At 46.0% G+C, this 57,012-nt stretch carries 65 protein-coding genes, 1 tRNA gene, 2 pseudogenes and 1 other annotated feature (1 of these 69 only partly in view); of the genes and pseudogenes, 15 read left to right on the top strand and 53 right to left on the bottom strand.

Going from position 1 to position 57,012, the window contains the following annotated elements:
• Positions 1-131 precede the first annotated feature (131 nt).
• Complete coding sequence (locus I8U27_RS14240) at positions 132-365, top strand: hypothetical protein (RefSeq protein WP_181753216.1); 234 nt, start codon at positions 132-134, stop codon at positions 363-365.
• A 71-nt stretch (positions 366-436) separates the two neighbouring features.
• Positions 437-811, top strand: a complete 375-nt coding sequence (locus tag I8U27_RS14245; protein ID WP_181753218.1) for a phosphatase PAP2 family protein — start codon at positions 437-439, stop codon at positions 809-811.
• Between the two features lie 136 nt (positions 812-947).
• Here the strand turns inward: I8U27_RS14245 and ndk are convergent, their stop codons facing one another.
• The 17 genes from ndk to I8U27_RS14330 form a co-directional block, all read right to left on the bottom strand.
• On the bottom strand, positions 948-1,391 hold the full coding sequence (gene ndk, locus I8U27_RS14250) for a nucleoside-diphosphate kinase (RefSeq protein WP_181753220.1): 444 nt from the start codon (positions 1,389-1,391) through the stop codon (positions 948-950).
• 248 nt (positions 1,392-1,639) lie between these two features.
• The gene (locus I8U27_RS14255; protein WP_181753222.1) at positions 1,640-2,611 is read right to left on the bottom strand and encodes a polyprenyl synthetase family protein; all 972 of its coding nucleotides are present in this window, start codon (positions 2,609-2,611) and stop codon (positions 1,640-1,642) included.
• A gap of 14 nt (positions 2,612-2,625) precedes the next feature.
• Positions 2,626-3,471: a menaquinone biosynthetic enzyme MqnA/MqnD family protein gene (locus I8U27_RS14260; RefSeq protein WP_181753224.1), complete on the bottom strand. Its 846-nt coding sequence runs from the start codon at positions 3,469-3,471 to the stop codon at positions 2,626-2,628.
• Entirely contained in the window at positions 3,468-4,067 is a 600-nt protein-coding gene (locus I8U27_RS14265; RefSeq protein ID WP_181753225.1) for a UbiX family flavin prenyltransferase, read from the bottom strand. The genes I8U27_RS14260 and I8U27_RS14265 overlap by 4 nt, the downstream gene beginning before the upstream one ends.
• Positions 4,064-4,933, bottom strand: a complete 870-nt coding sequence (locus I8U27_RS14270; RefSeq protein ID WP_181753227.1) for a UbiA-like polyprenyltransferase — start codon at positions 4,931-4,933, stop codon at positions 4,064-4,066. Before I8U27_RS14270 ends, I8U27_RS14265 begins: the two co-directional genes overlap by 4 nt.
• Before the next feature lie 18 nt (positions 4,934-4,951).
• Positions 4,952-5,677: a demethylmenaquinone methyltransferase gene (locus tag I8U27_RS14275; protein WP_181753229.1), complete on the bottom strand. Its 726-nt coding sequence runs from the start codon at positions 5,675-5,677 to the stop codon at positions 4,952-4,954.
• A gap of 5 nt (positions 5,678-5,682) precedes the next feature.
• Complete coding sequence (locus tag I8U27_RS14280; protein WP_181753231.1) at positions 5,683-6,435, bottom strand: heptaprenyl diphosphate synthase component 1; 753 nt, start codon at positions 6,433-6,435, stop codon at positions 5,683-5,685.
• 260 nt (positions 6,436-6,695) lie between these two features.
• Positions 6,696-7,187: a hypothetical protein gene (locus I8U27_RS14285; RefSeq protein ID WP_181753233.1), complete on the bottom strand. Its 492-nt coding sequence runs from the start codon at positions 7,185-7,187 to the stop codon at positions 6,696-6,698.
• A gap of 85 nt (positions 7,188-7,272) precedes the next feature.
• Positions 7,273-7,515 (bottom strand): trp RNA-binding attenuation protein MtrB, encoded by a 243-nt coding sequence (gene mtrB / locus I8U27_RS14290; RefSeq protein ID WP_181753236.1) that lies wholly within the window; start codon positions 7,513-7,515, stop codon positions 7,273-7,275.
• A 178-nt stretch (positions 7,516-7,693) separates the two neighbouring features.
• Positions 7,694-7,770 (bottom strand) — tRNA-Pro (locus tag I8U27_RS14295).
• Positions 7,771-7,850: 80 nt separating this feature from the next.
• Positions 7,851-8,417: a GTP cyclohydrolase I FolE gene (gene folE, locus I8U27_RS14300; protein WP_181753238.1), complete on the bottom strand. Its 567-nt coding sequence runs from the start codon at positions 8,415-8,417 to the stop codon at positions 7,851-7,853.
• Positions 8,418-8,613: 196 nt separating this feature from the next.
• Positions 8,614-8,889 (bottom strand): HU family DNA-binding protein, encoded by a 276-nt coding sequence (locus I8U27_RS14305; RefSeq protein ID WP_181753240.1) that lies wholly within the window; start codon positions 8,887-8,889, stop codon positions 8,614-8,616.
• A 170-nt stretch (positions 8,890-9,059) separates the two neighbouring features.
• On the bottom strand, positions 9,060-10,538 hold the full coding sequence (gene spoIVA, locus I8U27_RS14310; RefSeq protein WP_181753242.1) for a stage IV sporulation protein A: 1,479 nt from the start codon (positions 10,536-10,538) through the stop codon (positions 9,060-9,062).
• Between the two features lie 168 nt (positions 10,539-10,706).
• Positions 10,707-10,850, bottom strand: coding sequence for a hypothetical protein (locus tag I8U27_RS14315; RefSeq protein ID WP_181753244.1), 144 nt, complete (start codon positions 10,848-10,850; stop codon positions 10,707-10,709).
• 68 nt (positions 10,851-10,918) lie between these two features.
• Positions 10,919-11,635 carry a DUF3939 domain-containing protein gene (locus I8U27_RS14320; RefSeq protein WP_181753246.1) on the bottom strand — a complete coding sequence of 239 codons (717 nt, stop codon included), beginning with the start codon at positions 11,633-11,635 and terminating at the stop codon, positions 10,919-10,921.
• A gap of 27 nt (positions 11,636-11,662) precedes the next feature.
• Positions 11,663-11,821, bottom strand: coding sequence for a hypothetical protein (locus tag I8U27_RS14325; RefSeq protein WP_181753248.1), 159 nt, complete (start codon positions 11,819-11,821; stop codon positions 11,663-11,665).
• An 83-nt stretch (positions 11,822-11,904) separates the two neighbouring features.
• Complete coding sequence (locus tag I8U27_RS14330; protein ID WP_181753250.1) at positions 11,905-12,108, bottom strand: hypothetical protein; 204 nt, start codon at positions 12,106-12,108, stop codon at positions 11,905-11,907.
• Between I8U27_RS14330 and I8U27_RS14335 the strand changes: the two genes are divergently transcribed.
• On the top strand, positions 12,107-12,499 hold the full coding sequence (locus tag I8U27_RS14335; RefSeq protein WP_181753252.1) for a hypothetical protein: 393 nt from the start codon (positions 12,107-12,109) through the stop codon (positions 12,497-12,499). The genes I8U27_RS14330 and I8U27_RS14335 overlap by 2 nt on opposite strands.
• 155 nt (positions 12,500-12,654) lie before the next feature.
• Here I8U27_RS14335 and I8U27_RS14340 read toward each other — a convergent pair whose 3' ends face one another.
• The 12 genes and pseudogenes from I8U27_RS14340 to I8U27_RS14395 form a co-directional block, all read right to left on the bottom strand.
• Positions 12,655-13,680, bottom strand: coding sequence for an NAD(P)H-dependent glycerol-3-phosphate dehydrogenase (locus I8U27_RS14340; RefSeq protein WP_181753254.1), 1,026 nt, complete (start codon positions 13,678-13,680; stop codon positions 12,655-12,657).
• Between the two features lie 19 nt (positions 13,681-13,699).
• Positions 13,700-14,287 carry a glycerol-3-phosphate 1-O-acyltransferase PlsY gene (gene plsY / locus I8U27_RS14345; protein WP_181753257.1) on the bottom strand — a complete coding sequence of 196 codons (588 nt, stop codon included), beginning with the start codon at positions 14,285-14,287 and terminating at the stop codon, positions 13,700-13,702.
• Positions 14,288-14,388: 101 nt separating this feature from the next.
• Positions 14,389-15,705, bottom strand: a complete 1,317-nt coding sequence (gene der, locus I8U27_RS14350; RefSeq protein ID WP_181753259.1) for a ribosome biogenesis GTPase Der — start codon at positions 15,703-15,705, stop codon at positions 14,389-14,391.
• Between the two features lie 94 nt (positions 15,706-15,799).
• On the bottom strand, positions 15,800-15,994 hold the full coding sequence (locus I8U27_RS14355; RefSeq protein ID WP_181753261.1) for a capping complex subunit for YIEGIA: 195 nt from the start codon (positions 15,992-15,994) through the stop codon (positions 15,800-15,802).
• Between the two features lie 6 nt (positions 15,995-16,000).
• Positions 16,001-16,900, bottom strand: a complete 900-nt coding sequence (locus tag I8U27_RS14360) for a YIEGIA family protein (RefSeq protein WP_181753445.1) — start codon at positions 16,898-16,900, stop codon at positions 16,001-16,003.
• A 61-nt stretch (positions 16,901-16,961) separates the two neighbouring features.
• Positions 16,962-17,579, bottom strand: a complete 618-nt coding sequence (locus tag I8U27_RS14365) for a hypothetical protein (RefSeq protein ID WP_181753263.1) — start codon at positions 17,577-17,579, stop codon at positions 16,962-16,964.
• Positions 17,580-17,693: 114 nt separating this feature from the next.
• Positions 17,694-18,842, bottom strand: coding sequence for a 30S ribosomal protein S1 (rpsA, locus tag I8U27_RS14370; protein ID WP_181753265.1), 1,149 nt, complete (start codon positions 18,840-18,842; stop codon positions 17,694-17,696).
• Between the two features lie 103 nt (positions 18,843-18,945).
• Positions 18,946-19,533 carry a lysophospholipid acyltransferase family protein gene (locus I8U27_RS14375; protein WP_181753267.1) on the bottom strand — a complete coding sequence of 196 codons (588 nt, stop codon included), beginning with the start codon at positions 19,531-19,533 and terminating at the stop codon, positions 18,946-18,948.
• Between the two features lie 3 nt (positions 19,534-19,536).
• Complete coding sequence (cmk, locus tag I8U27_RS14380; RefSeq protein WP_181753269.1) at positions 19,537-20,205, bottom strand: (d)CMP kinase; 669 nt, start codon at positions 20,203-20,205, stop codon at positions 19,537-19,539.
• A gap of 329 nt (positions 20,206-20,534) precedes the next feature.
• Positions 20,535-21,881 carry a germination protein YpeB gene (gene ypeB / locus I8U27_RS14385; protein WP_181753271.1) on the bottom strand — a complete coding sequence of 449 codons (1,347 nt, stop codon included), beginning with the start codon at positions 21,879-21,881 and terminating at the stop codon, positions 20,535-20,537.
• A 14-nt stretch (positions 21,882-21,895) separates the two neighbouring features.
• Positions 21,896-22,255 (bottom strand): annotated as a pseudogene (locus I8U27_RS14390) (cell wall hydrolase); the annotation flags it as partial.
• A 191-nt stretch (positions 22,256-22,446) separates the two neighbouring features.
• Positions 22,447-22,611, bottom strand: a complete 165-nt coding sequence (locus I8U27_RS14395) for a hypothetical protein (protein WP_181753272.1) — start codon at positions 22,609-22,611, stop codon at positions 22,447-22,449.
• Positions 22,612-22,757: 146 nt separating this feature from the next.
• Between I8U27_RS14395 and I8U27_RS14400 the strand changes: the two genes are divergently transcribed.
• Complete coding sequence (locus I8U27_RS14400) at positions 22,758-23,729, top strand: asparaginase (protein WP_181753275.1); 972 nt, start codon at positions 22,758-22,760, stop codon at positions 23,727-23,729.
• 81 nt (positions 23,730-23,810) lie between these two features.
• On the opposite strand, the gene I8U27_RS14405 is transcribed toward I8U27_RS14400, so the two are convergent.
• From I8U27_RS14405 to I8U27_RS14415, 3 genes are all read right to left on the bottom strand, one after another.
• Positions 23,811-24,263 carry a PTS sugar transporter subunit IIA gene (locus tag I8U27_RS14405; protein ID WP_181753277.1) on the bottom strand — a complete coding sequence of 151 codons (453 nt, stop codon included), beginning with the start codon at positions 24,261-24,263 and terminating at the stop codon, positions 23,811-23,813.
• Positions 24,264-24,502: 239 nt separating this feature from the next.
• Positions 24,503-25,480, bottom strand: a complete 978-nt coding sequence (locus tag I8U27_RS14410; protein ID WP_181753279.1) for a YpdA family putative bacillithiol disulfide reductase — start codon at positions 25,478-25,480, stop codon at positions 24,503-24,505.
• Positions 25,481-25,557: 77 nt separating this feature from the next.
• Positions 25,558-26,841 carry a Glu/Leu/Phe/Val family dehydrogenase gene (locus I8U27_RS14415; RefSeq protein ID WP_181753281.1) on the bottom strand — a complete coding sequence of 428 codons (1,284 nt, stop codon included), beginning with the start codon at positions 26,839-26,841 and terminating at the stop codon, positions 25,558-25,560.
• A 175-nt stretch (positions 26,842-27,016) separates the two neighbouring features.
• Between I8U27_RS14415 and I8U27_RS14420 the strand changes: the two genes are divergently transcribed.
• Entirely contained in the window at positions 27,017-27,694 is a 678-nt protein-coding gene (locus I8U27_RS14420; protein ID WP_181753283.1) for a PIG-L deacetylase family protein, read from the top strand.
• Between the two features lie 43 nt (positions 27,695-27,737).
• On the opposite strand, the gene I8U27_RS14425 is transcribed toward I8U27_RS14420, so the two are convergent.
• The 3 genes from I8U27_RS14425 to I8U27_RS14435 all read right to left on the bottom strand — a co-directional run bounded on the left by I8U27_RS14425 (position 27,738) and on the right by I8U27_RS14435 (position 29,509).
• Entirely contained in the window at positions 27,738-28,331 is a 594-nt protein-coding gene (locus tag I8U27_RS14425) for a genetic competence negative regulator (protein ID WP_181753286.1), read from the bottom strand.
• Positions 28,332-28,511: 180 nt separating this feature from the next.
• Positions 28,512-28,919 carry a hypothetical protein gene (locus I8U27_RS14430; RefSeq protein ID WP_181753288.1) on the bottom strand — a complete coding sequence of 136 codons (408 nt, stop codon included), beginning with the start codon at positions 28,917-28,919 and terminating at the stop codon, positions 28,512-28,514.
• 14 nt (positions 28,920-28,933) lie between these two features.
• Positions 28,934-29,509: a CPBP family intramembrane glutamic endopeptidase gene (locus tag I8U27_RS14435; protein ID WP_181753290.1), complete on the bottom strand. Its 576-nt coding sequence runs from the start codon at positions 29,507-29,509 to the stop codon at positions 28,934-28,936.
• A gap of 128 nt (positions 29,510-29,637) precedes the next feature.
• On the opposite strand from I8U27_RS14435, the gene I8U27_RS14440 reads away from it, so the two are divergent.
• Positions 29,638-29,847 (top strand): ferredoxin, encoded by a 210-nt coding sequence (locus tag I8U27_RS14440; protein ID WP_033101450.1) that lies wholly within the window; start codon positions 29,638-29,640, stop codon positions 29,845-29,847.
• A 100-nt stretch (positions 29,848-29,947) separates the two neighbouring features.
• Here I8U27_RS14440 and I8U27_RS14445 read toward each other — a convergent pair whose 3' ends face one another.
• The gene (locus I8U27_RS14445; RefSeq protein ID WP_198065885.1) at positions 29,948-30,292 is read right to left on the bottom strand and encodes a rhodanese-like domain-containing protein; all 345 of its coding nucleotides are present in this window, start codon (positions 30,290-30,292) and stop codon (positions 29,948-29,950) included.
• 154 nt (positions 30,293-30,446) lie between these two features.
• Here I8U27_RS14445 and I8U27_RS14450 point away from each other — a divergent pair, with 154 nt between their 5' ends.
• Positions 30,447-30,941, top strand: a complete 495-nt coding sequence (locus tag I8U27_RS14450; RefSeq protein WP_181753292.1) for an inorganic diphosphatase — start codon at positions 30,447-30,449, stop codon at positions 30,939-30,941.
• Positions 30,942-31,018: 77 nt separating this feature from the next.
• On the opposite strand, the gene I8U27_RS14455 is transcribed toward I8U27_RS14450, so the two are convergent.
• On the bottom strand, positions 31,019-33,196 hold the full coding sequence (locus I8U27_RS14455) for an ATP-dependent helicase (RefSeq protein ID WP_181753295.1): 2,178 nt from the start codon (positions 33,194-33,196) through the stop codon (positions 31,019-31,021).
• 116 nt (positions 33,197-33,312) lie between these two features.
• Positions 33,313-33,550 (top strand) — a binding site (T-box leader).
• A 61-nt stretch (positions 33,551-33,611) separates the two neighbouring features.
• On the opposite strand from I8U27_RS14455, the gene I8U27_RS14460 reads away from it, so the two are divergent.
• The 3 genes from I8U27_RS14460 to I8U27_RS14470 all read left to right on the top strand — a co-directional run bounded on the left by I8U27_RS14460 (position 33,612) and on the right by I8U27_RS14470 (position 37,246).
• Entirely contained in the window at positions 33,612-34,769 is a 1,158-nt protein-coding gene (locus I8U27_RS14460; protein WP_181753297.1) for a pyridoxal-phosphate-dependent aminotransferase family protein, read from the top strand.
• On the top strand, positions 34,762-36,342 hold the full coding sequence (serA, locus tag I8U27_RS14465) for a phosphoglycerate dehydrogenase (protein ID WP_181753299.1): 1,581 nt from the start codon (positions 34,762-34,764) through the stop codon (positions 36,340-36,342). The genes I8U27_RS14460 and serA overlap by 8 nt, the downstream gene beginning before the upstream one ends.
• A 202-nt stretch (positions 36,343-36,544) precedes the next feature.
• Positions 36,545-37,246: an SDR family oxidoreductase gene (locus I8U27_RS14470; RefSeq protein WP_181753301.1), complete on the top strand. Its 702-nt coding sequence runs from the start codon at positions 36,545-36,547 to the stop codon at positions 37,244-37,246.
• Between the two features lie 121 nt (positions 37,247-37,367).
• Here the strand turns inward: I8U27_RS14470 and I8U27_RS14475 are convergent, their stop codons facing one another.
• From I8U27_RS14475 to I8U27_RS14530, 12 genes are all read right to left on the bottom strand, one after another.
• The gene (locus I8U27_RS14475; protein WP_181753304.1) at positions 37,368-38,279 is read right to left on the bottom strand and encodes a permease prefix domain 1-containing protein; all 912 of its coding nucleotides are present in this window, start codon (positions 38,277-38,279) and stop codon (positions 37,368-37,370) included.
• Positions 38,276-38,620, bottom strand: a complete 345-nt coding sequence (locus I8U27_RS14480) for a PadR family transcriptional regulator (RefSeq protein ID WP_181753306.1) — start codon at positions 38,618-38,620, stop codon at positions 38,276-38,278. Before I8U27_RS14480 ends, I8U27_RS14475 begins: the two co-directional genes overlap by 4 nt.
• 125 nt (positions 38,621-38,745) lie before the next feature.
• Entirely contained in the window at positions 38,746-40,560 is a 1,815-nt protein-coding gene (locus I8U27_RS14485; RefSeq protein WP_181753308.1) for an ATP-binding protein, read from the bottom strand.
• Positions 40,557-41,273 (bottom strand): response regulator transcription factor, encoded by a 717-nt coding sequence (locus tag I8U27_RS14490; protein ID WP_181753310.1) that lies wholly within the window; start codon positions 41,271-41,273, stop codon positions 40,557-40,559. Before I8U27_RS14490 ends, I8U27_RS14485 begins: the two co-directional genes overlap by 4 nt.
• Positions 41,274-41,317: 44 nt before the next feature.
• On the bottom strand, positions 41,318-42,520 hold the full coding sequence (gene ccsB / locus I8U27_RS14495; protein WP_181753312.1) for a c-type cytochrome biogenesis protein CcsB: 1,203 nt from the start codon (positions 42,518-42,520) through the stop codon (positions 41,318-41,320).
• 13 nt (positions 42,521-42,533) lie between these two features.
• Positions 42,534-44,120, bottom strand: a complete 1,587-nt coding sequence (locus tag I8U27_RS14500) for a cytochrome c biogenesis protein ResB (RefSeq protein ID WP_181753314.1) — start codon at positions 44,118-44,120, stop codon at positions 42,534-42,536.
• Positions 44,121-44,230: 110 nt separating this feature from the next.
• On the bottom strand, positions 44,231-44,947 hold the full coding sequence (locus tag I8U27_RS14505; RefSeq protein WP_181753316.1) for a pseudouridine synthase: 717 nt from the start codon (positions 44,945-44,947) through the stop codon (positions 44,231-44,233).
• A gap of 84 nt (positions 44,948-45,031) precedes the next feature.
• The gene (locus I8U27_RS14510) at positions 45,032-45,568 is read right to left on the bottom strand and encodes a spore maturation protein (protein ID WP_181753318.1); all 537 of its coding nucleotides are present in this window, start codon (positions 45,566-45,568) and stop codon (positions 45,032-45,034) included.
• A 38-nt stretch (positions 45,569-45,606) separates the two neighbouring features.
• Positions 45,607-46,194, bottom strand: a complete 588-nt coding sequence (locus I8U27_RS14515) for a nucleoside recognition domain-containing protein (protein ID WP_181753320.1) — start codon at positions 46,192-46,194, stop codon at positions 45,607-45,609.
• Positions 46,191-47,345, bottom strand: coding sequence for a D-alanyl-D-alanine carboxypeptidase family protein (locus tag I8U27_RS14520; protein ID WP_181753322.1), 1,155 nt, complete (start codon positions 47,343-47,345; stop codon positions 46,191-46,193). Before I8U27_RS14520 ends, I8U27_RS14515 begins: the two co-directional genes overlap by 4 nt.
• 157 nt (positions 47,346-47,502) lie before the next feature.
• A complete protein-coding gene (ytfJ, locus tag I8U27_RS14525) occupies positions 47,503-47,985 on the bottom strand; it encodes a GerW family sporulation protein (RefSeq protein WP_181753324.1) in 483 nt (160 codons plus the stop codon).
• The gene (locus I8U27_RS14530) at positions 47,958-48,620 is read right to left on the bottom strand and encodes a DUF2953 domain-containing protein (RefSeq protein WP_181753326.1); all 663 of its coding nucleotides are present in this window, start codon (positions 48,618-48,620) and stop codon (positions 47,958-47,960) included. Before I8U27_RS14530 ends, ytfJ begins: the two co-directional genes overlap by 28 nt.
• Positions 48,621-48,820: 200 nt before the next feature.
• Here I8U27_RS14530 and I8U27_RS14535 point away from each other — a divergent pair, with 200 nt between their 5' ends.
• The 3 genes from I8U27_RS14535 to I8U27_RS14545 all read left to right on the top strand — a co-directional run bounded on the left by I8U27_RS14535 (position 48,821) and on the right by I8U27_RS14545 (position 51,781).
• Positions 48,821-50,059 (top strand): MFS transporter, encoded by a 1,239-nt coding sequence (locus I8U27_RS14535; RefSeq protein WP_181753328.1) that lies wholly within the window; start codon positions 48,821-48,823, stop codon positions 50,057-50,059.
• A 152-nt stretch (positions 50,060-50,211) separates the two neighbouring features.
• Complete coding sequence (cdaS, locus tag I8U27_RS14540; RefSeq protein ID WP_181753330.1) at positions 50,212-50,838, top strand: sporulation-specific diadenylate cyclase CdaS; 627 nt, start codon at positions 50,212-50,214, stop codon at positions 50,836-50,838.
• Positions 50,839-51,142: 304 nt separating this feature from the next.
• Positions 51,143-51,781 (top strand): SDR family oxidoreductase, encoded by a 639-nt coding sequence (locus I8U27_RS14545; RefSeq protein WP_181753332.1) that lies wholly within the window; start codon positions 51,143-51,145, stop codon positions 51,779-51,781.
• A 97-nt stretch (positions 51,782-51,878) separates the two neighbouring features.
• Here the strand turns inward: I8U27_RS14545 and I8U27_RS14550 are convergent, their stop codons facing one another.
• Both I8U27_RS14550 and I8U27_RS14555 read right to left on the bottom strand, forming a co-directional pair.
• Complete coding sequence (locus tag I8U27_RS14550; protein ID WP_181753334.1) at positions 51,879-52,373, bottom strand: VOC family protein; 495 nt, start codon at positions 52,371-52,373, stop codon at positions 51,879-51,881.
• Between the two features lie 19 nt (positions 52,374-52,392).
• On the bottom strand, positions 52,393-53,466 hold the full coding sequence (locus I8U27_RS14555; RefSeq protein ID WP_181753336.1) for a DUF6687 family protein: 1,074 nt from the start codon (positions 53,464-53,466) through the stop codon (positions 52,393-52,395).
• Positions 53,467-53,743: 277 nt separating this feature from the next.
• Between I8U27_RS14555 and I8U27_RS21175 the strand changes: the two genes are divergently transcribed.
• Positions 53,744-54,271, top strand: a complete 528-nt coding sequence (locus I8U27_RS21175; protein ID WP_181753338.1) for a matrixin family metalloprotease — start codon at positions 53,744-53,746, stop codon at positions 54,269-54,271.
• Positions 54,272-54,289: 18 nt separating this feature from the next.
• Complete coding sequence (locus tag I8U27_RS14565) at positions 54,290-54,970, top strand: hypothetical protein (RefSeq protein WP_181753340.1); 681 nt, start codon at positions 54,290-54,292, stop codon at positions 54,968-54,970.
• A gap of 271 nt (positions 54,971-55,241) precedes the next feature.
• Here the strand turns inward: I8U27_RS14565 and I8U27_RS14570 are convergent.
• Positions 55,242-55,466: pseudogene (locus I8U27_RS14570) on the bottom strand (alpha/beta fold hydrolase); the annotation flags it as partial.
• A 128-nt stretch (positions 55,467-55,594) separates the two neighbouring features.
• Positions 55,595-57,012 carry the 3' portion of a 3'-5' exonuclease gene (locus I8U27_RS14575; RefSeq protein WP_181753342.1) on the bottom strand. Its footprint extends 676 nt past the window's final position, so 1,418 of the gene's 2,094 nt are visible here — the last part of the coding sequence; its start codon lies off the right edge, out of view — the gene reads right to left on this strand; the stop codon is at positions 55,595-55,597.

Consider the following 57,012-nt stretch of genomic DNA (forward strand, 5'->3'; position numbering starts at 1 on the left):
TCCACCCCCTATGAATGATGGATATTCACTTTTCAAAGAACGAGTTTTAACTGGAAATGGATTGTTTTTGAGGATTTAAACTTACTATACGAGGAGGGATTATTATATGATGAATCCAGGGAGCATTGAAAGTGAGTAAAAAAGACCATTGGACACTTACACGGGCAGGGAAAATGGGAACAAATGTGAGTGGCGGAATGATAGACGGTTTTCTGCTTCTGGTATGGTTCGCGGGGCGATCTGAAGATCTTCTTACCTATAAATTGGGAACTTTCGATACCGTAGTGGGGCTTTTTTTAAGAAGCTTTTTAAATGAATGGCTCACTTACTTAGCATTGGGATTACCCATATGGGTTCCGCCCTAACGGAAATTATACTGATGCTATTAATTGGCTCCTGCCTTTTATTTCGTCTAAAGCATATTTGGGAAGCAGTCATGTTAGCCGGGAATCTGGCAGGCGCATGGTTGCTCAATATCACTTTAAAATCTTTGATTCAACGACCCCGCCCCAATCTACAACACCTGATAGAAGTAGATGGATACAGTTATCCCAGCGGTCATGCTATGGTAGCAGCCGCTTTTTATGGAATGATCGGTTATTTGGTATGGTTTAACCTGCGAACGAAGGGGAAACCCTCTTGGTATGAGATTGTCTTCACTGTTCTTCTTATTTTAGCTATTGGAACCAGCCGTGTTTATCTGGGTGTCCACTATCCAAGTGATGTCATTGCCGGCTTTGCAGCCGGGGGAGTTTGGTTGGTCGCCTGCATCAAAGGTTTGAATATACTTCAATATTACAAACGCAATTGATAATCTTCCTGGAATGGTCAAAGTCAGTATGTTACCGTCAGTCCGATTTAAATATAGTTTGTATTGCAAACTAGTTTTAATTAAAATTAGTCAAAATATAAAAAGAGTACGGAAACTGATCCGTACTCTCGCCTCATTAGATCCATTGATTAATGGTTTTTTCGTAATCAACGGTCCCTTTATCGTTAAACCATAGAGCTAGTTCACGCTCTGCGCTTTCCGGTGAATCGGAACCGTGGATAATATTCATTCCAACGCTGACTCCAAAGTCCCCGCGGATGGTACCCGGAAGCGCATCGACCGGGTTAGTTTTCCCCATCATTTGGCGGGCCGTTGCAATCACGTTAGGTCCTTGCCAAACCATTGCAAAAACCGGCCCGGAGGTGATGAAATCAACCAGTTCACCAAAAAATGGCTTCTCTTTATGCTCAGCGTAATGCTTTTCGGCCAGCTCTTGTGATACCATCATCAGTTTGGCACCAACAAGTTGAAATCCTTTCTTTTCAAAACGGGAAACGATCTCACCGATTAATCCGCGCTGAACTCCATCCGGTTTCACCATCAAAAATGTTTTTTCCATAGGATAGTTCCTCCAATTAACTATGTAAAATCGTACTGAAAAGGCTACCAAACGGTGACCATCAAAATTTTATCAAGAGACTATGACAATGACAAGCCTTTTCATAGGACAATCATGGTCATCAAACCGTCCGCCAACCCTCCTCGTTGTTATGACAGATCTCCCACCATATCCTTTTCTGACAGCCTGTTAGTTCTTCAAAATAAAAAGCAGACCCGTCTTTCCCAGGTCTGCTTCAAACCGCATCATCAATAAGATCGAGTCACAATAAACTCCGCAATCATTCGGAGGGATTCCCGCTCATGAGTGAACGGCAAACACTCCAGGCTATTGATCGCTTTTTGCAGATAACGTTTAGATAATTGCAAAGTATATTCCACTCCACCCGTTTTTTGAACAATGGCGATCATCTCTTCAACAGAACCCTCTTTCCCCCGGGAATGAAGATAAGCCAGTATTTTTTCCCGTTCTGAAGGGCTTGCATAAGCAAGTGAATAGATCACCGGTAAAGTAACATTCCCCTGTCGCAAATCACTTCCGGCAGGCTTCCCGAGTGTCTCTTCTTCCCCGGTTAAATCAAGTACATCATCAGTCAGTTGAAAGGCCATTCCCACATAATACCCATAGGCATTCAGATTTCGGACTATTTCCGGAACCGCCCCGCTGACCAGGGCACCCAGCTGGCAACTGACGGCCATCAGAAGGGCTGTTTTTCTTTTAATGCGGTGCAGGTATCTGCGCAAAGATTGATCACTATTATATAAGTCCTTGATTTGCTCAATTTCTCCCTGACACATACGCATAATCGCCGTTGACAAAATTTGCTGTACATCGGGGTTTTTAATCCGGGTAATCTCTTCCAGTGCCCGGGCAAAAATAAAATCTCCCGTATACATGGCAACACGGTTATCCCACTCCGCCTTGACTGTCTTTCGCCCCCGCCGCGTCCGGGCATTGTCGATTACATCATCGTGAACAAGTGACGCCATATGAATCAGCTCCAGCGTAACAGCCACTTGCCGGAGCTTTTCTATCTCATATTTGCCAAAATGCCCGGACAAAAGAACAAATACGGGCCTCATCCGCTTTCCGCCCGCCTTTAACAAATGGCTCGCCGAAGCAAACAATTGTTCATGATTTGTCTGTACCGATTGAACTAACGCTGCTTCCACCACTTGAAGGTCTTTTTTTAGATTGTGGTATATTCCCTGCAAATTCATCCGCTTCACCCTGGTCAACGCATGCCGAGACCGGCAGGCAAGTCCAACATGCAAATCTGCACATCCGGAGGTAACAAGCCTAACTCGGCCCCATAGCGATAATATGCCTTTAAACCCGCAATTTCTTTTTCCCGCAAGTCATAAGATAACCCATCATAATACCGGTCCCAAAACGGTACATCTCCGCCCAATTGCCGCATCGCCTCCCGGATCACCGGCCGTGGGTCACGCTGCCCCTTTTCTTTGGCTTTCATAAAACGAACAAATATTTCTTCCAGCTCGGCAGTACGCGTTTCCGCAATTTCCCGCCGTACTGCCCACACTGCATATGTCATACTCATCCCGGTTCTGTTATACCACTCCTGGCCCAAATCGAGAATCCGGTATCCGGAGTTGCGCCACAATCCTTTTAACGCATCATCTCCGATTAGCAAAGCGGCATCTGCCCGGTTCATCATGTCATCCAGGCAGGGATCCATAGTTACATATTCAGGTTTCGCTCCTGCAAACTTTTCCAGTAAAATCCTGAGCAGAGCAACTGAGGAAGCTGATGTATTCGTCAGTGCAATACGGGCTTGATGTAAATCGGCCAGCTCTTCTCCACGGGTAAACAGAAAGATGGAGCCAACCGGGCCTGTTGCACTGATCGACAGGTCGGGCATCAGAACATAATCGGGGTAGGTCTCTGCATAGGCAAACGAAGAAATGGGACCCATATCGATCTCACCTTTTGCCATCCCCCGGTTTAACTGAGTTGGAACTTGCGGGATCAATTCCACTTGTGTTCCGCGCTGATCAAAATAGTGATAGATAGGCAGGATATTTGTAAAAGAAATCTTGCCAATGCGAATCGGTTTCATTGGCGGCCCTCCCAACGTCTGTACAAATCATGTTTAACTCCCAACAGGTCTAACACTTTCCCCGCTATAAACCGAACCATTTCCTCAATCTCTGTGGGTTGATGATAAAAGGCGGGCATCGCAGGAACGATCGAAGCTCCGTAGCGGGATAACTTCAACATATTTTCCAAATGAATCGAATGGAGAGGTGTTTCGCGCGGAACAAGAATGAGTGGCCTCCGCTCTTTCAGCATCACATCTGCCGAACGCTCCAACAAATTGGAAGAAATGCCCTGGGCAATTTTCGCCAGTGTCGCCATCGAGCAAGGAATAACCACCATTGCATCACACATGAAAGAACCGGAGGCAATGGAGGCCCCGATATCTTTAATGGGATGATAGACTAACGGCCCGGAAAGATTCCCATAACGCTCAAAAAAAAGCTGCTCCCGCTGTTGAACCTCCCACTGATGCTCTTCTTTTAATACCCGCCACGCTGCTTCAGTAACCACTAAATGAACCTCATGTCCCTGTCTCAGCAATTCTTCAAGCAAACATAAACCGTAAGGTGCCCCGCTCGCTCCTGACATAGCTACAATGAATCGCTTTCTGCTCATAGCAGCACATCCGCCATTGTGAAAACAAACACAATTACACTCAAAACTCCATTCATTGTGAAAAAGGCCGTATTGAGCCGTGATAAGTCATCTGCTGAAATTATCAAATGTTCATAGATCAGGATCGCAAGGGCAATGAAAACTCCAATCCCAAACCACAGCTGCAATTGGGTTAACAACAGGAGACTGATCAGCCCCGCTGCGGTTCCCAGATGCATGAGAGAGGAAATGATTAGGGCATTCCTGATCCCAAAACGTACAGGAATGGAATACAAACCTTCCTTTTTGTCAAAGTTGACATCCTGGCAAGCATATATCACATCAAAACCGCCAATCCAAAGTGCCACTGTTACGAACAGGAGAATGGCCGTCAGATCCACTTGTCCCGTTGTTCCCACCCATCCTCCAAGAGGACCGAGGCCGGTAGCGATTCCCAGAATAAGGTGACAGGTCCATGTAAAACGCTTGGTGTAGGAATAGAGCACCAGGAAGAAAACAGCGATTGGCATCAGTTTAACGGCCAGATCATTTAACTGGGACGCAGCCAGATAAAGTAATGCAAACGAAACAACGACAAAGCCCCACACAAATGGAACAGAGACTAATCCGGCAGGAATAGCCCGGTTTTTCGTGCGTGGATTTTTGGCATCTATATGCCGGTCAATCAAGCGGTTGAGGGCCATCGCTGCACTTCTTGCCCCAACCATCGCCAGGGTAATCCAGCCAATCTGTCCCCATGAAGGAAGGTGGCCGTTTACTTCAAGACTGCCAAGTACAGCACCCAGATAAGCAAAGGGCAAAGCAAAAATGGTGTGTTCAAATTTAATCATTTCTAAAATGATCTGTAACTTTTTCAGTACATTCATTTCTCACATCTTCCCTCTTCAATCTTTCGGCTTGCGGCCAATATGGAGAGCGGTAATTCCTCCCGTTAACGGGTAAACTTGCACATCAACCAGGCCGGCCTTTTCATTCATGATTCTTGCTAATTCCTTATAGTCAGGAAAGGTGACAAGAGATTCCGGCAGCCAGCGGTACTGTTCATATCGATCGGCAAACAGCTTTCCAAGCCAGGGAAGCAAGCGTTGAAAATAAACGTAATAGATATACCGAAACACTGGCCAGGCCGGCTTGGACAGTTCCAGCGAAACCACTTGTCCCCCCGGTTTGACAACCCGTTTCATTTCCCGCAGTACATGAACGAAATCAGGTACATTTCGGAGAGCGAAGCCGATCGTCGCATGGTCAAATGTGTTATCCGGAAAAGGAAGTTCCATCGCGTTTCCCTGAACCAGCTCAATTTGATTATTCAACTGACTGGCCCGGATCTTATCTTTTCCGACGGCCAACATATTTTGGCTAAAATCTAAGCCAACCACTTTTCCCGTTTCTGAGGCTCCGGCAAGTGCGATCGTCCAATCACAGGTCCCGCAACAAACATCGATTGCAGTATCACCCGGTTGAACATTCATTTTCTTCATTGCAAACCTTCTCCAGGCTTTATGTCTGCGAAAGCTGAGCAGAGTATTCATACGGTCATAATCTTTTGCGATACTTTCAAACACACTATGTACAAATTTTGCCTTTGTTTCCGCTTCTCGCTTACGCATTCCACTCAACTCTCTTTCACCAGAGAAAGTTCACTTAGCCAGAGAAATTGCGTATTCAGCATCTCCGATAATTTCCGTTTGATATCCTGCTGTTCTATATTCATCAGAGCATGTCCCATCTCTGCCCATGTTTCCCTGATCCACTCACTGCTGCTGGTATCACCGGGATTGAAAGAGTCACTGCAATGCCGGAGTTCATCGAAGAGCATCAGACCCGGAATAATCTTTTTCCAATTGTTTTCCGATTCTTGCCCAACATGAAAAAAATCGGCCAGAGCCGTCAGTAATCCACTGCTAATGGATTGAATTCGCTTTAGTGCCTGGAGGTCAAGAGGCTTTCCCTTACACTGTTCAGCGCGGTGAGTCATCTTTATCTCGTTAATCAAACTGGTTGCTTTTGCTAAACAGTGGATTCCTTCGATCTCCTGATGCTTTGACAGAAGATGATAAAAGAGACTGCTGTAATAATCTCCCGACAGCACCATCAGTTGGCGTTCACGCATTTCCTCAGGTGATAGCTGCTCCGCTAAGGAAACTCTGTCATGGGTGACTAAACCCATTTGCAGTAACGTGGTTGAAACACAAAAAACATGTATACGCTTTTCCGAGACACCCAGTGATCTCAACATCAAATGTAATACGCGCACAAAAAAAACTGGGACAGGAGGCTTCCCGATTGTCTTTGTAACGTAGGATTGACAGGTTAGTTTTTCAATATGATCCATGATATTAATAAATTCTGTATGTATGGACGTCATGAAAGCGTCCCCCCAAAAATGTCCAATAGAGATAAAAGCACTACAATAGTATACCATACTTTTGAGAGGATCGGCACAGGCTCCTCTATTTACAGAAAATGCTGTCTGAAAGCCTGCAGTTTCACCCGAGGATGAAAGACAGCACATTGCTGTAGGCATGCACGAGACGGAGCGGAGACCGCCGAAACGGGAACAATCACCCTGGAATTCGGTACGAACCTCCCGGATGGGAAGTTGCCGTGGAAATGTTAACAGCAGGATTAGAAAGAGAACTTTGTTATTTCAAACATTTCCTCCAAGTATTGTTTCAACGGCAAGCCCCTGGCATTTTTCATGCGGGGGTCCTTTTGAATATGCTGCCGTTTGGCCTCCACCATAAAGCTGGTTCTGTCCGGGTTGTGAATATATAGACGGATCGTCTGTATATTATCCGTCCCCACCAAACTGTTTTTAATGATTTGAAACACCTCCCGGTACATCCCCTCTTCATTGAGATGTGGAGCTTGGACCATTTCAACATAAAGGGCTCCCTGATTCAAATCAACCCGTTTGATCTCCATTTGTACAGACTGGCTCAGCAAAAAATCCACCAAATGTTCCCGATATAACTTTTTTTCTCCATCCTGTTGAAATACAGGAAATTCCGAATCACTGTTCCTCTGATGAGAGAGCATCGGAATCAATGATAAAAGTGAAACTAGCAACACAGATAAGAAAATAGTGGCAAACATCCTCCGGGCAAGTGCTTTCATTCTGATCCCCCTTGTTTCCTCCTGTCATCATTTTATCGATGACCATACAGAAACATGACTGGAAATGAAAGCGGGCTTTCTGTCCTTATTCCTCGGTTTCAACCTGCCCGAAAGGAGTGATGATTGTCGCTTTCCCTCGTACTTTGATGGCTGAGGTGTGTTCGGTAAACTGTGCGACCATTACTTCCCCTTTATCCAGTTTCTCGGAATGATGGAAGCGCGTATCCTTCCCCCTGGTTAAACCAATCACATTTACACCGTTTTCTTTGGCCTTAATAATAATATAATCTCCAATTAGCCCTTTCAAAGGGGTTCCCTCCCATTTCATATATCATCATGCAATTGAAGCGGAGTAAACTTTTCATGTATAGTTTAGCATGGAAATGAACCATTGATTCACCATCAGGCCACAGAATTTACCGCTTCGGATGTTCAGGCCCTTTTCTCTCCAATCGGAGCAGTTAGACATAAAAAGACCCCTCCATAGTGGAAGGGTCTTTAGTTCTTGGTCGGGCTAGCCAGATTTGAACTGACGACCTCTTGCGCCCCATGCAAGCGCGCTACCAAGCTGCGCCATAGCCCGTAAGTTCATAACTTTGTGTGTCGCAGTGACAATTATGAGTATATAACGGGCTGGCAACAGTGTCAAGAGGAAATAGAAAATTATTTTATCCCAATTAAACTTAGTGCTTCTGCCCGAGTGGTTGCCTCCTTGGCAAAAACACCACGTACCGCTGAAGTAACTGTTTTCGCACCCGGCTTTCTCACCCCGCGCATCGTCATGCACATATGTTCAGCTTCCACCACAACGATCACTCCGTGGGGATCCAGTTTGTCCATGATGGCATCAGCAACCGTCGCAGTGATCCGCTCCTGCAACTGAGGCCTCCGGGCTACTGCTTCTACGGCGCGTGCCAATTTACTTAAGCCTGTTACACGACCTCCACGCGGGATATATCCAACATGGGCCTTTCCGAAAAACGGCACCAGGTGATGCTCACAGGTAGAAAAGAACGGAATATCTTTGACCAGAACCAGTTCTTCATGGTCTTCACTAAAAATCACGGAAAAATGTTCTTTGGGATCTTGTCCCAAACCTGAAAATATTTCCTGATACATTCTGGCAACACGTTTTGGTGTATCCAACAAACCCTCACGGTTTGGATCTTCTCCCACTGCCTCCAATATCATCCGCACCGCTTCTTCAATTTTGCGATGGTCGACTTCCATTGATGTTTCCTCCATCCATATCCATTTCTAACAACGGAATATTTGTAGGCTTTTATTTCCCGAACCATTATACCATAATGGAGCTTCCTCCACGACCGCTCCCAAGCGCAAAGGAAAAAGGCCTCCAAAAAGAGGCCCTTTTGAAGCAGGCAATATGTAATTCCACCTATTTTCGATGGCTAATATAGCATTCTGCCTACTTGTTTACTTCTTCTTTCAATTGTTTTCCGGGTTTGAACGCCGGAACTTTGCTTGCCGGAATGTCAATCTCTTCTCCGGTTTGAGGATTACGTCCCTTACGAGCCGCGCGATCACGCACTTCAAAGTTACCAAAGCCGATCAGTTGTACTTTTTCACCTGCACGAAGAGCTTCTGTAATCGCATCAAGCACAGCTTCTACAGATTTTGTAGCATCTTTTTTGGTCAATTCAGCAGCTTCTGCTACCTTATTAATCAGTTCGGTTTTGTTCATAACCGCACCTCCTGTACAAAGTCCACGATTCTTTTCCCTTCATTTCCGGTGATATTCACGAAAACAGGTGAAATCAATACGTGGGACAATCCTATACTAATACAGACATTAGGGAAGTTCAAGGGATTGAAATAAAAAAAGCGCTATGAGCGCTCTTTTCAAAATTTTTACTATAGTATAATAGCGATTAAACCTCCCGAGCCTTCATTGATGATCCTTTCTAAGGTTTCCTGAAGTTTATAGCGGGCATTTTCCGGCATCATGGAAAGCTTCGCCTGGATCCCTTCGCGGACAATTTGGTTCAGAGAGCGGCCAAATATATCTGATTCCCAGATGCGAAGCGGATCATGCTCAAAATCCCGCATAAGATAATTGACCAGTTCTTCACTCTGCTTTTCGGAACCAATAATCGGCGCAAACTCCGAATGGACATTCACTCTGATCATATGGATGGACGGTGCCGTTGCTTTGAGGCGGACACCAAAACGGGAGCCCTGTTTAATCAGTTCCGGCTCATCCAGGGTCATCTCTTCCAGCGCCGGAGCAGCCACCCCGTAACCGGTTGTACGCACCATTTTGACCGCTTCAGCCACTTTGTCATATTCGCGTTTGGCGATACTGAACTCTTGCATGAGTTCCAGCAAGTGATCTCTTCCTCTGATCTCAACACCAACCACTTCAGTCAATACTTTGTCATACAGCTCATCTGGTGCATAAAGATCAATCTCGGCAATTCCCTGTCCCATATTCATGCCGGATAAGGCTGCTTTTTCGATAAATTCATAGTTGTAAAAGTGTCCCACAACCCGGTCTACATCGCGCAGACGTTTAATGTCCTTCACTGTCTCACGGACAGAGTTTTCAAAGTCGCGGCGCAACCAGTGGTCTTCATCCAAAACCATCACCCAGCTGGGAAGATTTACATTCACTTCATGAACAGGGAACTCGTACAGAACCTCTCTCATCACTCCCAGAATATCATCTTCATCCATCGTTGCTACACTGAGGGCAACAACAGGGATATCATATTTTTCGGCGAGTTCTGTTCGCAAAAATTGTGTTTCCTCACTGTAAGGGCGAGTGGTATTTAACAGAAGAATAAATGGCTTTCCTACTTCTTTCAACTCTTGGACCACCCGCTCTTCCACCTCTTCATAAGAGGAGCGCGGGATATCTGTAATCGAACCGTCTGTTGTTACGACAATCCCCAGAGTAGAATGATCCTGGATCACTTTCCTCGTCCCTACTTCAGCTGCTTCTTGAAAAGGGATAGGTTCCTCAAACCAGGGGGTGTTGATCATGCGCGGCCCATTTTCATCTTCATAGCCTTTAGCACCTTCAATCGCATAGCCAACACAATCCACTAACCGAACATTTACATCTAAACCGTCGCCCACATGAATGTTTACGGCCTGGTTGGGAATAAATTTTGGCTCAATCGTGGTGATTGTTTTACCAGCCCCGCTGTGTGGCAACTCGTCAGTGGCACGGGTCCGCTCCGATTCATCACTGATGTTGGGAATCACCACTTGTTCCATGAAGCGTTTAATAAAGGTTGACTTACCGGTGCGCACCGCACCGACCACACCCAGGTAGATGTCTCCGCCTGTTCGTTCTGCAATATCTTTCAAGATATCTACTTTTTCCACGAAATTCCCTCCTTCAAGGTTTCCGTCATGCTGGATCTGTCGCCGGTGCGAAGGCTATCCCCTCCCTCCGGTCCCTTCCTTGGACACTACTAATATATGAGTCCGTCTTGCCAATATGAATCTTTATGAAAAAAAATAGAGCCACCCTGTTCCTCAGCAGCTCTCCTTTTATGGCAACCGGGAGAAAAAACGTGTCTTTTTACGGGAGGATACGGGTTTGGCACGAAAACCGGCAATTTTAATCGAACCGGAAAGACGGCCAAGCAGGAAGATACCCGGGATAACCAACAGATGAAACCAAAAGCCCTCCATCTGCCCCACCCTTTCAAAGCGTGATCCGCCACTCTCACCTAATTTATGAAGGGAATAAAGGGAATATTCTATTTTTGCCTGACCGGTGCAAAAACAGGATCGCCCTCCTCCATTTTCATAGCCGGAGAAAAGGCCGGGACAAAAAATGAATCCTGAGCCAGCCACTCTCTCACATCCTGACCGGCCTCCGGTTTTTTCTGCGAACCTTGAATTTTTTTCATCACTTCCGTTCGGTAGTCTACATACACTTTGCCCTGGCTGTCGACAAGAAGAGGCAGCTGGGTGTCAGTCGAATACGGACTTGGAATCGTAACCGGATCAACCCCCAGTTGGTCAAAGTTGATCGTATAGTAACCGGAGGCTACCTGATCGAGACGCGGGATTTGTCCCTTTTCTTCAACATATCGGTTTACATATGGTTGAACCTTGCTGATCTCACCATCGACACGCAGATCATAAACACGCACGGTCGGCTTTTTTTCCACATTTATGAGGACATACAGGAAGTTGCCCCCCTTTTCAAAAGCAGTTGGCGGAATATCATTCAGGTATCCTTGCAGTGTTTTAAAATTAACCAGATACTTGGTCGTCAGTTTATGTTCATTTTCCGTATACTTGTAAGGCAACTCCTTATGTTCCTTAAAGTAAGCATCTACCGCTGCCTGCACGTTCATGATATGCTGTGGCAATTGCTCAGCATGCTGTCTTCGTTCTTGTGGATACAGACACCCTGATAAAAGGCCCATCATCAACACGAGCCCCATCAAGGCAATCAAACGTTTCATCTTACTCACTCCCCGATCACCTGCCAGTTATAAAATCGCTCTCAGTACGAAAAGCAAAGTAACAGGCAACAACAAAAAAGAAATGGTCAGCAGGAGATACCGAAGCCATTTTCTTTGTTGCCCTCTTCCAATCGCAATTAAAAGATTAATTAAAACTAGCAGAAAAAGAACAATCATTAAGTCCAACTGTCAACACCACCCTTGTCCTCATCTCCATCAGTATAGCAAATCCGCTTCCGCCTACCAATCAGCAGGACATCTGTCCCAGTTCAGATTCGGGCCAAATGCATAATATAAATGGACATCAGCCTGAATGGAGGAAGCCAAATGAAACCTAACACACGAAAAAACGCTTCCCGAAAAAGGTCTAAGAAGACACGCACGTCAAACGCTCCGTCCCCTTTGACCCAACAAACAATCCTACCACCGTCTTTATCTTCAATCAACCTTGCGAAGATTTTAAGTGGCTTCATGACCTTTCGATCCACCGTCAAAGATTTGAGCCATACGATCAAACATGTAGAAACCTTCATGGATACTGCATACCAGATGTTTGAAATTGCATCAAGGATGCTGATACAATCCAAACGAAAAGAGAGATCAAATCCATTCTCGTTCTTGCAGGGGCAGGAACCCCAGCATCATCACTTTGATGATGAAGAGATCCCGGTCATTCATCTGCCCGCTGAAACAAAAAAAGGTCCGGGTGATTTCGGAAACCCTCTCATTCCGCTGCTGCAGAACATCGATCTAAACCAGTTGATGGCGGTGATACAGTCTCCGCTCTTTCAAAAGCTTGTTTCCCATCTCTTTCAAACCAGTAAACCAACCACTTCCTCTTTCTCCAAAAGAAAACAGGGGTAATGCCTCAAGCATTGCCCCTGTTTTATTCCCATTATCCTCTGTTAACTGATTCCCTTTTCCCTGATTCCGGTGCTCAAGTTTATGGATAATGGTTGAAGCTATTACAGAGTATGAACAGTCAAGAAACCTTGCAACAGGCAAAGAGCCCAAATGGCTTACCAACCCTGGATTATTTCTTCCAGTTCTCCGGTTCTGCCCCGGGTCATGAGGTCTTTCACTGCCTGTGCCGGGTCTTTTCCTGTAAAAAGGACAGCATAGAGCTGTTCAGCAAGGGGCATTTCAACTTGATAATTTGCTGACAAAGCATGTGCGGCCTGTGTTGTTTTTACTCCTTCAACAACCATTCCCATCTCCTCTAACACCTGCTCCAGCTTTTTTCCCTGGCTGATCATATGACCTGCCCGCCAGTTTCGGCTGTGCCTGCTCGTACAAGTAACCACAAGGTCACCTACCCCCGCAAGACCGACAAAGGTGATCGGCTTGGCTCCCATCGCTGAACCAAGACGGGCGATTTCTGCCAGTCCGCGGGTAATCAAGGCCGCTTTGGAATTGTCTCCAAACCCCAAGCCATCAGCCAGCCCTGACGCCAGGGCAATAATGTTTTTCAGTGCACCCCCCACCTCAACGCCGATGATATCCGGGTTTGTATACACGCGAAAATAAGAATTAATAAAAATGGCTTGCACCCGTTCAGCCGTCTCCTGGCAAACAGAGGCCACCACAACGGTGGTCGGACATTTCTGAATCACTTCCTCCGCATGGCTGGGGCCGGACAGAACAGCTATTCGCACCCCCTGTTCAGGAGGCAACTCTTCTTTTAAAACTTCCGACATCCGTTTCCATGTTCCCACTTCAAATCCTTTGGAGGCGTGTACGACAAGTGCATCCTTCTTCACCCAGGGAGCTGCTTCCCCGGCAATCGTGCGCATCGAATGGGAAGGAACCACGAACAGAATCATATCCTTTCCCGTAACCGTATCAGAAATTGATGTAGAGGCGGTAATTGCCTCCGGAAGCATTACTCCCGGCAAATATTTATGATTGGTATGGGAATGATTGATTTCATCTGCGACCTCGGTTCGCCGTGCCCATAAGGTCACATCACAACCATTTTCCGCTAATACAGTTGCAAGAACAGTTCCCCAACTACCGGCGCCAAGTACAGCTACTCGTTGATCCATTTTTCCTTCTCCCTTAGCATTAAATCTTGCGTTCCTGTCCCTTAAACAGGTTGATAATATTTTGCCTGTGCCTGATCACAGCCATCAGGGCAACGACCAGACTCAGCCAGATCAAGATGTCAGAGTAGCCCATCACGAGCAGGGCGATCGGGATACTGCATGTAAAAATCAAAGAGCCGAGCGATACATAACGGGTAATGAAGATGAATAAAATGGCAAATACTCCTGCGATCAGAGCTGCATAAAAGACGAGCAGGGCCATGACACCCACGGTGGTAGCAATCCCTTTTCCACCGCGAAAACGCAAGAAAACCGGCCAATTATGCCCAACGATAGCGGCAATTCCGCTCAACATCATCACAATTTCATTCCCGTTACTCAAGAGAGAGCCGATGCCCACAGCTGCCATCCCCTTCAGGGCATCCAGCAAAAATACGATAATAGCCGGACCTTTCCCCAATACGCGGGATGTATTAGTCGCACCTGCGTTTCCGCTCCCATAATCGCGAATATCCACGCCTTTCAGGTAGCGGGTCAACAGATAACTGAAACTGACAGCCCCCAACAAGTAAGACAGAACAATGGGGGCTACCCAAGTCTGCAACATATCTCTACCTCTCCCTATCTATATAAGCTGAAGCCAGGTGTTGGCCAATATTGTCACACCAATTCCATTTTTTATCTTTTTTCGTTCAACTTATATCTTCGTTAAGAGTTCTTTTTCCTCAGCACAATCCTCATCGGGGTACCTTTAAATGAAAAGGAGTTGCGCAATTGATTCTCCAGATAACGCAAATAACTGAAATGGGCGAGCTCCGGATCATTGACAAACAGGACAAACGTAGGCGGCTTCACCGACACCTGCGTCGAATATTGCACTCGGAAGCGCCGCCCGCGGTCCGAAGGGGGAGGTGTCCGGAGCATCGCATCATGAAGCACCTGGTTCAGTACAGAGGTAGAAATACGCATCGCATGCTGCTCTGCAACTTCAGAGACTAGCGGTAAAATCTGGTGAATTCTCTGTTTCGTCTTCGCAGAGACGAACAGAATGGGGGCATACTCCATAAACTGAAAATGGTCTCGAATTTTTTGCTTAAAGCGATCCAGCGTCTTATCATCTTTTTCCACTGCATCCCATTTGTTTACGACAAAAATGGCGGCACATCCGGCTTCATGTGCATAACCGGCGATTTTTTTATCCTGTTCGGCAATCCCCTGCTCACCATCAATCACCACTAAACAGACATCAGAGCGCTCAATTGACTTCAGGGCGCGCAATACACTGTATTTTTCAATTGATTCGTATACTTTTCCACGCTTTCTAATCCCCGCTGTATCGACTAAAACATACTTCTGCCCTTCATACTCAAATGGTGTATCAATGGCATCCCGAGTCGTTCCGGCAACAGGGCTGACAATGACCCTCTGTTCACCGAGGATCGCATTGACCAGAGAAGATTTCCCGACATTTGGCCTCCCGATCAAAGAGACACGAATTGTATCCTCATCATACGCCTCTTCTTCTTTGTCGGGGAAATGGCTGACCAGAACGTCCAGCATATCCCCTGTGCCGGTACCGTGAATCGAGGATATGGGAATCACATGTTCAAACCCCAGTTGGTAAAACTCATAAACTTCGTCTTTGTGTTTGATATTATCAATTTTGTTGGCAGCAACGATCACCGGCTTGTTTGACCGATAAAGCAAGCGGGCAACTTCTTCGTCCGCCGAAGTGACCCCGTCCCGCCCGTCGACAACAAACAAGATCACATCTGCTTCTTCAATGGCTAACTCAACCTGATTTTTTATATGGTCCAATATCTCGTCCTGCTCGCCAAAATCGAGGCCACCTGTATCAATCAGATGGAACTCTCTTCCGTTCCATTCACTTCGACTATAGATCCGATCCCGGGTAATGCCGGGCTTATCTTCTACAATCGCAATCCGTTCACCGGCCAAACGGTTAAACATGGTTGACTTTCCAACATTCGGCCGCCCCACGATGGCAACAACGGGTAGACTCATAGAATAATCCTCACTTTTTAATCAAAATCTCTATAACAAAATAATCATTGCGACATACCTTATCTTATCTGTATTTAGCCCTTTAAGCAACCGCCTACGAATGGCGAACAATAATCATGGTATGCGGGTCTACTTCATGAGCCATACCGTCCAAAATCTTCTCCAGGACAAATGCTTTCCGGGTAAACTCCTCTTTTGTATCAGCAACAAAAACGGGAGCCCCACCGGCTATATGGTCAGGCTTTGTCGTTACAATGGCCAAAATCAGTTTTTCGATCGTTGTTCCCATCACTGTTTACCTCACTTGCTTTGCAATATTGCCTTCAGAAAACTGACCGGGTCTGCGCACGGCACTTTCCAACACAGGTACATATTGAATCACATGAATGGCTCTCTTCACATCTCTTTCCTGCGGCAGAATCAGCAATCCCAGTCTTCCGTCGTCTAAATCCCTTTTGGCAATCGGGACAAGTGCCGGTTCTCCCGTATCGCGAAACACACCCAAAATGGCGGAAACATCGTGCATAATCGCCTGCCGCTGTCCAAGATTGCCGATCGTAACCACACTGCTGGCATCTTTCGGTTTAATGATGATCCCGATCCCGTGTTCCAAAATGCGCTTTTTATTATCTTCCAGGCCAATATTCATAAGATAAATATCTTCTACAAACAGATTAGCCCCTTCTACCCTCAATTGCCCTTCAGATATAACTGCGATATCTTTGACCACTTTACCGGACATAAAATACCCGGTGATCCCGATCAGGATCACTCCTGCAATGATGCCAATCAACCAGCTGCGGGAAAGAATCACCGACAGGGAAGTGAGAATCGCTGAGAGCATGACCAAATAATTTCTACTCTCAAAAACTTTGGCGATCCCTTCAATATAGCTGGCGCCCCGCGGGACCAATTCCATCTCATCCAGCTTTGACAGCGTTTCTCTTTCCATATTGCGTACATCCCGAAACTGTTGGGCTGCCAGGGCGAGGAAGGTAACTGCTGTATAATCTTTTTGCAAAAGCGCCGGAACAGCTACTGCTCCCAGCGCCGAAGCGATCAGCCCCAGTGCCAGATGAGTGATATATCCATGCGGATAAGTGGGATATTGGCGATAATCGATCTGCAACATGCGCATTCGTGTCAAAATACCCATTATAACGCCAACGACAACCGCCCATGTATAAATGTGCATCTGCATAAGTATACTCCTTTTTCCTGACCCCTCAAATCAGTCTGTTTGAGAAACTGCAATGTTAAATAGAGCCGACCTTTCCTCTTTTTCTTATCCATTTCCCAAGTGTCCGAACAGAATAATGGAACATGAAAAGAGTGCTAATACAGATCCAGGCCGTATCCAGACAGTCAGCATTCCCGATTATCAAGGGTTTCAACATTTCAACATGAAAAACCAAAATCCAAAAATGAGTGACCATCGCAGCAGCAATCGTAAGCACTGCCTGCTCCTCAAATCTTCTCGTAAAACATACGGGAATCAACACCAGCAACAGAACGGCAGGTATGCGGAAAAGGGGATCAGCCCAATCGGTATCCACATGCTTCAGTTCATGCCACAAGAATAAGATGGAACCCAGAAACAAACTTAAGCTGAAGAAAGAAACAAGAAACTGCTTTCTGACTTTGCGAACAAAAACCCAGAACAACACAGCCAGAGGCAGAAAACCGGGATGAATTTGTACCATCATATGGTTTGGAAAGGCATGAAATCCAGTCAATACGGCCGCTGCACACAGAGTAAGCAGGATGATTGGCTTCGGATAGCCGATATCATCAGCCAACGCTGGAAACCAGCCGGTATAAATCAATATGAGAAATGCCAAAATGCACAACATGGCAGTGATGCCCGGATTCACTCTCTTCACCTCCTAGTCCTGGATTTTTTCCTAGTTTACATCAGAGTGTTTATTTTTAAGCACAAAAAAACCAGCCAAAGAAAAGAATTGGCTGGTTGCAAAAGATGAAACTGATTATTTCAAGTTGCGCAGTTCCGGGTAAACGTCTCCCAGTGTAACATTTAAACCGGCATTGTTGTTATTGTTGTTATCGAACTCTTCAACTTCCTTACGGGCCTCTTCCTGTTCAACTTCCTTGATACTCAGGCTGATGCGCTTTTGTTCCGGCTGCATGTTCAGTACTTTTACCCGTACTTCCTGGCCTTCTTCCAGTACCTCCGACGGAGTGGCAATATGGCGGCGGGAAATTTGCGAGACGTGTACCAGTCCTTCCACACCGGGATAAACCTCGACAAATGCGCCAAAAGATACCAGCCTTTTCACCTGTCCTTTCACTACATCCCCAGGTTGAATGCTTTTGGATACCTGATCCCACGGGCCTTCCTGGGTCTCTTTAATGCTTAAGCTAATGCGCTCATTTTCACGATCTACTTTGAGCACTTTCACTTTCACTTGATCTCCTTCCGAAAGTACTTCAGAAGGATGCCCGACACGGTGCCAGGCCAACTCGGATACGTGTACAAGCCCGTCAACTCCGCCAATATCTACAAATGCCCCAAAATCAGTGAGCCGTTGAACCGTTCCGTCCAGCACTTGTCCCGCTTCAAGGGAGTTGAGAGTTTTCTCCTTCTGACGGTTTGCTTCATCCTCTAATACTGCTTTGCGGGACAGGATCAGTTTATTTTTTTCCGGGTCGATTTCAATCACTTTCAAGGTGAGTTCGCGACCTTTATAATCGGAGAAATCCTCTACAAAATGGCGCTCTACCAGCGATGCCGGGATAAAGCCGCGAACTCCCACGTCGACAACCAGACCGCCTTTTACTACGTCAGCTACTTTAGCCGTTAAGGTTTCGCCCGTTTCAAATTTATGTTGAAGTTCTTTCCATGCTCGTTCTGCATCCACTGCTTTTTTGGAAACGACCAGTTTCTCTTCTTCATCATCTAAGCGAAGCACTTGTACTTCGACTTCATCTCCTGCACTTAACACATCAGAAATCTGGTCTACATGAAGGCTGGACAACTCGGAAATCGGCAATACTCCTTCAGTTTTGTATCCAACGTCAACGAGTGCCTGGTTATTTTCTACTTTTACAACCTTCCCTTTCACTACATCCCCGACCTGGAGAGAAGCGACTTCCGTAGATTTCATTTCTTCCGCCATGAACGAAAACCTCCTCGTATACCTACAAACTAATAACCATTTTTTATAAGTAAAGATCAAGACGAACAAGGTGAAGAAGTACACCCTTATTCAAATGATCATGTTACCTGTAAGTTTCCATTATTTGTTTGATCTGCTCCATCATCTGTTCAGTCACCGCACTGGCTGCTTCCGAATTCACTTTACCCTGGATGTAGGGAGAGACATCAATCGGCTTTCCAAAAACAATCCGGACGGGGCGAAAGAGCCGATAAGGTCCAATTATAGCCGTTGGAATAATGGGTGAATTCGTTTTCAAAGCGATCAGGGCAGCACCCATATGCGGTTTACCCGGCTCCCCCGTTTTTGAACGCGTTCCCTCAGGAAAAATCCCCAGCACCTTGCTCTCCTTCAAGATCCGGATGGAGGTTTTCAGCGCTTGCCGGTCACCTTCTCCTCTTTTAACCGGAAAAGCACCAAGCTTGGGAACGACAGAACCTAAAACAGGAGCACTAAACAATTCTTCTTTCGCCATAAAGTGAACTTTTCGCCGGATTGCACAGCCGATCAGCGGCGGATCCAAGTAGCTGATATGGTTTGCACAAACCACTACTGAACCCTCACTTGGAACATGATGAAGCCCATCTACTTTCCACCGAAAAAAAGTAGCAAAAATGATGCGAAAAAGCTGACGAATCCAAACATATAACATATCTTACTCCTCACCGCCCAATTTGTTCCGGCAAAGTTGAAGAATCACTTCTACGGCTTCTGAGATGGATTGATTTGTCGTATCGATTAAGATCGCATCCTCGGCTTGCCGCAGTGGTGCATACTGGCGTGTTCTGTCATTTTCATCGCGGCGGCAGATATCTTCTTTAAGGGATTCCAAATCAGCTGAAATGCCTTTATCCAGTAACTCTTTGTACCGGCGGCGTGCCCTCTCTTCAATGGAGGCGGTGAGAAAGATCTTTACATCGGCGTGAGGCAGGACATGAGTGCCAATATCTCTTCCATCCATCACAACACTTTGCCGCTCCGCAATTTCCTGTTGTTTTCTGACCAATGCCCGCCTGACTCCGGCCATCTTAGCGACTGTTGACGCGAGGGCAGTTACTTGCGGAGTACGGATCTCATCTGTTAACCGTGTCCCGTCCACACATATGCCTGCAGGGTCAAGAGCAAATGTCATCGATTCCGCCAATTGGGTGACAGCTGCCTCATCGGCTGCATTTACTTTTTCCCTGAGTAGTTTCCAAGCGATGGATCGATACATAGCCCCCGTATCTACATAAGTAATCTCAAGGTGATCCGCGACCCGGCGTGCTACAGTGCTTTTTCCGGCTCCCGCCGGTCCGTCAATGGCAACTAAAAAATGTTTCATTACCTGACAAATCCTCCCTCAGCGGGATGAAAAAAATTTATCGAGCAGGCCGTACCTGCTCGATGTTGGATGAACTTTATTCGATTTTACTCGATATCAAAGTACAATCCTTATCGAAAAAGCGACCCGTCAACCATGGAGTGATCTTCCAACTATGTATTTTTTCAACCCTGATTCACTCTTCGGTATAAATGCAAAGCCAATCTAGACCTATAGTCGGAGATTGAAATTTAAACCTGTTTAAAGAATAACATAATTCCGTCACAAATGCAATGAAAACAATTCTATGAGCCGGTTATATTATACCGGCTCATCCAGTGCTGAACACCCTAAACCTGATCAGCATCCCCTTTTTTTATTTTCTCAATAAATTCTTCGTCTCCAGTATTCGCGTTAATAAAGAGGCGATACTGGTCTTTTCCGATATTGCCGAGGAACTCATAACACAGAACCTCATCCCCCGCCTCATTGTAAATGACGGCCAGATTGCTTTTCTGCACTTTCAAACGCGGGCTTACCTCTTTTTTCGCCTCCGCTTCCGTCAGACGTGGTTTGAAGCTCCTGCGGCTGATCTTGTTAAATACATACTCATCTGCCTGCAGCCCCATAATTTCTCCATTGTCCATCGCAACCTTAACCGTAACAGTCTCAGGGTAAATATAAACCCCGTTTTCCCGGTGAACAAAGTTAAAAGTGGTAATATTGCCCACATCATCATAAGAGATCGGCACCATGTTTTTATAACCGATTCTGCGCAAAAAACCGGAAGCTCTGGCTTGCGCCTGTTCTAAGCTCAGTTTGCTTTGTTTGACAGGACGGTCATAATCCATCCAGACCATGTACCCGCCTTTGGTAGTCAGATCGGCATAGACCTCCTGGTTGCGATCTTTTGTAAAACGCACGCTGTAAGTCTGATAGTCTCCTTTTTTATTTAACGTGACTGACATACCCCGAGTGGACGGACGACCTAACACCTGAGCTGTTTTTCGTTTTGCCTCAGCAGGGGTAATATTCTTTCCTTGAAGCCGCTGGGCTTTTTCACGCTTGCGAACCTCCATATTATTGATGGTTGGACCCCAATCAACTTCCGGATACTGCTCCACTCTCTCGTTTACTTTCTTAAATCCGTCAATGATGGTGTTATCCATCTGCTTATCCTCACTGGCCAGTGCCATCTCAACATCCATCCAGCGCAGATTTTTATTCAGGGTGACTGTTTGTACTTTGTGCAAATCCCTGGTGATCTCCTGAGAACGATTATAAAGGGTCTGAAGCGTATTCCACTCTTTATCGGTCAAAGGTTCTTTCTCCAGATCACGCACCCCTACTTTATAAGAGAACTGACCGGTATTATGCACAAATTTTTCAGCTTTGTCAAAGGGCATCAACGTCATCGGCAACTGACCCAAATCACTTTGAGACGCATAGGCCAGACGCCAGACATTGGTCATACAATTAGATAATTGACTGCGGGAATTTAAAGCCAGCGTTTTTCCGATTTCATCCTGCAATTTGTCCATATGATAGTTTAAATCGTGAAACGCCCGCTGGTATTGGTTTTCCGCTTTGATTAATATTGAATTTTTATCCTGGTTCTCCTGGTATCCCCACACTGCCGTTGCCACAAGAGCAATGAGTGTGACCGGGAACAAGACGGCAGCCACTCTTCTATACATGGGTGAACCACTCCTTAGTCACAAAAAATATGTTTACCGATTCTTGTCCGCTGAGGACGGCTCCAGATCCATTTAGATGTAGCAGTAGCCGGATTGAAATAATAGATAGCCCCCCCAGTCGGATCCCAGCCATTGACCGCGTCCATCACTGCTTTTTTAGAAGATTCATTCGGCGTTAACCAGATCTGGCCGTCGGCTACAGCCGTAAACGCTCCTGGTTGAAAGATTACACCTGACACAGTTTCAGGAAATTTTTCATGTTCCAGCCGATTGAGAATAACCGCAGCTACGGCTACTTGACCCACATAGGGCTCTCCGCGGGCTTCGCCGTGAACAGCATTGGCCATTAACCTGATATCGTTATTTGAAAAGCCTCCGCTGCTTTTCCCGGCATTTGCCGCAGTGCCGATCGGGGCATCGCTGATTATTCCCAAACATAAACAAAGAAATATAAAAACACCTCTCTTTATCATTTTTCCAGCCAGCCTCCATTTTCCTATTCTTTTAGGTAGTGTGAGCGGTAATTCCAGGATTTATGCAAACAAAAAAAGGGCTTCACGCCCTCTTACAACTGCTCCTTTTGTACCTCAAAGTCATTTTCATTGTCACAAAGGCACCGTTTAAAACCGGTCTCCACCTTGCCCTTACGCATCTTTCCTTTTAACATGAAACGTTCGCCGCATTGTTTACAATGGATCGTTACCAGATAACGGCTATCTTCTTTCTTCATCTCACCACCGCCTTACCTTTCCCCTTTATTATTGACATTCATGCAGTGATTCCATACGATAAGTTTTGATTTGGTCAAAACGTATCAGTCAAGAATCTTGATAAAAAGAAAGGTGGAACAGACCGCCGTTCAGGCGGTACACAAACATGAAGAAAATCATTGTAATCACCACTGGCGGCACGATCGCCATGTCCGAAAATAAAGATTCACAAGGGGTAAAACCTCGTGACCCCAAAATTCTTGAATCAACTTTGCCCATGCTCTCCCATTACGGAGATGTGCATATGGAACATTTATTCAACATGCCAAGTCCGCATATTACCCCTCATGAAATGTACAGAATCGCTAAAGAGGCACAACAATATCTGGACCAACCGGAAGTGGCAGGAGTGGTGGTCACCCACGGGACGGATACATTAGAAGAAACAGCCTATTTCCTCGATCTGGTCATAAACAGTAAAAAACCGGTAGTTGTTACAGGAGCAATGCGCAGCTTAAACGAATTGGGAGCGGATGGTCCTTATAATCTGGTGAACGCTGTACGGGTAGCCGGTGATGAAAGAGCGGCTGATTTCGGGACCCTTGTTGTCTTTAATGATGAAATTCACCCGGCAAAAACAGTGACAAAGACACATACAAGCAATGTAGCCACCTTTCAATCCCCCGCACTGGGGCCTATTGGCTTAATTACCAAAAAAGAGATCATCTTTCACCGCACCTTACATCGAGAGAAATTGCTTCCCCTACATTCCCCCGTGCACCAGGTAGTGTTGATCAAAGCAGCAGCCGGCATGGATAGCTCCCTGATCGAATGGACCATTGAAAAAAAGGTTGACGGTCTGGTGATCGAGGCCTTCGGCCAAGGTAATCTCCCTCCCGCAATGTTACCGGGAATACAGAAAGCACTGGACCGGCAAATACCGATCGTACTTGTCTCCCGCTGTTATAACGGGGTGGTCCAGGATACTTATGAGTATGAAGGCGGAGGAAAGCAATTAAAAGAGATGGGCCTGATTTTTTCCAACGGAATTAACGGTCAAAAAGCGCGTATCAAGTTGATGCTGGCTTTACAGAAGAGCTGTGACCCCAGACAGTTACAATCTTATTTTCAAATATAAAAATGAGTCCCCGAGATTAGAGGCGGCCTGTAGACGAATATATGACGGGAACCCGTAAACAGATAGTCTATCCCATGGCGGTTATGATCCCAGGATTTGAAATATCTCTTCTTTTGCATGCATATTCATTAACGCTTTACGTATCCGTTGATGCATCAGCTTTCGTGACAAATGAGCTAAAAGATTGAGATGTTCTCCTTCCATTTCCTGTGGAACGGCAATGAGAAAAACCATTTTTACGAAACTATTCTCCCGATCTTCCCATAAAATCCCTTTTTCATTTCGCAAAAAACAAATGACGGGAGCACGAATACAGGCTGCCTGGATATGGGGAACGGCAATTTTGTAGCCAATCGCCGTGGAAATTTGTTCCTCCCTGGCGAGCAAGCCGTCCCTGAATTCTTTTTCATGATCAATGAATTGCAAATCCAATAAAATTCGTGAAAAATAATCAAACACTTCTGTACGTGTTCTTACATTCACATCCAAAAATATGGAATCCGCTTTTAAAATGTCACATAATTCCATCTTCATTCACCTTGCTTCTATCTGTTTTTGAGGTTGTTGCATCCTCCTTGACTAAAGTCAATGTCTGCGACAAACCCTTTCTAATCATTTATCTACATCATTGAACACGGTAATTCCTGTTTAAAAGAGCAGAAGCAGAAAACAAAAATTTTAATGCTTTAGATCACTAACTATAAAAAAAGACACCCGTGATATCACTAATGTCAATATGCCGAAAGGCTTCGTTTGTACAAGCGGAATTGCGTTCAAACTTTGCATTTCTCTTTTTGTTTAAGGTCATTGGCAATGAGATGTCCATGGAAGCGGCCGTTTTCGATAAAGATTTTAGTTGAATCATGGCCAGTAGCAATCACACCGGCAAGGTATAAACCAGACACAGTTGTTTCCATCGCCTCTGAACAGACCGGGGCGCCTGTTTGCGGATTGATTTCTCCGCCCAACTGTTCAATAAACTGGAGGTTGGGACGATAGCCCGTCATGGCAAACACGGTGTCCGCAGGGATCTCTAAGATTTCCCCCTCTTTCTCAATAACCACACTCCTTCGTTTGATTTCACGAACCTCACTTCCCCAGTGCATGCCGATTCGCCCTTTTTCAATAGCACTCTCAATCAACGGTCTCACCCATGCTTTTACACTGGAATGAAAAGCTGTTTTGCGATAAACCATCGTTACCCTGGCCCCTGCCTGCTGCAACTCGAGGGCTGTATCTATCGCTGAGTTTCGTCCCCCAATCACAACCACTTCCTGGTCCGCAAAAGGATGGCTGTCGTGGAAATAGTGGTGTACATGCGGAAGGTCTTCTCCCTGAATGTTTATCAGATTCGGGGTATCATAATAGCCTGTTGCCAGAATAAGATAACGCGTCTGATAAGACTTTTGCCCTTCACGGCCCTCAGTGATTACCTGAAATCCTTCAGTCAAACGATCCACCCGGGTAACTTCTTCATAAGTATGAATATCCAGTTCATGAATCCGAACAACTGTGCGAAAATATTTTAAAGCCTCATGCCTTGTTGGTTTTTCATTAATGGAGATAAACGGAACACCCCCGATTTCCAGTTTATCCGGTGTGCTGAAAAATTGCATGGACAAAGGATAATGGTAAATGGAATGAACCAGGCACCCTTTTTCAATAATCAGCGGTTGAAACCCTTGCTTCTTCAGCTCGATCGCTGCGGAAATCCCGCATGGCCCGGCTCCGATAATAATGACATCTTTCACGGCTGTCACACCTCCCGTTGCAAAAGAAAAACACCCTGGGGTGGGGGTGTTTTTTTATATAAATCATCTTTATTATACTATACCCAACCGCGGAAGCGTGATGCTTCAGCCATTTTTCTTACCCCAACCATGTAGGCAGCAAGACGCATATCAACCCGGCGGTTTTGCGAGGTCCGGTATACATTCTCGAATGCACGTACCATGATATCTTCAAGCTTTTGTTCCACTTCATCTTCAGACCAGTAATAACCCTGGTTGTTTTGCACCCATTCAAAATAAGAAACGGTTACTCCTCCGGCGCTGGCCAAAACATCCGGTACCAGCAAAATACCGCGTTCATCCAGAATACGTGTCGCTTCCAGGGTGGTTGGACCATTGGCAGCTTCCACAACAATATCTGCACGAATACGATGGGCGTTTTTGGCAGTGATCTGGTTTTCAACAGCAGCGGGTACCAAAATATCGCACTCCAGCTCCAACAGCTCCTGGTTGGTAATCGTATCTTTAAACAGCTTGGTTACCGTACCAAAAGAATCACGCCGGTCAAGCAAATAATCAATATCCAGACCATCCGGATCATGCAGGGCTCCATAGGCATCAGAGATTCCGATCACTTTGGCACCGCTGTCATGCATGAATTTGGCCAAAAAGCTTCCGGCATTCCCAAATCCTTGAATGACCACCCGTGCCCCTTCCATGCTTAACCCCTTTTTCTTGGCAGCTTCACGGATCATCAGGGTCACTCCTTTGGCAGTCGCCGTTTCGCGGCCGCGGGAACCGCCGAGTACAAGTGGTTTACCCGTAATGAACCCTGGGGAATCAAATTCGCGGATCCGGCTGTATTCGTCCATCATCCAGGCCATGATCTGCGAATTGGTAAAGACATCAGGGGCCGGTATATCCTTGGTTGGACCAACCACCTGGCTGATCGCTCTTACATAGCCACGAGACAGGCGTTCCAATTCACGGAAGGACATATTGCGCGGATCACAGACGATCCCCCCTTTCCCTCCTCCATAGGGAAGATCAACAATACCTGCTTTCAAACTCATCCAAATTGACAGCGCTTTCACTTCCGATTCTGTGACATCCGGATGGAAGCGCACTCCACCTTTGGTAGGACCCACTGCATCGTTGTGCTGGGCCCGGTAGCCGGTAAAAACTTTTACTGTTCCATCATCCATGCGAACAGGGATCCGAACAGTTAAAACGCGAAGCGGTTCTTTTAATAAATTATAAACCGGGTCCGGATAGCCCAGCTTATCCAATGCTTTTTTAATCACAGTTTGAGTTGAAACCAGGACATCCAAATTTTCCTGCTCTTCCGGTTGATGACCCGTTGCAACTGATTGTTGTTCCATCCTGACCACCTCAAAAAATATTCCTAGTAAAAATAGTTATTAATCCCTAAAAACACATTTCAGTATACAATATTAAACCTGATTTAGAGAACCTATTTTGGCCAATCTTTTTTTAAACGACGGAAACCGTAGTATAATAAGCTTGTATCCTACACACAGAAAGGACTCACCACTTATGGTTAGCAAAATCATGTACATATTTGCTCACCCTGATGATGAAACCTTTACCTGCGGAGGAACAATCGCCCATTTCGCCGGTACAGGATTCACTCGTCAAATTTTATATTGCGCCACGCACGGAGAAGCGAGTAAAACGGGAAACCCTCCGGTTTGTGCTCCCCACGAGTTAGGAAACACCCGCCGGGAGGAATTACAAAGAGCTGCCCGTATCCTGGGAATTGATCAACTGATTATTCGGGATTACGGAGACGGACGTTTAGATCACCAGCCATTTCTGGTACTGGTGCAAGATATCCAGCATGTATTGGTGCGTGAGAATCCCGATCTCATTATCACCTTCCCGCCATCAGGTATTTCAGGCCACAAAGACCACAAAGTTATCCAACAAGCAACTCTTGAAGCGGTGAGAAAAACCTCATTCCCTACCAAACTTTACTATATAGTTATACCAGAATCAATCGTTCATTTTTTGGGCCGTTCCGTTTCGGCCGTTCCCGACCGGTCGGTTTCCTTGAAAATAGATGTGACTCCCTATCGTGGAAAAATTGCAGATGCATTAAAACAGCATCGAAGCCAGCATCTGTCCGTGGAAAAAGTGTTCCCCGGTGTTTTACAGGGAAAATTGGATCGATTGAGAACCCATGAATATTATCAGCTGGTCCTTGAGAGATAGCAGGGAACATTAAAACACGCGCCACTTGAAGGCGCGTTTTATTTCATCCAAAATATTTCACTATTTGGTTTATCGCGTTTATGGAGAAAATGGTCTTTCCGTATTCTTTCAAAAAAGGTTCCGTCGTTGTGGAAGCTTCTCCGTACTCAGATAAGATGGCAATTAAAGTTTCCAGGTGATCTGTTTTCAGATCTTCACCAAACACCAGATAGTAACCATTTCGGTAAGCGTAAACCCGCCCACCTTGTTTTATGAAAGATGTCATGCGCATCGCGGCCTGAATCAGATCTTCCAAGTCGTTAAAACGGAAGATAATGTCGTCCGTTTCTTCCATAGTGACTTCCAACTCGTAGACATCTTCTTCTGGTTCAAGGTCATCATGCTCCACCTTTGGAACCCGACCACGGGTGACTACGACAACCATCCCTTGTGCAGGTAGCGCAAACACTTCGACCGCGACGGGTCCCACAACTTCAAATCCCAGTTCCTGATATGCATGTTCCATCATATCATTGAATAACTCATGAACTTTGGGGATATCACGCCACATATCATCCTTCTCAATCCCGCGATCAACCAGATCGTCTAAGGTTAAAAAGAAGCGGATTTTATCTCCCCCTAGACGCTCGACACGCATGGCTTACCCTCCCTCGCTGGAGACCTCCCATATCATTGTATGTGACGCAAGATATTTGCGTTACGTCGTACAGTCTCCATTTTTCTTTCTACCCTTATGATACATGAATAGGAGATGAAAGGAAATACAAAAAGATTGCTAACCGTTGTATGTAATTCAACAAAGTAACTCTTTACAGTTTTAAACCGTTGATGAAGGGAAATCAGCCGCTTTCTTTTGTTTTTTTCTCCATTTTCGGCTCTCTCTCATGGCCAACAGCAAAAAAACTATGGCTGCGTGAACCGTCAAAAAAATCATACAATAAGTAATCACCAGGACAAAAGCCCCGGCCCAAACGCCCAGAATGCGCTTTTTCTTTTCTTTCCAGGTGACCGGTATTTCACAGAGTAAAGAAACGATTTTTCTGATCCAGTGGGCAGAAACTGACATTGCGAGAAAAAGAAAACTGAGTGACAGCAGGTAATCAATATTGAGATATGCCCAAATCTGATGGTGAAACTGCAAAAAGTAGGTTTCCGGAAACCACAGAATCGCAGCAGACGCAAAAAGGAACGCCAAAAGGAGACCACCCCATGGTGAACTTTTCATCCTCTGCCCACCTTTCATCCATCAGTCAAATAGCGGAAGTACAATCCCAGCAAAAAATCAACCAGCCAGTGTGCGACAATCGCAGGAGCCAGTGTACCCGACCACTGAACGAGCCAGCCAAATACCAGGCTGATCACACCGACCATCAATACGAGCAGCCATTGGCGTAAATATCTGGTGTGTACAAGTACAAATAACAAACTGGCCCACCAGATCCCCAGCCAGTGTTGTACCACCCCGCGAAAAAACATCTCCTCAACCAGTGCAGCAATCAGCGATATGAAAAAAATATGAATAAAGGAACGATGTTTAAATAAGAGACGATTTATTCCCCCGTCATCAAACCACCGCTCAGGCACAATCCGGGCCAGAAGGAGATCAGCCGCTACAATAGCCAGACCCGTAATTCCTCCCCATATCCACATATGTATGTTACCCAGACCAAAGTATCCCCAGTTTAGGTTCCCCTGCCACCACAACAGCGGCAGAGCGATTACCAGGAGACCTAATTGGGTAAGATAAAAGCTGACTAATACCTGTTTTTCTGTAATAGATAGTGGGGGAGCCGTATCTTTCTTTGGTTCATTCATCGGTAACCTTCTCCTTTATATTCACAGCCGTCTTTGCTCCTTGCATTTCTATACATTTCGTTCTACAATGAGTTTTGGAAGTGGACTTAGCTCTCTAGGGATTAAACATGGGAGGAGATTTGGTACTAATGCGCACTTGGGTAGATAAAGACACCTGTATCGCCTGTGGAGCATGTGGAGCAACAGCTCCTGACGTTTATGACTATGATGAAGATGGAATCGCATATGTAATCCTTGATGATAATACCGGAACGGCCGATGTTCCGGAGGATTTATGGGACGACGTTCGCGATGCACAAGAAGGTTGCCCCACTGACTCCATTAAAGTGGAAGAGTAATCATATGTCAAAAAAAGCTGCTCAGCTCATTGGTCTGAGTAGCTTTTTTCGTGAAAGCAGCATCTAAAGAAGAATGGGTACCGGGCAAGAATTGATTCACTCACTCTGACTCCCGTTGATCCAAATACAGGCTGATCTCGGCGATCCCTCCGTCTACGTTGACAACATCCGTGAAACCATTGTGCAATAAATAGTTGGCAGCATGGAGGCTGCGGATCCCGTGAGCGCAAAGCAGATAGGTTTTTTTCTGTTGATCAATTTCGCTTAGCCGTTCAGGAAGCGTGTTTAAAGGGATCAGTTTGCTCCCGGATAAGTGATAAATCTCCCATTCTTCCGGTTCCCGGACATCAATCACCTGGACTTCAGCGGGGTCAAAGTCTCTGTTCTTGTACTTACAGGCAAACTCTTCAGCACAGATATGGTATTTTTTTTGGTTTTCAGCCAATGTTGTAACTCCTTCATTTTTTCTTTCAGTCTAACATATTCTACTTTTTATTTGCGCGGAGCGGAGAAACTGACTACAATGTGAATGTAGATGTTTCGGCCGAATAGTTTTTTGGCCGAACCGTCCCTTACATAGGATTGAAGGAGGAGCAAACATGTCCAAAGAGCTCATTGTTGATGCTTTTATCGAGATTCCGACAGGCAGTCAAAACAAATACGAATATGATAAGGAAAATGGTGCATTCCGCTTGGACCGTGTACTTTATTCCCCGATGCACTATCCAACCGAATACGGCTACCTGGAAGGAACCCTGGCTGAAGACGGAGATCCCCTGGATATTCTCGTTTTAACCACTTTCCCCACCTTCCCCGGTTGTGTGATCAGCAGTCGTGTGATTGGTGTACTCCTTATGTCTGATGACAAGGGAAAAGATGAAAAACTGCTGGCCGTCCCGGTTGACGACCCGCGTTTTAACGAAGTGAAATCCCTTGATGATGTCGCTCCACACATCCTGAAAGAAATTGAACACTTCTTTCAGGTGTACAAGGATCTTGAAAACAAAGAAACCAGGATCGAAGGCTGGAAAGATGCAGAGTTTGCCGAAAAGTTATATGATGAGTGCCTGACACGTTACCAGGAGAATAAGTGAATATCAGAGTGAAACCCTGCTCAATCGGCAGGGTTTTTATCTTTATCCGTTTGCTGTCCAACCCGGTTTCAGCATTCCTATTCTTTGCTTATGAGACCCAATTGCCGGGATAACTCATAATGCAGCGTCAGCGTATGATCATGAAACCGGACCAGAACTTTACGTCCCGGTGCTACTCCTTCGATTGAAGTAATCCGGATAACGGCCCCTTTGCCAAACCTATTATGAATCAAATGCATTCCCGGAGAAACTTCCTCTTTGGCAAAGCGCATCTGGGGCTGAGAGGTTAACGTTTTTTTGGGCGTTGACTTTCTTAACTCCGATATTTCATTCACGCTTTGAATCTGTTGACAGAATGAATCGACAGCTCCGCCGTACCCGATTTCCCGGGCAAAAGGGGAGATCCCCACTCGTTTTCCCTGCCTCTCTTTACTGATTGACAGGTAAAGTTCACTTTTCGCACGGGTAATTCCTACATAGAGCAATCTTCTTTCTTCCTCCCAGGCAGCTCTTTTTCGGCTTTCAGGCACTTGTAAGCTGCGCCTGTGAGGAAGCACCATCGCATGAAGGCCAATCAAAAAGACACGGTCAAATTCAAGCCCTTTTGCTTTATGTAATGTCATCAGCTTCACTTGAGGTGATTGCTCATTATTTTTCACCATTTGATTTACCTTTTCCGCGTGCATGAGCAATGCTTGTCCGTCTGAACAGTGTTCTGCCGCCAGAAGGAGTTCATCCACAGGCTCAGATACCAGGTCACGGTCATTCCCTGTCTCTTCCGCATACTTCTCAAGATACCGGCTATATCCAATCATCTCACAGATGTAGCGGACAGCCCGGACGGCACTAAATCGACGGATCGTTGGAACCATCTCTCGCAATTCGTTTAAATAGTGGATTTGATACGTTTCCAGACATGGCAACTCCGGCAGTACTTCCAATACCGTCCTCCCCGATTTACGGGCCAGAGCCCAGCCGGCTTCAACCCATCCCTCACCAAACAAATAGCGCTTTGGCTTGTTGATAATACGGATCAACGCGTCCAGGTCGTTTGGATTGAATGCCAATTGAATATAGGCGAGTATATCCTGCACCTGCCAGCGGCGATAGAAAGAAAGATCTCCTGTAGAAACGGAAAAGGGAATATCTTTCCGAACCAATGCGTCAATAAGCGCTCTTGCCTGGGTAGAAGTGCGGTACAAAACAGCTGTTTCCATCCCATCCCGGAGGCGGGCCAGGATCTGTTCCGCCTCCTGCTCCTCATTTTCCGGATCCATCCATTGGACAGGCAGCCCCCGTGTACCCGTTCCAGCCCGCGGTTTAGACTGACGCATCCGATTATGTTGTATCAGCTGATCCGCCAGACGGATAATCTCATCAGTCGAGCGGTAATTGACCGAGAGCACAATTTGCCTGAGCTCCGGGAAATCTTGTTTCAGCTGCAACATAAAAGAAGGATCACTTCCGCGAAAGCCGTAGATAGACTGGTCGTCGTCGCCCACTGCGAACAATCTGCGGTGCCTTTGCGTCAATTTTAGCAAAATGTGGTATTGAATGAAATTGATATCCTGAAATTCGTCTACCAGTAAATGCTGAAAACGCTCTTGCCATTCTGACAGAGTCCTTGAATGCTGGCACTTGTGGTAGAATGCTAACAGAATATCATCATAGTCCCATAATCCAGCCGCCCTTTTCTTCTCTTCGTATGCCATATAGAGATCCCGAAACAGGATATTTTTCTCCTTTTGTACCTTCATCCGGTCGGGGAGGATAATATTTCCCTTACAAAGGCTAATTTGATTAAGAAAAGTAGATACTGTCTCATCATCCACCGGCTGTCCCCTTTCCTCAAGGAACTGGCGCATCCACCGGGTTTGCTGCACTCCCGAAAGGAGAGGGTAAACCTGTTCTCCCGCATCCCTGAGCATCATTAAAAAAAGGGAGTGAAAGGTACCTATCGCCAATTTATGTACTTTGTCAGGCAAAATCTGAGCAAGGCGCTCTTTCATCTCTTTGGCGGCCGCCCGGGTAAACGTAACAACCATCAGCTGATGAGCCGGGGTTCCCCGGTTCAGCAAATAGAGAACCCGCCGGGTTAACACAGTCGTTTTGCCGCTGCCCGGTCCGGCAAAAACAACAGTAGGTTGTTCCGGGGCAGTTACCGCTCTTTGTTGATCTTCATTTAAACCGGCCAGCAACAGATGAACAGGAGAAATTTCCAGATGATCCCCCTCCCTCCAAAAGATCAATATCAATTGTCGCCAATCCTATGTTAACATAACCTCATTTCCTTCACGCAAGAGCAATTTCCGAACATTTTTCATGTTGACACATGAATCGTTCCATGTTAGAGTAATTAGCAAATTTTAAGTATAAAACGATGATGGAGCCAAACATCAGATGTTGAACTCACAGAGAGCCGATAGTTGCTGAGAATCGGCAGTTTGACCGATGTGGAGCACTCCGGAGTGACTGGCTGAAAGCTTTGGAAGCGAGTAGGCAAGTACGGTAGAGCCGTTATCCAGGGTCTGTAGATTTGGACCCGTCGAGGTTATTGGCGTGAGCCAGTAACGAATGAGGGTGGCACCACGAAACCTTTCGTCCCTCACCTGCCGGATGGCTGGTGTGTGGAGGAAAGGTTTTTTATTTGAGATGAGGAGGTATTTCACCATGTCTTTTGCTGAAAAATTTCATTTACGAATTCCCGGGCCAACTCCAATCCCTCCACGAATTCAACAAGCGATGGCACACCCGATGATCGGGCATCGCAGCGGTGAGGCCTCCCGGCTGATTACCGAGTGCAGCGAACGCCTCAAAAAAATCTTTGGCACTGAGCAACATCCGCTCCTGTTGAGCAGCAGTGGGACTTCAGCCTTAGAAGCCGCAGTTGTCAATACAGTCGCCCCCGGCGAGGAAGCGATTGTCGTTGTTACGGGAGCATTTGGAGACCGCTTTGCCAAAATCGTAGAAAAATACGGATACATTTGCCATCGGTTGGATATTCCCTGGGGACAGGCATGCGATCCGGAACTTTTAAAATCTTTCATCGAGGAACATCCCCACGCCAGGGCGGTCTTTTTTACCTATTGTGAAACATCTACCGGCGTGTTAAACCCTATCGGCGAACTGTCACGGGTTGTCCGTGAGCATTCCGATGCTCTGGTGATTGTTGACGCGGTCAGCTGCCTGGGAGCAGTGCCCAGCCGTATGGATGAATGGGGAATTGATCTTATGGTGACAGGTTCACAAAAAGCGCTTATGCTCCCCCCGGGGCTTGCTTTTGCCGCCGTAAGCGAACGCGCCTGGACAACGATTGAAAAGAACCCCGGGCCGCGATTTTATCTGGATTTGCCCGCATACCGCAAAAATCTTGAAAAAGGGACCACTCCCTTCACTCCGGCCGTCTCCTTGCTGTTCGGCTTGAAAGAAGCGTTGAACATGTTGGATGAGGAAGGGTTAGAAAATGTGATCAAACGGCATGAGCTCTTAAAAGAGATGACCCGTGCCGGTATCCGGGCCCTTGGGTTAGAACTGATGGCCCGGGATCAAGATGCTTCACCAACCGTTACATCCATTCATGGAGGAGCGGGTAAATGGGAATCAGAAGAGCTGCGCAAGGCCCTTCGCCAACTTCAGGTAGTTGTAGCGGGAGGCCAACAACACCTGAAAGGGAAGATCTTCCGCATCGGCCACATGGGTTATTGTGATGCTTTGGATATTTTTACAACCCTGTCGGCTCTGGAACTGGCACTTCATCAAACCGGGGTTCCCGTTGAACTGGGAGCCGGAGTAAAAGCGGCACAGGAGGTATATTTGACTCATGTATAAAGTTCTCATTACTGACCCACTCAGTGACCAGGGAATTGAAAAACTGTTGCAAGCTGAAGATGTAGAAGTTGTGAGAAAAACAGGGCTCACTCCTGATGAACTCCTCCTGGAGATCGAGTCTGCGGATGCGCTTATGGTTCGCAGCCAAACCCAGGTTACTTCGGAAGTGATCGAGAAAGCTCACCGGCTGAAAGTAATCGCCCGTGCCGGAGTCGGTGTTGATAATATCGACATCGCTGCAGCTACCAATAAGGGAATCATCGTAGTAAATGCACCTGATGGAAACACTATCTCCACGGCTGAACACACCTTTGCCATGTTAATCTCGCTATCACGCAACATTCCTCAGGCCTATTGCTCTGTGATTGCGGGAAAGTGGAGGAGAAAAGATTTTGTCGGGGTGGAATTGAATAAAAAGACGCTCAGCATTATCGGGCTGGGACGGATCGGTGCGGAACTGGCCAAACGGGCAAAGGCATTCCGCATGCAAGTGGTGGCCTATGACCCTTATTTGTCGGATGAGCGCGCCGAAAAACTGGGAGTAAGGAAAGCCTCGTTAGAGGAAGCCATCGCTGCGGGAGATTATATCTCCGTGCATACCCCGTTGACCAAGGAAACCCGCCATCTGATCCACCGGGAGACATTTTCACTGATGAAAGACGGGGTGCGCATCCTCAATTGTGCCCGCGGGGGGATCATCGACGAAGAGGCTCTGTATGAAGCCATCCAATCAGGAAAGGTAGCCGGAGCCGCCCTGGATGTTTTTGAAACGGAACCCCCGGGCAACCATCCTCTCTTCTCCCTGCCGCAAGTGATCGCTACTCCCCACTTGGGCGCTTCTACCATCGAAGCCCAGGAAAATGTAGCGATTGACGTTTCCGAAGAAGTGCTGCACATCTTGCGGGGAGAACCATTTAAAAATGCAGTTAATCTGCCTTCCATTCCGGCAGAATTACAACAAAAATTACAACCCTATCAAGTGTTGGCCGAAAAACTGGGACAATTTGTCGCACAAGCTGGCAAAGGGGCTCCGCAACAAATCACCGTTACTTATGCGGGAGAAATTGCGGAACTGGATGTGGCACCACTTACCCGTACAATCTTAAAAGGAACTCTTTCTCATCACCTGGCGGATGTCAATGATGTAAATGCTCCACACCTTGCCAAACAACGCGGGGTACGGGTGGTTGAGCAGAAAACATCCAGCAGTCACGGTTTTACACAACTGGTCAAAGTGGAAGTGCAAACCAGCCGGGAAACGCGCAGTGCCACCGGGACTTTGCTCAACGGGTTCGGTCCCCGCATTACCAAGATTGATGATTACCCTGTCGATGTAACTCCTGAAGGACACTTATTATTTATTCAACACCGGGATCAACCGGGCGCCATCGGACGGGTTGGAACCGTCCTGGGCAACCGGGGTGTGAATATCGCGACCATGCAGGTGGGGCGGCAAACCATTGGCGGACAGGCGATCATGATCCTGCGCATCGATAAATCTGTCGACCCGGATGTCATTGAAACATTAAAACAAATGGATGAAATTCAATCTGTGATCGAAATCGATTTATAAATTTATTAGCACAGATGAAAGCGGGCGTTGTCTGGTTCTCTTGCCGGGATACCCGGAGCAACAGTATAATATTGGCATGGAGTGCGAAAACACTTAAAACTAAACAATATGGCGATGTAATTCTCAATAGAGATAAGCAGGGGAAAGGAGCACCCCTGCTTACGTTTGCTTTTCACTATAGTAACCACAAGGAGGAGTCCTGATGCCCTCACTAGAAGGAAAAACAGCCATTGTTACCGGTGCCAGTAAAGGTCTGGGGCAGGCCATTGCCCGCCGCCTGGCAGCAGGCGGCGCCCGGGTTGTTGCCGGTGCCCGAAGTACGGACAAACTGGAAGCTCTGGCTCAGGAAGCACCCAATCAGATTATTCCGTTTACCTGTGATGTAACAAAAAGCGCCCAGGTCAAAGCGATGATTGAATTTACTGTTGAACAATGCGGTCGACTTGATCTGCTCATTAACAACGCCGGTCTCGCCCACTTCGCCCAGGTCCAGGATTTGACCGAAGAGGAATGGGATGAAATGATGGACGTAAATCTTAAGGGAGCTTTTCTTACTTGCAAATATGCCATTCCTTATCTGAAACAAACCGAAGGCCACATTGTAAACATCTCCAGCGTGGCCGGAACGGAAGCATTTGCAAATGGCTCCGGTTATTGTGCTTCCAAATTTGGCTTAATGGCCCTGTCCGATGCTTTAACCCTTGAGTTGAAACCTCATCATGTCAAAGTAACCACCCTTTGCCCCGGTTCCATCAAAACCGAGTTCCACAACCCTAAAGATTACGCCATGGAAGCAGAGCAGGTAGCGGAGACGGTCTGGACCTGTGTTTCAGCACCAAAAGGGGTTATCTACAACCAGATCATTATGAGACCGTTGGTGCCGAAGAAAGCTCAGAAATCATAGAATTGACTGTTTCCGGGGAAAAATGGGGCAATCCTACAGAAGACTTTTTTGATTCCTCATTACGAAACCCGCTTCCAACATTCGGGAGCGGGTTGTTCTTCACAGAATTGTGCGGCAACTCTTAAGCCCTATTGTCAGCGGTTAAGGGGGACAGTATCTTCTTTTTCAGCATCGACCGGTAAAAAATGTAGGCAAACACATGAAACAGACAGAAAGCGAAAATCCAGGCAGATGTCAGCTGTTTGCGATGGTAGGCCGAGATGATCGCCCAGATTGCAAACAGAACCCAGTAGACGAGGAAACTTCCAAACCCGACCGGGACAAGCGGGGCAATATATTTGCTTAAGTCCCTGTATGGATATTCTACGATCTCCACAATCCATAAATTATCAATTGGATTTCCATGCTTGTCTAACAGTTCACCTTTCCCGTTAAAGCCATGGATGGGATGATCCATCATCAAATGCCCCGCTCCGTTTGGGAAATCTTTCGCATTTTCAGGATATATGTACCGGGCTTCCTTCACCGGATGGGTATTTGCTTCAAAATCTTTGGTTTTAAAAATGGCTGCATGATGGATTCTCTTTTTATTTTCATTTACAAGTTGTTGCAGTTCCTTTTTTATCCGGGGCGTAATTGTGGATGTTTGCACTAATTCTTTATGGATGCGTTCCATTAACTGCCGGTCATTCATAGCTTGTTCTCTGATGTTTGTGTTGTAAGTGGATAAAATAAAATACGCCGCCGTTACAAGAAACCAGACCGTCACCGCCAGCATGGCAACTCGAAAAATCCATTTCGCAAACTTTTTTTGCACCTCAAATACCTCCTGGAGATCCTTGTTTAAATGGCGAGTATCACCAAACCGTCTGATTGCGATATAAACACTTTCCTCTTCTGATTTCCCTTCTGCCTTTAACTCTTCCACCGCTTCCAGCAAATGCCGCTTCATTTCTTCTTTTAATTCTGCAATCTCTGTTGAGTGATCCATTCCTTGATATACCGAGTCAATGTATGTATTAATCTGTTTCACTCCGGAGTCACTCCTTCAAAAAAGCATTTCATAATGGTACTGATCGTTTCCCACTCTTTTTTCTTGATACGGTATTGTTCCATACCAGGGGGAAGGATGCGATAATATTTTCTTCTTCCGCCTTCGCTTTCGTCATCGGTTCCCCAGTATGATTCAACAAATCCTTTTTTCTCCAGCCGCTTTAAAGCCACGTACATGGTCCCTTCCTTCAGCTCAAACAAATTGCGGCTGCGTTCGCGGACCCGTTTGGCCAGCTCATATCCATACGAATTCTTTTCACTTAAAAGAGCGAGAATAATAGTGTCAATATGCCCTTTTAAAAGCTCACGGTCCAGTTCCAATAAAAACCCTCCCTCTAAAAACATAATAATGCAAATTACTTAATATTGCAAGGTATTTGATGTTATTATATCCAAAAAAACAGCCTCCTTACAACCACAGGGGTTGAAATCGGCTGTTGGCTTATTTACAAATCTTTTCCCTCTTCTTTCACCCGGATCGGAAGCTGAATGATAAAAACCGTTCCCTCACCCAGGGAGCTTTTCACAGAAACTTCTCCGCCATGAGCTGAAACCAGGTGTTTGACAATTGACAGTCCTAACCCTGTCCCGCCCGACTGGCCTCTGGTCCGTGCTTTATCCGCTTTATAAAAGCGTTCAAAGACAAACGGCAGATCTTCCTCCGGGATTCCTGAACCGGTATCCTCTACTTCAAGAAAGATTCTCTCTTTCTCTTCATAGACGCGGACCCGCACAAAACCTTCAGGCGGAGTATGCCGGATCGCATTGTCGATTAAGTTCGTCAATACTTGCTCGATTTTATCTCCGTCCCAGCAGACATCAGGAAGACCGTCAGCGAGATCGGCCGATAACCTGATTTGTTGATCCCGTGCCAATGCTTGAAATTTTCTTATCACACGCTGAATAAACTCGTAAATCGACAGTTGACCGGGTTCCACCCGGATATGCCCGGCCTCCATTCTCGCCAGATCAAGCAATTCCCGCACCAATCTCCCCATCCGTTGCGACTCCTCATTGATCACCAGGGCAATTTCCCGCCGTTCTTCCGGCGTTTCCGCGATATCATCCATCAACGCCTCACTATATCCCTGCAACATCGCCAGCGGAGTCCGGAGCTCATGTGACACATTGGCCACAAAATCTTTGCGCATTTTATCAAGGCGGCGTTCTTCTGTTACGTCCCGCAAGACAGCCACCACACCCCGGACTTGATCGCCGGCATACAGCGGGGCCATAATCACTGCCCAGGTTCTTCCCTGTTCAGTGATATCCCCCATATGTTCTTGCTCATCTTCCACAACTTTGTTAAAAAAGTTTCGCAACGGTGGTGGAAGGGTGTTCATTTCTTTGTCTGAATCCTTCTCCCTCCACAATCCCAGAAAACGGTCTGCCGGGGGATTGGTAAGAATCACCTTGCCAAATTTATTCATGGTCAATACCCCGTCAGACATACTGCGCAGGATACTGAACAATTGTTCTTTTTCCTGGGACAATTGATGGATCGAATCTTCCAGTTGACCGGCCATACGGTTAAAAGTCATAGCCAGGTCCGCAATCTCATCCCGTTCATGGAAGCGGACGGGAACCCGGGTGGAAAATTGCCCGCGAGCCATTTTTTCCGCTGCCTTTTTCATCTGAATCAGCGGCCGGGTAATTCGGGTAGACAAAAAGAAGGCAAAAACAGTCGTTAACACAATCCCTATTAAGGCCGAGTAAAAAATCCAGCGTTTAATATCTGTTTCGCTCAACTGATCCTGCGTCTGATAAAGGATAAGAATTCCCTTGATATCCTCACCATTGAAATAAGGAACACCGACGACCAGGATATCATCTTTCAAAAAAGGGAGAGACAGGCCGGTCTGATCATCGAGACTCACCCGTTCCGTCTTTGGTTCCATTTTTTCCCCGCGCAGAATTTTGTCTAATTCCTGCTGGCTGAGAACATCCTTCCATGGAACATTTGATACAACAGGTGAACCGACATTGGTAAGCACTGACCCGTCCCGATCCAGAATTACCATGTAGGTGTTGAACATCTCGGAGATTTTGCTCATATCATGCAGATATTGCGTCTGGTCGGAGCCCAGGGCTTTAAGTGTCTTTTGGATTTCATCAGCTAACTGGCTTAAGCTTGCTTTTTGATCTTTCACATAGGTTTTTTCCACCTGTTCACTCAAAAACAAACTGAGCAAAATCAGGACCAAAGAGACGAGAATAATGATGGTCAGCCACAACTTGCCGACAACACTTCTTAAGATCACTCTTTCGGCACCTCAAGCTTATAACCGACTCCCCAAACAGTGGTAATCATCGCCGCCGCTTTGGCCGAGGCACGGTTTAACTTTTCGCGCAATCGTTTCACATGTGTATCTACAGTACGCAAATCACCGAAAAACTCGTAATTCCAAACATCCCGCAACAGGGTTTCCCGGGAAAATACCTTGTCCGGGGATTTGGCGAGATAATGCAGCAGTTCATATTCTTTAGGCGTCAGGGAAATGACTTTGCCGCCTGCTTTTACTTCATGGGCATCATGATCAATCGTCAGATCCGGGAAAACGATCACGTTGTGCGTTTCCATTTCAGTTGACAAAAAAGCAGTAGCAGAAGCCCTGCGCAGTACTGCTTTCACCCGATGGACAAGCTCCCGCGGGCTGAATGGCTTGACGACATAATCATCTGTACCTGCTTCAAAGCCTTCAACACGGTTTGTCTCTTCACCACGCGCTGTCAACATGATGATCGGAGTCGCCCTTTTCTTGCGAATCTCCACACACACGTCCAACCCGTCCATCCCGGGCAGCATCAAATCCAGCAAGATGAGGTCATAGTTTTTCTCAAACGCTTTTTCTAAAGCTTGTTCCCCATCTTCTGCTTCATCGATCACATAACCCTCACGTTCCAGATACATCCTTAACAGACGCCGGATACGGTCTTCATCATCAACCACTAAAATTGTATGTTGTTTTTCCATTGTTCTCACCTCTCGGGAACAATCGCTATTCTTCATTCTATCGCTTACGCATAGGAATGCAAGCCGGTAATGACCAGGTTAATCACAATCAGGTTAATCATGATAATGACAAACCCTCCCACCGCTAACCAGGAGGACTTTAACCCGTGCCAACCCCGGGAAAGGCGCAGATGGAGATAGGCACTATAGAATAACCAGGTGATGAAAGCCCACGTTTCCTTCGGGTCCCAGCCCCAGAAGCGTCCCCATGCTTCATGTGCCCAGATCATGGCGAAAATAAGGGCACCCAGGGTAAAGATGGGAAATCCAATGGCAATGGAACGATAGCTAATCTCATCCAGCAATTCCGGATTGATATTTTTAACAAGCGGATGAAAAGCTTCCGATAAGCGTTTGCGGGCAACCAAACGATAAATTCCATACAGGACCAATCCGGTTATAACGGACCAGATCACGGAATTAAACTTGCTGGCGGCTTTTTCACCTTTCATCCATGAAGGCACCTCAAATAAAGGTTGATCCATCCCAAGGAAGGAGTCCATCTCAATTGTCTGCCCCTCATGCGGACCGGCAATCGGAGGTAATTGGTATTCCTGGATCACAGGTTGCCCGTCAACCGGGTGTTGGAATTTCGCTTCATAACCAATTGAACTGAACATAAAACTGATCAGGCTAAACCCGACAAACATGAGGATCACCACAAAAGTCACCTCAAGCCAAAAGGCGCTTTTTCCTTTTTTATCTTTACCCACCCGCTGAACCAGGTAGATCAGGCCGGCTACAAAACCGACGGCAAAAGCGCCCTGCCCAAGGGCGGCCATTGTCACATGGATATACAGCCAGTGGCTCTGCAACGCCGGAATCAGCGGCTGCACTTCCCTGGGGTAGACAGAAGCATATCCCAGTAAAATGACGGCCAGCAACATGACAAACGCTCCCAGTGCCACAGAGCGGTACATAAAGAAAATAACAATAAATGCAAGTACAAGTGTAAAACAGAGGAAAGCTATAAACTCAAACATGTTACTGGTGGGAAAATGCCCGCCGATCATGATTCGGGTGATAATAAACATCACTTGAAAAACAGCACCTGTAATAGCCAATGTAATGGCGATATTTCCCCAGCGGCGCTCCCGTGCATCGCTTTTTTTCTCCTTATCTTTCGATATGCCGATCACAAAAGAGATCGCTGACAATAAATACAGGAAAAAAGTGGCATAAAGAAAATTTTCCATCAGTTGAGCCATACGACTTTCACCCCTACTCCTTCACTAGCTGCAACTTGAGTTCCGCCCGCCTGGAGGCCAGTTGCAACTCGCGGCGCAAGCTAAACCAGTTTTTATTTGTATGTGCACCAACAAATAAAACCCCATCCTTCCAGCGCACCCAAACACGCCGGTGCTGCCAGTAAAAACCCATAACAAGCCCGATCATAGAAATGATTCCGCCAAAGAAGATCACCGGTAAGCTTTTATCAACCCGTACCATCAACGCGGATGAGTTAACCGTATTTAAACCAGACAGGTCAATGTCATACTGATTTGTTTTGGGGTTTTCAAAATTCAATCCGGAGATCACCCAGGAGCGCTCCCCTTCTGATTGCCCTTTTTGTTTCACCTCAAAGATAAAGGCCGGTCTGTTCGGTGTTTGTGACTTGGTAACCGGACGATGATCCTCCAGAGCAAAATCGGGGTAATATTCCAATACACGAACTTCTAAATTGCCTCCGACCGGATACACATGGTCCGGCTTAATATTGTACAAGTCTACGGTAAACTTCCCCTGTTCCCGTTTCGTCTTTTTTTCCGTCACCTTTAAGGTGATTGAATCCACTTCCGGCTTAAGACCTGACTGGAACAAGGACAATCCCTGGTATTCCAGGGGATGGTTAACCAGAATGGATTGCTTGTGAACCGGTTTCAGTTTGCCTGTTTTTCCGTCTTTTTTGTATAATATCGCATCCGTCTGGTATTTCTTTACTACCTGGCCATTTTCCCCGGACTGTTGTGGGATCTCTTTTTGGTCATACATCTCAGCGAAGGCTCTTGCGTTTTTCACGTAGTACTCCGTTTCCGGTACGCGTTTCACTTCCCCCTCGCGAATCCACATGGATTCATCCAGATACCAGCCGGGAATATAGCGTAAAATAACCCCAAACAAAAAAATAATTAAACCGATGTGGTTAATATACGGCCCCCAGCGGCTGATCCGCCCTTTTTCTGCCAACAGGGCATCCCCGTCCCGGCGTACGTGATAAAACTTTTTTTGCAGAGCATGGGCCAATTGATCCAGCTTCTGATCTTTATGCTCCAATAATACTTCTTCCTGATGGGAGATTCTCTGCCGGGAGATAAAATCAGTATTCTTGATTACCTTTTGATTCTTCAGCGCCCGGTAGAGGGGAATTACCCGGTCAAGGCTGCAGATGACAAGTGAAACTCCAATCATGGCAAGCAGTAAAAAGAACCACCAGGACGAATACATATCAGATAAACCCAGTTTATAAAAAAGTTCTCCCCACACTCCGTACTCCTGCGAGTAAAAAACTTCAGGGGGACCATACCGGATAAACTGTTCTTGCGGAAAAATCGTTCCGATTCCGGCGGCAACCAGTGTAATCAGAATTAAAACAATCGCCACCTTCACGGAGGAAAAAAAGTTCCACACCCTGTCAAACAAAGTTGAGTCAAACGTTTGCGAACGACGCGCTTTTCCTTCATAACGCATTTCCTGCTCAATCGTTTGCTTATCTTTTATGGATTCATCAAGTGGTTTTCCACAGTACTCGCACAGAATGGTACCAACAGGGTTGTTGTGTCCACATTCACATTTTGTATTCTCAATCATGTTACGTAAACCCCCGTTTCAAACATCCCGCACAGAATGGATGTTTCCACTTTCATTATATCTTCTGTTGCAGCCCTTTCCGGCTGAGCAATTTGAAGATTATATGAAGATCATCCCCTGAGCAGTTGTTTGAGCCGGCTTATTTCAGCAGGGGTCAGCTCACGGTAATCTCCTCTCTTTAAACCGTTGAGAGTGAGAAAAGCGAGACGCGTACGGATCAAATGCCGCACAGGATATCCAATCGCCTCACACATTCGGCGCACTTGCCGGTTACGCCCCTCATGAATCGTCAGCTCGATTTTTGATCGGTTCTCTCCGGCTTGAATCAGGCGGACACGTGCTGGAGCGGTCCAGCCATCTTCCAATCGCACCCCTTTTTGCAATCGTTCCAGGCTGTCGCAGGTTGGTTTTCCTTTCACAGTGGCAAGATACACCTTGTCCACTTCATAACGGGGATGAGTTAAACGGTTGGCCAGCTCGCCGTCATTCGTAAGCAAAAGCAATCCTTCCGTATCATAATCCAATCTCCCTACCGGATAAACCCGTTCCGGGATCTTGCCAAAGTAATCTGCCACCACTTTCCGTCCCTGCGGATCTGACATACTTGTAATCACAAACATTGGTTTATAAAAAAGAAAAGTTCGTTTCCTTTCTGATTGAATTCGCTTTCCACGGACTTCAATCCGGTCTGCCTCCGGATCCACCTTGATGCCAAGCTCTGTTGTGATTTTACCGTTCACTTTCACTTGTCCGCTTTTGATCAGTTCTTCACATTGGCGCCTGGAGGCCACTCCTGCCCTGGCCATTACTTTCTGTAAACGCTCCATCATTTCCACCTCTATGTCATCTTATCCATTTGCGCCTCCTTTCACAAGTGATCAAATAAAAATAGGCCAGTTATTTCCCGGGCCTTAAGCCGAAAATACCATCGAGCAGATCAGCCACGCGGCAAGAAATCCTGCCAGATCTGCCCACAATCCCACTTTTAAAGCATAGAGAGAATTGCGAATGCCGACCGCTCCAAAATAAACGGTAATCACATATAAAGTGGTATCCGTGCTTCCCTGGATGGTGGAAGCCAATTTACCCAGGAATGAATCCGGGCCATAGTTACGCAAAATGCTTTCTACAAAGGCCAGAGATCCCGCACCGGAAATCGGCCTTAACATCCCAATCGGCAGAACTTCGCTGGGAATATGCAGCCAGGAAATGAGAGGTGTCAGAAATTGAAGATAAAACTGCAACGCTCCTGTGTCACGGAAAATTGCCACTGCCACCATCATACCTACCAAATGCGGAATAATGGAAATGGCTGTAGGAAATCCTTCCTTTGCCCCTTCAATAAAGCTCTCATAGATGGGAACCTTGCGAAAAATAGCATAAAGGGGGATAAATGCCAAAATTGCCGGCAACATCATTTTTGAGATAAATGAGATCACCTCATACATTCCTTTTCCCCCTTTCTTTCACCTCTTCTTGTTTCCCATCAACTGTTTTTAAATTGCCGTTTACGGTAATATCTGTCAAGCATCACTGCAATAATCGTAGCAACCAGTGTAGCCAGGATCGTGGGTCCGATGATTTCTGTCGGGTCGGCCGAATTGTGTTTTAAGCGAATCCCGATAATCGTGGTTGGAATCAGAGTCAGCCCGGAGGTGTTCAATGCAAGCAAGGTGCACATCGCCGGGGAGGCTGTTTTGGGATCAGGGTTTAATTTTTGCAGTTCTTCCATCGCTTTTAACCCCATCGGAGTTGCTGCATTCCCCAGCCCGAACAGATTGGCGCTCATATTGGACAGGATATAGCCCATCGCCGGATGGTCATACGGAACATTGGGAAAAAGGAACCTGGCAAACGGTTTTAACAACCGCGCCAACTTTTCCAGCAGACCCGCATCCTGGGCAATCCGCATCATTCCAAGCCAAAACACAAGAATACTGATCAGTCCCATACAAACAGCCACTGCGTCTTTGGCCCCGTTTAACGCCGCTGTGGTCACTAAATCCAGCCTTCCCTGAACCACGGCCGCGATTACTCCGCTGATGATCATAAACAACCAGATATAGTTAATCAATGTGGCCCCTCCTGTCCGATCACAACTGTGAGCACCTGCTTCCAACTGGATAAAACAGAAGGCTCATTCGCGTACCTGGTAATCAGGGGAATCGACCCAATCAATTCTTTATTGAGAAAGATCCGGGCAGTGCCCACCTGCATCCGCTCCCGCTGTGCCAATTTCAGAGGGTAACTGATAACCGGCTCCACGGTGATCTCCCTTTTTTCTTCTTCTGTCAGTGAATACTGGAAAGAGGACCCGGTCACAACTTGAAGGCGCTTGTGATCTTCATTTTCATATGCCGTTCTGGAAATCACCTGCCCCTTCTTTAGAACCGGCACCAGGTCATAGTGTTGAAATCCATATTCCAACATCATCATTGAATCTCTCCAGTCATCTCCATCATTTAAGGTAACTGTGATCAACTGTGTTCCCTCTTTGGACGCTGAAGAGACCAGGGTGCGTTTCGCTTTTTTGGTATACCCTGTTTTTACGCCGTCCGCCCACTGGTAAAACCGCAGCATCTTATTTTTGTTGTAAAACTTGCGATGCCACTTTTCCCCCGGCCAGGACACCACTTTTACTTCCGTTTTCACAATTTCCCGGAATATCGGATTTTTCATGGCATAAGCGGTCAGGATCGCCAGATCCCTTGCTGAAGAGTAATGATTTTTCGCATCAAGTCCATGCGGATTCACAAAATGGGTATGCTGCAAGCCGAGATATTCAGCTTTTTCATTCATCATATAAGCAAAGCCCTCTACCGATCCACCGATGTATTCCGCAATCGCCACCGCGGCGTCATTCCCGGAACGAAGCATCAGGCCATATAAAAGGGTACTGAGCGGAACCCGCTCACCTAACTTTAAATAAATAGACGAGCCTTCCACCCCGACGGCATTGGGTCCTACCGTTACCAGTTCATCCATCTTTCCGTTCTCGATCGCCACGATGGCAGTCATAATTTTTGTCAAACTGGCGATTAACATTTCTTTGTCTGCTTCTTTCTCATACAATACCCTGCCGGAAACAGCATCCATTAAGATTGCGGATTGTGCCCCTTCTGCCAGATCCGGGGGCAATGGTTCGGCACGGGCATCATTTAACCCGGCGGGAAAAAGAAGCACAAATATAAAACAAAAAATGATGATTCGAAATAGTCTCTTCAAAACCTCCACCCCACCCGTTCATTTCTAGGGTTTGTACCCAATATATGCAAGTAGGACGAGTTTATGAATTGCGAGCGGGAAGACACTCCCATTCAGGACGATGCAGTTCATGAAAAAACGACACTGCTTTCTATGAGCGGTGCCGTTTTTCACTTTGTCAATAACCCGGATATTGTGGCGGCGGGCAGTCATTGTTTTGCTGTTGATTTCCTTTTTTCTTGCGCCCCATATTCTGTAACCGCTCTAATAAGCCGGGAGCCAGATCGATCAAACGGTCGTAGAGATGGGTGGAGCCTTCCAGATTCAACAGGCGAATTCCTTTTTCTCCCACAACGATAAACCCTACCGGCGTAATGGAGACACCGCCTCCGCTTCCTCCGCCAAACGGAAATTGAGTTCCATTTTTATCCTTCTCTTGTTTGCGATCCTGGTCCGGACAATCTCTTGTTCTTTCTTCATGTTTCTGGTTTTTAAATTCACTACCACCGGCAGCAAAACCAAATCCAACTTTAGAAACAGGGATAATTACTTGCCCATCAGGTGTTTCAACAGGATCCCCGATAATGGTGTTAACATCCACCATCTCTTTGATATTTTCCATTGCTGTTTTCATCAAGCCCTGAATGGGGTGCTCTGCCACTTCCGTTCCCTCCCTTTGCGCAAATGAAGTAGTAAACGGGTGATGCCAAGGATAGCATGCCCGACCCGGAAGCGAATTATGCTATGTAGATGTGTTTCCAATACAGGTTGGGAAAAATGGGGTTCCACATACAACAGGGGGGATTGATCCCATCGGGTATAACCGCTCAACATACCCACGAGGGTAGTTTTTATGCCCCACACGATTCCGGTCAAGATCCCCGATTCTGCCGCATCTCCGGTTCCAATCGTGGTTACCCATACCAGCTTTTCACAGGTTACTTTACTCAGAAACCAACGCACCGTGCGCTGAAAATCTTCAATATGATCCAACACTTGTTGATACTGGCTCCTGAACCTGTCAACAGTCTTCTTCGTGATATCCGCCTCTTTTTCCCTGTGAACGCCGACAGATTCCGCTTCGCCCTCCAATTTGACTCCCTCATTTATCCCCCCCCACCCCAACCGGGGGATTTTCATGCGAAAGCGAATCAGCCCACCCCATGCGGAAATCGTCACTTCACCGCGATCATTCCCGTTTTCACGTTTAAAAATCATCTCAACCCGGACCGAGGTGATCCAGATGATCATAAACAGTCCGGTCAAAATCCCCATGACCATCAAAAATATTTTCAAGCCCACACCACCTGCCATTATTCAGTAGTGTAGGCAAGTAAGAACAATTGTATACGAAAAAAGATTCCCTTTTATCGAAAGGTGCAACAGCCAATTTGCTTAGTTTGCAACGAATACTCAAAGATTCAGATTCCCACTATTTAAACTTTATAAACTATAATATATAATAAATCTAAAAGATGACTTTATGAGGTGCAGAAATGCCAGATCTTATAAGAGATAAACGTTTACTGACCATCCTCACTGCCAACATCATTTCTGCCATCGGTACCGGAATCACCGGAATTGCGATTCCCTGGCTGATCATCAATCGTTCCGGGGGCGAGCAAATATACGGATATACCATATTAACGATTACGATTGCCTTATTTTTTCTGTCTCCGTATATCGGCATACTCATAGACCGCTACCCGCGAAAATCTTTTCTGCTGTTTTGCCAAGTCCTCGGTTTAACCTTTGTATTGCCGTTTGCAGCATGGGGCTACATATCCGGAAACTTTTCGACCTGGCAATTAATTGTAATGGAAATCGGGGCTTATCTTTACTACGCGACCCATCTGCCCACCCTGTTCGCCTTTAGTCAGGAAATTTTTGATCCATCCCAATACAAAACAGTGAACAGTACTATGGAGATCCAAAGCCAGTTCGCATCGATGTTCAGTGCCGGATTGTCCAGTATTCTCGTAAGCCGGATCGATTTTTCATTGATTCTTCTGATCGATGCAATCACCTATATCATCGGTTTTATATTATTTTTAAGCATTCCCTACCATCGTTTACAGACCGGCACCGAGGTGAGAAAAGCATCCATCTGGTCCAATATGAAAGAAGGATTTTCATATTTGAAAAAAACTCCTCTGCTTATCGTTTTCCTCGCCTCCTCACTGATGCCTTTTATCTGTGTGATGGTGGGCAATTACTTAGATCCGATCTATATCATTAAAACCCTTCATGCTGACGCAAGTGTGCTGGGAATTTCCAGCGCCGTGTATGCCATAGGGGCTGCTTTCGCCGGATTCACCATCATCTATATGATGAAAAAGCTGGGATCGTATCAGGTCGTGTGGATCTGCACCGCCGTATACACCATTGGCATCCTGATGATTGCCATGATACCCGCCGTTTCTTTATTCATTGTGCTTAAATTCACCCTCGGCTGGGGAAATGCGGGATCAAAAGTAGCCCGCAACACCCTGATGATGGAACTGATCCCCAATTCACTGATCGGGAGGGTAAACAGCTTCTTTAATGGTTTGGGTATGGCCGAACGGGTCATTTTGATCAGCTTTTTTACGCAATTGCGAAAATATGCAGGCCCCTCAACCGCTTACGCCATTTTCGGGGTTTTATTAATCTTTGCATTGATCGGAATCTTTTTCAGCAGACAGATCCTCTCCACATCTGCAAAAAACGTTTCCACCTTTAAAGAAGTTGATTAATGGAGTAACCCCAACTCCCTGCTATCCTGATGAGAAAACCTGCAAGCGGTTGGGGGTTGATCTTGCACAAACCTCTATCATTCCAGGCCAAGGACATTTTTTGTATTTTCGGTTTCCACAACAATGGGCATACTAAACTTGAGGTGTGGTTTATGAAACATCATGACTGTGACTTTTCCCCGCTGAAATTAAAACTAAAAGAACAGTTGACCGCTATCTCCGGAGAGATCACAAAATTTCTGGGGGCATTGGATAATGAAGGATACTGCCTGCTCAGTGAGTTTGCCGCGATCAGAGGTAAGTTTGCAAAAATGGAGTCCATCGCATCTTCATTTTATTTGTACTGCTATTTATCTCCTTTTACAGACAAATATGTGGAGATATCGGAAAGTGTCCAACATCTGTCAGATCGTAAACATGGTGCATTAATCGTGATTGAGAGACAAGATCCCCTGGGACCCTTATTAAATCAAGGAACCCCATTGAATGCAACTTTTACAAGCTCGCTGTTGGAATCAATCTTTTATCCCGGAAGCCCTTTGCATGATGGGGCGCTATTGCTTCGTGGGGACCTGATCGTTTCAGCGGCGCATATTCTCCCTCTCTCCATCAAGAAAATCGAAAGCGAACATAAGCTGGGAACCCGCCATCGAGCTGCTTTGGGATTGACCGAGCGCAGTGATGCCCTTGTTATTGTCGTATCTGAAGAAACAGGCAGGGCATCCTTCGCTCTTCATGGCAAACTATATCCGCTTAACGCCCGGGAGTTGTATTACTGAGTGGTACATGTTTCACCCTGTTTCAAGCACAATTTTCCCCCGTGCGTATGGGTTTCACTGAGGGCATGAGCATCCTGAACCCCTTTTGCTGTCAGGGGAAATGTATGTCCTATCATCGCCTTTAGCTTTTCTGTTCCAGCAAACGGGCCATCTCTCTTAGCTGTTGTCCGTTCGGAATTAACCAGACTAAACCTGATTTAATATTTTTTTGTGACGCTTTGTGGGTCTGGTTCCCCGACAATAGAGGCCAGCCTGCCGCCTTCTCTTAACTAGTAATAATTAAAATCTAAGGAGATGTATTTATATGAAAGTACTGATTGCAGGAGCAAATGGGTATACCGGAAGGAATATAGTGGAATTTATGAGCCAAAGAACCGGCCATGAAGCCTATGCCATGATCCGTCATTCAGATCAGGCTGAAAAGATGATGGAACTTGGTGCGGCAGGGATTATTGTAGCCGATCTGGAACAGGATCTCTCCGAAGCTGTACAGGGGATGGATGCCATCATCTTTGCTGCCGGATCCGGTTCCAAAACCGGCCCGGAGAAAACGATTTCCGTGGACCAGGAAGGAGCAAAAAGATTAGTTGACGCAGCAAAGGAAAACGGCATAAAACATTTTGTCATGCTCAGTTCAATTGGAGCCGACCGTCCCCATGGGAAAATCAAGCATTATCTTGAAGCAAAAGGAATAGCCGATGAACATCTGAAAAAAAGCGGACTTACATATACGATTGTACGCCCCGGCAGACTGACTCACGAACCCGGCAAAGGGCGAATCGAATTGGTTGACCATTTCGAAAAACCTCAAGGCCGTGACATTCCGCGTGCTGACGTTGCTCATGTGCTTGTGGCATCATTAGATATCGATAACGTCAAAAATAAGACATTTGAAATCTTGTCCGGAGATGAAAAAATTGAGGAAGCGATGAAAAGTTACTGAGACAGCAGGCCACGTAAGAAGAGAATGCAATCTGTGAAAAAGTGTATCAGGGGAAGGATCTATTTCTAATCCTCCCCCGCTGAACTCTGCCGGCAAGTTAGTCAGTTGCCGCATCGCCTGTGGGATGATCAGATTTGTCTTTTTGCTTATACCAGCCCTTCAATTCCATCATTTCAAATTCCTCTTCTACGTCAATTCTGAGAGGCGCAATGAATTCTAACGAGTTTCCGTCAGGGTCTTGAAAATAGATAGCAGCATGAGCCTGTGGATTATTGGGGAGCACAAGAGGTTGACGTTCAGGAGAAAAGCCAAACGCTTCTCTGACTTCTATTCCCCTTGCTGTTAACCATTCTTTCGCCTTCTTGATATCTTCTAAGTCTACATGAAAAGCGATATGTCTGATGGAAGGATGATAGGGAAGGTTTGCTTGATCAGATTCCCATAAACCAAGCCAACTCTTCCCTTTCTCAATCCAAAAAAATGTAACTCTCTCACTTTTATAAGCTAATTCTAAGCCAAGTTTCCGGTAAAATTGTATTGAATTTTTCATGTTACGGACAGGTAAATGTGCTTCATACAATCCTTTAATCATGGAAATCACCCCAATTGCTCTATCCCTTAAAAGCCTCCGCTAATACTTGAGCAACCTCATCCGGCTTCAGATGGCTTGCCGCCGGTTCATGCCCCTCACCGATAAAAGACAAAACGACTGGATAATTTCTCCCTTTAATGCTGGAAAACGGCGACAACTCTTGTACGAGAGTCCATGTTCCCTTTGCGCTTTCCGCTGCTTTCATTTTGTCAATGGCTCCTTGCAGAGGCGGATAGCCAAAAAAGTAACCATTTGTGCTTCCTTTGAAAATAAAGCCGGGAGCCCTCCATGAATCCGGCGTATCGGCCCACATATACCCCGGATACCAGAGGTCATAATAGGTTCCATCTTTTCCTTCGATTGAAACCATATGTACTTTTTCCCGGTCCTTCAAGGAACGGACCTGCGGATAGAGTAGTAAATCATCCGCTAAAGCAGCGTTAAACTCCGGAACTTTCAGAGCCTGATCCATCTGTCCACTCATCGTTTTTGCAGGGATATGATAGTGAACAAACCTATTATGATAAACCTTTCTTTCGATCTCCCCGGATTCCACTTTATGCAGCGAGTCTTGAAGCGCCCGGATTCCTTTTAAAATACGCTCATCTTCAGTGTTGCCTTCAATCAATTCCATCGCTTTTTGGAAACATTTTTCATAGATCGTTTGAATATCCGTATCCTGGCTTCTTAAATCATTCATCAATAAAGTAAGCCCTTGAAACAAACGCTGGGCCGGTTCGCTCCCCCATGCCCAAAAGTCACCCATCTCCGCTGCTTCAATAATCGTTTGCCGATGCGCTAAAGCAAAATCAGGGTAAACCAGGGTAAAGATTGACAGCACGCCATCCACGTCCAGATGGTTATTGATTGCCAAATCCCAATCCTCCGACGATTCCTCCGAAATAAATTTCATGCAAATTTCTGTCGATGTGTCCGCTTTATACCTCTCCGGCGTCTGATTGGGAATCCAGTGGCTCAGTTCCATGTCAATTCCTTCCCTAAAGCTGGAATCGGGGGAACCGTCAACAAAAATGGTTTTGCGGCTTGAAGGCCTTTCCTGCTCACTGCCGAGAATGTAAAAGTTGAATTTCATGTCTGAATTCCTCCTTCATTTTGGATTTACTAATATATATCACGGAAAAACAATTTTTAAACATTTTTATTTGCTAAATTTCAAAATAAGAAATACGCCTTTTTGCCAGGCTAACCAGTTCATATTTAGTAATCCTGATAAAAATTAGTTAGAATATAATTTTATTTAAAAATAGATTGAATAAATAAAAAAATAATAGTATGCTATTTATATAGATAAATATTTATTAGCAGCTGCTTCTGTGGATTTAAATTTACCTGTACGGGAGGATTTATTAGTGAATGGCATACCAAGCAAAATGATGTTTACACTTCTTTTTGCCCTCGTTATGGTATTTGGAGTAGTTGCCGAGGTATATGCATATGGCTGGACCGGCGCCAAACAATGCCACTACTACTACGTAAAATTCCGTTGGGGCGGCAACATATCAAACAACCACAAAACTAATTTCAGCGCTGCTTTAAAGAACTGGAATAATGCACAAAACAAAAGACATTTTGTTGGCGATAACAATGCTTCCGGTGTTCTTGATTCCTACTATTCTTCAACCCAGGGCTACTATGGTACGACAACCTGGACACCGGCGACAGGTTGTATTGATGCCTGGGCGTCCAAAATGAACAAATATTATTACGCCACCAGTGACCCGTTCAGCGGCCAGGGGGTTGGCGGACACGAGCTGGGCCATGCACTTGGATTAGGGCATACCAATTATTGGGTGCTCATGAACCCCGGCCGTGAGATCTATAACGACGTTTGGACTCCCCAGCCGGATGATATTAAAGGTGTCAATAATTTATATTAAGCAGGGGGGGTTTTTCATTTGAAATCCTTGCGGTGGCCAATTTTACTGATTGCTTTTGCCGTCATTGGCGGATCGATGACTTATACCTATGTCACTGGTTCCAAAAAGGCTGACCTTTATTTTGCAGGAAGCCCTGTCCTTGCAAATGGGCTTGAGGATATGTCACAAGCCGCCCCTGCAATTGTGGCCGGCTCATTTCAAAAACATGAATCTACAGTCAACGGAGCCAGAAATCCGAAGGACCCCTCCAAACCAGCTGCAGACAATTATGAAGAAGTGAACGTTTACACCTTTCAAGTTGACGAGGTTCTCAAAGGAAAAGTGCCTTCAAAAATAATCAGAGTGGGATATGCAAAAACGATGGAGCTAAACCATCCAAAGTCTAATGGCAAAATTACCATTAAACATCCGTTGCAGGTCCATCCTGCAATAGGCCGTAAGTACATTTTGTTCCTAAATGAACCTGACCTGTACACCCATTTCTACACTTCCGCATTTACACCAAGCCTGATTGAAATCAAAGGCAATCAAACGGTGGAGCTCAAATTGCCGGATAAAGGGCTAAAGCTGCAAAAAATGTCAATGAGCGGAGAAGTAGTCAGTATAGGGGTTGAAGGGTTTCCGGACGATTATCAAGACACCGTCTCAGGGATGAGCGTTGCGGAAGTCAAGGATATCGTTCGATCTACCGGCAATTGATTCAGGCAGGAATGTTTAAGAATCAACAGATGTTGCCCGTCATCCAACGTTTTTCTCTACAATAAAAAAGGCTACCAGAAAACTTCTGGTTGACCCTATAAGTTTAAAAATTTATGCTTCTGCTGAAGCATGCTTTTTATTTTTAGTGCGTAAATTATACAATTCCAAATTTATCGCTTATATTCCTTTCATCATTCTCTATAGAATCCTGAAGAAAACAATCTTGATAAAATGCCTTTCAAATTGCTTATTAACGAAGCCCTGCCAGCCTGAGATTATGGAACTTGTCGGTATCACCATCTCCACCATGGATCAAAAGAAGGATTGGACCCGAGCCACGTACCTCATAGTAGAGATTCGCTCCAGGTACTTGCAATCTTCCGTTTTTTACTACATTCATTTGTAAATCCTTCCTTTCTGCTTTCATCTCCCTTAACTTTACAGGACTGGCGCATGATATAAAATGCAGGAAATAACTAAGAAACAAACTCATAATATGCAAAAGCACAGACCATTATTTCCTCAGTGCCTTGCAATAGATCATATTAACTCCTGCAAGATTCAATAAAATATCTTCAATGTTGGTGGCACCCGCTTTTCATTCGGCCGGCACCACCACAAAAGTTACTCTTTCACGAAAGGAGAGGGACTTCCATACGAAGTGATAAACAATTTATCCCTGGCCCTGGTGCTGGCAACATAGAGCAGAGAGCGTTCCTGCCTGATTTTTTCTTCTCTTTCTTCCTGATCCTCTATTTTGGTAAATATATCAATCGGGATAATTTTTTCATTGACCCCTGCAAGAAAAACAATCCGAAATTCAAGACCCTTACTCCTGTGCATGGTCCCGCAGTTTACTCCCCTGTTTTTCAAGTGAGATTCTGTGGTTAGGAGAGAGGCTGTAATTCCGTTGTTCCCCAGAAACTTTTGGTATTTCTCAACCATTCTTTTGGTTCTGGCAAAAAGGGCTATCTCGCGGGGCAGGATTCCTTCTTCCAACAGTTTTTTTATCTGCTTGAGAATAAACTGCCTTTCAAGGTTTACATTTTCAAAGTTCACGCAAACCGGTTCTGTCCCTGATATGAGAGATATATCGTCAACAAAATTTTTCCCTCCGTTTAAATCGTCGAATTCGATTCCTTTTATCATACGGATCGCCTGTTTCCGGATTTGTTCGGTTGTGCGGTAATTAATGCGCAGCCGTTTGGATCTTTGGCCCCGAACCTCGATTCCACAGCGGGAGAGAACGGCAAAGCGGGGATAAATGCGCTGATGGGGGTCTCCGACAATAAAAAGATCATTTCTGTTCTTTGGAACCAGGGCCCTTAACAATTTGAATGACTCTTCAGTAAAATCCTGGGCTTCGTCGACAATGGCGGCGCGATAGTTTAATTGTCCCGGATTCTTCTCCAACCACTTTCGGGCCATACGGATCATGTCAGGGTATTCGTACCAACCTCTTTGCACCATCTCCCCGCGGACCGCCTCGACCACTTTCCATACCTCTGCGCGTTCTTTTTTGCTTATCTTCTTTTTCCCGCCTTTGCGTTGCAAACGGAAATATTCCTCCTTCTCTTCAATCCTGTTGGGCTGGATAAACCGGTCATACTCTTTCCGGATCCATTCCATCCGACTTGAATCGATGCCTAACCTGCTTCCCGCCTGCCGCCAGATTGTTTCCCGGTCCCTGTCACTCTCCATCAGCTTGTTTATTTTCACTCCTGCACAAGTTTCAACAATCTCTTTGGCTAACCGGTCGATATGAATAACTTTGATCCTTTGTACCTCTTCCGGGGTACACATCGTAGCTAAAAGGTCCTGAATAATGTTTGCCAGATTGATATTAAAAGTTGTAAAAAGAAGCTTCTCATCCGGCCGCATAAAATCTCTGATTAACTTTCTCGCCCGGTGCAAGGCAACTACTGTTTTCCCTGTACCGGCTCCCCCAAGCACTTTGACAGGGCCGCTAAAATCTTTTTCTGCCAGTTCCTTTTGACTGGAATGCAAAAATAAGCGCCAGTGATCAAATGGGTACCGTAAGA

Origin of the sequence: Paenactinomyces guangxiensis (assembly GCF_016055185.1) — a bacterium.
Classification (GTDB): Bacteria; Bacillota; Bacilli; order Thermoactinomycetales; family Thermoactinomycetaceae; genus Paenactinomyces; species Paenactinomyces guangxiensis.

Coding starts and splice junctions, on each gene's coding strand:
- I8U27_RS14245 (WP_181753218.1), top strand. CDS start 437: ATGTTAGCCGGGAATCTGGCAGGCGCATGGTTGCTCAATATCACTTTA.
- ndk (WP_181753220.1), bottom strand. CDS start 1,391: ATGGAAAAAACATTTTTGATGGTGAAACCGGATGGAGTTCAGCGCGGA.
- I8U27_RS14255 (WP_181753222.1), bottom strand. CDS start 2,611: ATGAATTTGCAGGGAATATACCACAATCTAAAAAAAGACCTTCAAGTG.
- I8U27_RS14260 (WP_181753224.1), bottom strand. CDS start 3,471: ATGAAACCGATTCGCATTGGCAAGATTTCTTTTACAAATATCCTGCCT.
- I8U27_RS14265 (WP_181753225.1), bottom strand. CDS start 4,067: ATGAGCAGAAAGCGATTCATTGTAGCTATGTCAGGAGCGAGCGGGGCA.
- I8U27_RS14270 (WP_181753227.1), bottom strand. CDS start 4,933: ATGAATGTACTGAAAAAGTTACAGATCATTTTAGAAATGATTAAATTT.
- I8U27_RS14275 (WP_181753229.1), bottom strand. CDS start 5,677: ATGCGTAAGCGAGAAGCGGAAACAAAGGCAAAATTTGTACATAGTGTG.
- I8U27_RS14280 (WP_181753231.1), bottom strand. CDS start 6,435: ATGACGTCCATACATACAGAATTTATTAATATCATGGATCATATTGAA.
- I8U27_RS14285 (WP_181753233.1), bottom strand. CDS start 7,187: ATGAAAGCACTTGCCCGGAGGATGTTTGCCACTATTTTCTTATCTGTG.
- mtrB (WP_181753236.1), bottom strand. CDS start 7,515: ATGAAATGGGAGGGAACCCCTTTGAAAGGGCTAATTGGAGATTATATT.
- folE (WP_181753238.1), bottom strand. CDS start 8,417: ATGGAAGTCGACCATCGCAAAATTGAAGAAGCGGTGCGGATGATATTG.
- I8U27_RS14305 (WP_181753240.1), bottom strand. CDS start 8,889: ATGAACAAAACCGAACTGATTAATAAGGTAGCAGAAGCTGCTGAATTG.
- I8U27_RS14315 (WP_181753244.1), bottom strand. CDS start 10,850: ATGGAGGGCTTTTGGTTTCATCTGTTGGTTATCCCGGGTATCTTCCTG.
- I8U27_RS14320 (WP_181753246.1), bottom strand. CDS start 11,635: ATGAAACGTTTGATTGCCTTGATGGGGCTCGTGTTGATGATGGGCCTT.
- I8U27_RS14335 (WP_181753252.1), top strand. CDS start 12,107: ATGACCTTTCGATCCACCGTCAAAGATTTGAGCCATACGATCAAACAT.
- I8U27_RS14330 (WP_181753250.1), bottom strand. CDS start 12,108: ATGAAGCCACTTAAAATCTTCGCAAGGTTGATTGAAGATAAAGACGGT.
- I8U27_RS14340 (WP_181753254.1), bottom strand. CDS start 13,680: ATGGATCAACGAGTAGCTGTACTTGGCGCCGGTAGTTGGGGAACTGTT.
- plsY (WP_181753257.1), bottom strand. CDS start 14,287: ATGTTGCAGACTTGGGTAGCCCCCATTGTTCTGTCTTACTTGTTGGGG.
- der (WP_181753259.1), bottom strand. CDS start 15,705: ATGAGTCTACCCGTTGTTGCCATCGTGGGGCGGCCGAATGTTGGAAAG.
- I8U27_RS14355 (WP_181753261.1), bottom strand. CDS start 15,994: ATGGGAACAACGATCGAAAAACTGATTTTGGCCATTGTAACGACAAAG.
- I8U27_RS14360 (WP_181753445.1), bottom strand. CDS start 16,900: ATGCACATTTATACATGGGCGGTTGTCGTTGGCGTTATAATGGGTATT.
- rpsA (WP_181753265.1), bottom strand. CDS start 18,842: ATGGCGGAAGAAATGAAATCTACGGAAGTCGCTTCTCTCCAGGTCGGG.
- I8U27_RS14375 (WP_181753267.1), bottom strand. CDS start 19,533: ATGTTATATGTTTGGATTCGTCAGCTTTTTCGCATCATTTTTGCTACT.
- cmk (WP_181753269.1), bottom strand. CDS start 20,205: ATGAAACATTTTTTAGTTGCCATTGACGGACCGGCGGGAGCCGGAAAA.
- ypeB (WP_181753271.1), bottom strand. CDS start 21,881: ATGTATAGAAGAGTGGCTGCCGTCTTGTTCCCGGTCACACTCATTGCT.
- I8U27_RS14395 (WP_181753272.1), bottom strand. CDS start 22,611: ATGAAGAAAGAAGATAGCCGTTATCTGGTAACGATCCATTGTAAACAA.
- I8U27_RS14400 (WP_181753275.1), top strand. CDS start 22,758: ATGAAGAAAATCATTGTAATCACCACTGGCGGCACGATCGCCATGTCC.
- I8U27_RS14405 (WP_181753277.1), bottom strand. CDS start 24,263: ATGAAGATGGAATTATGTGACATTTTAAAAGCGGATTCCATATTTTTG.
- I8U27_RS14415 (WP_181753281.1), bottom strand. CDS start 26,841: ATGGAACAACAATCAGTTGCAACGGGTCATCAACCGGAAGAGCAGGAA.
- I8U27_RS14420 (WP_181753283.1), top strand. CDS start 27,017: ATGGTTAGCAAAATCATGTACATATTTGCTCACCCTGATGATGAAACC.
- I8U27_RS14425 (WP_181753286.1), bottom strand. CDS start 28,331: ATGCGTGTCGAGCGTCTAGGGGGAGATAAAATCCGCTTCTTTTTAACC.
- I8U27_RS14430 (WP_181753288.1), bottom strand. CDS start 28,919: ATGAAAAGTTCACCATGGGGTGGTCTCCTTTTGGCGTTCCTTTTTGCG.
- I8U27_RS14435 (WP_181753290.1), bottom strand. CDS start 29,509: ATGAATGAACCAAAGAAAGATACGGCTCCCCCACTATCTATTACAGAA.
- I8U27_RS14440 (WP_033101450.1), top strand. CDS start 29,638: ATGCGCACTTGGGTAGATAAAGACACCTGTATCGCCTGTGGAGCATGT.
- I8U27_RS14450 (WP_181753292.1), top strand. CDS start 30,447: ATGTCCAAAGAGCTCATTGTTGATGCTTTTATCGAGATTCCGACAGGC.
- I8U27_RS14460 (WP_181753297.1), top strand. CDS start 33,612: ATGTCTTTTGCTGAAAAATTTCATTTACGAATTCCCGGGCCAACTCCA.
- serA (WP_181753299.1), top strand. CDS start 34,762: ATGTATAAAGTTCTCATTACTGACCCACTCAGTGACCAGGGAATTGAA.
- I8U27_RS14470 (WP_181753301.1), top strand. CDS start 36,545: ATGCCCTCACTAGAAGGAAAAACAGCCATTGTTACCGGTGCCAGTAAA.
- I8U27_RS14490 (WP_181753310.1), bottom strand. CDS start 41,273: ATGGAAAAACAACATACAATTTTAGTGGTTGATGATGAAGACCGTATC.
- ccsB (WP_181753312.1), bottom strand. CDS start 42,520: ATGGCTCAACTGATGGAAAATTTTCTTTATGCCACTTTTTTCCTGTAT.
- I8U27_RS14500 (WP_181753314.1), bottom strand. CDS start 44,120: ATGATTGAGAATACAAAATGTGAATGTGGACACAACAACCCTGTTGGT.
- I8U27_RS14505 (WP_181753316.1), bottom strand. CDS start 44,947: ATGGAGCGTTTACAGAAAGTAATGGCCAGGGCAGGAGTGGCCTCCAGG.
- I8U27_RS14510 (WP_181753318.1), bottom strand. CDS start 45,568: ATGTATGAGGTGATCTCATTTATCTCAAAAATGATGTTGCCGGCAATT.
- I8U27_RS14535 (WP_181753328.1), top strand. CDS start 48,821: ATGCCAGATCTTATAAGAGATAAACGTTTACTGACCATCCTCACTGCC.
- cdaS (WP_181753330.1), top strand. CDS start 50,212: ATGAAACATCATGACTGTGACTTTTCCCCGCTGAAATTAAAACTAAAA.
- I8U27_RS14545 (WP_181753332.1), top strand. CDS start 51,143: ATGAAAGTACTGATTGCAGGAGCAAATGGGTATACCGGAAGGAATATA.
- I8U27_RS14550 (WP_181753334.1), bottom strand. CDS start 52,373: ATGATTAAAGGATTGTATGAAGCACATTTACCTGTCCGTAACATGAAA.
- I8U27_RS14555 (WP_181753336.1), bottom strand. CDS start 53,466: ATGAAATTCAACTTTTACATTCTCGGCAGTGAGCAGGAAAGGCCTTCA.